Annotated in this window: 51 protein-coding genes, 1 tRNA gene and 1 riboswitch (1 of these 53 only partly in view); of the genes, 29 read left to right on the forward strand and 23 right to left on the reverse strand. The window is 59.9% G+C overall.

Translation table 11 applies throughout. The annotated features are described in order from the left end of the window. Positions 1–167 carry the 3' end of a M48 family metalloprotease gene (locus BFQ04_RS01470; protein ID WP_065949255.1) on the forward strand. The gene continues 1,267 nt to the left of window position 1, outside the view, so 167 of the gene's 1,434 nt are visible here — the last part of the coding sequence; its start codon lies beyond the left edge, outside the window; it ends in the stop codon at positions 165–167. A gap of 64 nt (positions 168–231) precedes the next feature. Here BFQ04_RS01470 and BFQ04_RS01475 read toward each other — a convergent pair whose 3' ends face one another. From BFQ04_RS01475 to rpoE, 4 genes are all read right to left on the reverse strand, one after another. Further along, positions 232–1,671 carry a DegQ family serine endoprotease gene (locus BFQ04_RS01475; protein ID WP_065949256.1) on the reverse strand — a complete coding sequence of 480 codons (1,440 nt, stop codon included), beginning with the start codon at positions 1,669–1,671 and terminating at the stop codon, positions 232–234. A gap of 234 nt (positions 1,672–1,905) precedes the next feature. After that, positions 1,906–2,865, reverse strand: a complete 960-nt coding sequence (locus BFQ04_RS01480) for a MucB/RseB C-terminal domain-containing protein (protein ID WP_065949257.1) — start codon at positions 2,863–2,865, stop codon at positions 1,906–1,908. A gap of 16 nt (positions 2,866–2,881) precedes the next feature. After that, positions 2,882–3,469: a sigma-E factor negative regulatory protein gene (locus BFQ04_RS01485; protein ID WP_057723059.1), complete on the reverse strand. Its 588-nt coding sequence runs from the start codon at positions 3,467–3,469 to the stop codon at positions 2,882–2,884. Positions 3,470–3,501: 32 nt separating this feature from the next. Next, positions 3,502–4,083: an RNA polymerase sigma factor RpoE gene (gene rpoE, locus BFQ04_RS01490; protein WP_003172477.1), complete on the reverse strand. Its 582-nt coding sequence runs from the start codon at positions 4,081–4,083 to the stop codon at positions 3,502–3,504. A 461-nt stretch (positions 4,084–4,544) separates the two neighbouring features. Between rpoE and nadB the strand changes: the two genes are divergently transcribed. After that, positions 4,545–6,161: an L-aspartate oxidase gene (gene nadB / locus BFQ04_RS01495; RefSeq protein ID WP_065949258.1), complete on the forward strand. Its 1,617-nt coding sequence runs from the start codon at positions 4,545–4,547 to the stop codon at positions 6,159–6,161. Here nadB and BFQ04_RS01500 read toward each other — a convergent pair. After that, positions 6,130–6,576 carry a protein YgfX gene (locus tag BFQ04_RS01500; protein ID WP_065949259.1) on the reverse strand — a complete coding sequence of 149 codons (447 nt, stop codon included), beginning with the start codon at positions 6,574–6,576 and terminating at the stop codon, positions 6,130–6,132. The genes nadB and BFQ04_RS01500 overlap by 32 nt on opposite strands. Further along, positions 6,560–6,814 carry an FAD assembly factor SdhE gene (locus BFQ04_RS01505; protein WP_065949260.1) on the reverse strand — a complete coding sequence of 85 codons (255 nt, stop codon included), beginning with the start codon at positions 6,812–6,814 and terminating at the stop codon, positions 6,560–6,562. Before BFQ04_RS01505 ends, BFQ04_RS01500 begins: the two co-directional genes overlap by 17 nt. 140 nt (positions 6,815–6,954) lie before the next feature. Here BFQ04_RS01505 and BFQ04_RS01510 point away from each other — a divergent pair, with 140 nt between their 5' ends. Beyond that, on the forward strand, positions 6,955–7,896 hold the full coding sequence (locus BFQ04_RS01510; protein WP_065949261.1) for a CAF17-like 4Fe-4S cluster assembly/insertion protein YgfZ: 942 nt from the start codon (positions 6,955–6,957) through the stop codon (positions 7,894–7,896). A gap of 37 nt (positions 7,897–7,933) precedes the next feature. Next, positions 7,934–8,755 (forward strand): HDOD domain-containing protein, encoded by an 822-nt coding sequence (locus BFQ04_RS01515; RefSeq protein ID WP_065949262.1) that lies wholly within the window; start codon positions 7,934–7,936, stop codon positions 8,753–8,755. Here BFQ04_RS01515 and BFQ04_RS01520 read toward each other — a convergent pair. Next, positions 8,749–10,140 carry a sensor histidine kinase gene (locus BFQ04_RS01520; RefSeq protein WP_065949263.1) on the reverse strand — a complete coding sequence of 464 codons (1,392 nt, stop codon included), beginning with the start codon at positions 10,138–10,140 and terminating at the stop codon, positions 8,749–8,751. The two genes, BFQ04_RS01515 and BFQ04_RS01520, sit on opposite strands and share 7 nt — an antisense overlap. After that, a complete protein-coding gene (locus BFQ04_RS01525) occupies positions 10,133–10,804 on the reverse strand; it encodes a response regulator (protein ID WP_065949264.1) in 672 nt (223 codons plus the stop codon). Before BFQ04_RS01525 ends, BFQ04_RS01520 begins: the two co-directional genes overlap by 8 nt. Positions 10,805–11,278: 474 nt before the next feature. Between BFQ04_RS01525 and BFQ04_RS01530 the strand changes: the two genes are divergently transcribed. The 5 genes from BFQ04_RS01530 (at position 11,279) to BFQ04_RS01550 (ending at position 18,734) form a co-directional block, all read left to right on the forward strand. Continuing rightward, positions 11,279–12,268 carry a Bug family tripartite tricarboxylate transporter substrate binding protein gene (locus tag BFQ04_RS01530; RefSeq protein ID WP_162515436.1) on the forward strand — a complete coding sequence of 330 codons (990 nt, stop codon included), beginning with the start codon at positions 11,279–11,281 and terminating at the stop codon, positions 12,266–12,268. A 147-nt stretch (positions 12,269–12,415) separates the two neighbouring features. Beyond that, positions 12,416–12,874 (forward strand): tripartite tricarboxylate transporter TctB family protein, encoded by a 459-nt coding sequence (locus BFQ04_RS01535; protein WP_065949266.1) that lies wholly within the window; start codon positions 12,416–12,418, stop codon positions 12,872–12,874. A gap of 1 nt (position 12,875) precedes the next feature. Continuing rightward, positions 12,876–14,390 (forward strand): tripartite tricarboxylate transporter permease, encoded by a 1,515-nt coding sequence (locus BFQ04_RS01540; protein WP_065949267.1) that lies wholly within the window; start codon positions 12,876–12,878, stop codon positions 14,388–14,390. After that, positions 14,383–15,411, forward strand: coding sequence for an AbrB family transcriptional regulator (locus BFQ04_RS01545; RefSeq protein WP_065949268.1), 1,029 nt, complete (start codon positions 14,383–14,385; stop codon positions 15,409–15,411). Before BFQ04_RS01540 ends, BFQ04_RS01545 begins: the two co-directional genes overlap by 8 nt. A gap of 167 nt (positions 15,412–15,578) precedes the next feature. Then, complete coding sequence (locus BFQ04_RS01550) at positions 15,579–18,734, forward strand: hypothetical protein (RefSeq protein WP_065949269.1); 3,156 nt, start codon at positions 15,579–15,581, stop codon at positions 18,732–18,734. A gap of 149 nt (positions 18,735–18,883) precedes the next feature. On the opposite strand, the gene BFQ04_RS29115 is transcribed toward BFQ04_RS01550, so the two are convergent. From BFQ04_RS29115 to ung, 5 genes are all read right to left on the reverse strand, one after another. After that, positions 18,884–19,171, reverse strand: coding sequence for a chitin-binding domain-containing protein (locus BFQ04_RS29115; protein ID WP_139111886.1), 288 nt, complete (start codon positions 19,169–19,171; stop codon positions 18,884–18,886). A gap of 151 nt (positions 19,172–19,322) precedes the next feature. Next, on the reverse strand, positions 19,323–21,512 hold the full coding sequence (locus BFQ04_RS01555) for an autotransporter outer membrane beta-barrel domain-containing protein (protein ID WP_371914474.1): 2,190 nt from the start codon (positions 21,510–21,512) through the stop codon (positions 19,323–19,325). 301 nt (positions 21,513–21,813) lie between these two features. Next, positions 21,814–23,991: a hypothetical protein gene (locus BFQ04_RS01560; RefSeq protein WP_065949271.1), complete on the reverse strand. Its 2,178-nt coding sequence runs from the start codon at positions 23,989–23,991 to the stop codon at positions 21,814–21,816. Between the two features lie 103 nt (positions 23,992–24,094). Beyond that, the gene (locus BFQ04_RS01565; protein WP_065949272.1) at positions 24,095–26,038 is read right to left on the reverse strand and encodes a hypothetical protein; all 1,944 of its coding nucleotides are present in this window, start codon (positions 26,036–26,038) and stop codon (positions 24,095–24,097) included. Between the two features lie 191 nt (positions 26,039–26,229). Then, positions 26,230–26,922, reverse strand: coding sequence for a uracil-DNA glycosylase (gene ung, locus BFQ04_RS01570; RefSeq protein ID WP_065949273.1), 693 nt, complete (start codon positions 26,920–26,922; stop codon positions 26,230–26,232). Between the two features lie 135 nt (positions 26,923–27,057). Between ung and BFQ04_RS01575 the strand changes: the two genes are divergently transcribed. After that, a complete protein-coding gene (locus BFQ04_RS01575; protein WP_065949274.1) occupies positions 27,058–28,170 on the forward strand; it encodes an enoyl-CoA hydratase/isomerase family protein in 1,113 nt (370 codons plus the stop codon). 4 nt (positions 28,171–28,174) lie between these two features. Here the strand turns inward: BFQ04_RS01575 and BFQ04_RS01580 are convergent, their stop codons facing one another. Together BFQ04_RS01580 and BFQ04_RS28185 are read right to left on the reverse strand one after the other, a co-directional pair. Continuing rightward, the gene (locus tag BFQ04_RS01580) at positions 28,175–28,609 is read right to left on the reverse strand and encodes a DUF3757 domain-containing protein (RefSeq protein WP_065949275.1); all 435 of its coding nucleotides are present in this window, start codon (positions 28,607–28,609) and stop codon (positions 28,175–28,177) included. 146 nt (positions 28,610–28,755) lie between these two features. Then, on the reverse strand, positions 28,756–29,109 hold the full coding sequence (locus BFQ04_RS28185) for a hypothetical protein (RefSeq protein ID WP_083217900.1): 354 nt from the start codon (positions 29,107–29,109) through the stop codon (positions 28,756–28,758). Positions 29,110–29,272: 163 nt separating this feature from the next. Further along, a riboswitch (guanidine-I (ykkC/yxkD leader) is annotated at positions 29,273–29,374 on the forward strand. A gap of 59 nt (positions 29,375–29,433) precedes the next feature. Here BFQ04_RS28185 and BFQ04_RS01585 point away from each other — a divergent pair. The 13 genes from BFQ04_RS01585 (at position 29,434) to BFQ04_RS01645 (ending at position 41,122) form a co-directional block, all read left to right on the forward strand. Further along, entirely contained in the window at positions 29,434–30,501 is a 1,068-nt protein-coding gene (locus BFQ04_RS01585; RefSeq protein ID WP_065949276.1) for a putative urea ABC transporter substrate-binding protein, read from the forward strand. Positions 30,502–30,512: 11 nt separating this feature from the next. Next, positions 30,513–31,328 carry an ABC transporter permease gene (locus BFQ04_RS01590; protein WP_065949277.1) on the forward strand — a complete coding sequence of 272 codons (816 nt, stop codon included), beginning with the start codon at positions 30,513–30,515 and terminating at the stop codon, positions 31,326–31,328. Continuing rightward, on the forward strand, positions 31,325–32,089 hold the full coding sequence (locus tag BFQ04_RS01595) for an ABC transporter ATP-binding protein (protein WP_065949278.1): 765 nt from the start codon (positions 31,325–31,327) through the stop codon (positions 32,087–32,089). The genes BFQ04_RS01590 and BFQ04_RS01595 overlap by 4 nt, the downstream gene beginning before the upstream one ends. Then, a complete protein-coding gene (locus BFQ04_RS01600; protein WP_065949279.1) occupies positions 32,086–32,811 on the forward strand; it encodes an urea amidolyase associated protein UAAP1 in 726 nt (241 codons plus the stop codon). The genes BFQ04_RS01595 and BFQ04_RS01600 overlap by 4 nt, the downstream gene beginning before the upstream one ends. Before the next feature lie 9 nt (positions 32,812–32,820). Then, positions 32,821–33,450, forward strand: coding sequence for an urea amidolyase associated protein UAAP2 (locus tag BFQ04_RS01605; protein WP_065949280.1), 630 nt, complete (start codon positions 32,821–32,823; stop codon positions 33,448–33,450). Between the two features lie 166 nt (positions 33,451–33,616). Continuing rightward, a complete protein-coding gene (gene uca, locus BFQ04_RS01610) occupies positions 33,617–37,210 on the forward strand; it encodes an urea carboxylase (protein ID WP_065949281.1) in 3,594 nt (1,197 codons plus the stop codon). A gap of 48 nt (positions 37,211–37,258) precedes the next feature. Then, positions 37,259–37,471, forward strand: a complete 213-nt coding sequence (locus BFQ04_RS01615) for a cysteine-rich CWC family protein (protein WP_065949282.1) — start codon at positions 37,259–37,261, stop codon at positions 37,469–37,471. After that, positions 37,461–38,153, forward strand: coding sequence for a pseudouridine synthase (locus BFQ04_RS01620; RefSeq protein WP_065949283.1), 693 nt, complete (start codon positions 37,461–37,463; stop codon positions 38,151–38,153). The genes BFQ04_RS01615 and BFQ04_RS01620 overlap by 11 nt, the downstream gene beginning before the upstream one ends. Positions 38,154–38,456: 303 nt before the next feature. Continuing rightward, the gene (locus BFQ04_RS01625; RefSeq protein ID WP_065949284.1) at positions 38,457–39,341 is read left to right on the forward strand and encodes an alpha/beta fold hydrolase; all 885 of its coding nucleotides are present in this window, start codon (positions 38,457–38,459) and stop codon (positions 39,339–39,341) included. A gap of 134 nt (positions 39,342–39,475) precedes the next feature. Further along, positions 39,476–39,549 (forward strand) — tRNA-Gly (locus BFQ04_RS01630). A 231-nt stretch (positions 39,550–39,780) separates the two neighbouring features. Beyond that, the gene (locus tag BFQ04_RS01635; RefSeq protein ID WP_065949285.1) at positions 39,781–40,086 is read left to right on the forward strand and encodes a DUF6482 family protein; all 306 of its coding nucleotides are present in this window, start codon (positions 39,781–39,783) and stop codon (positions 40,084–40,086) included. A 124-nt stretch (positions 40,087–40,210) separates the two neighbouring features. Beyond that, complete coding sequence (locus tag BFQ04_RS01640) at positions 40,211–40,534, forward strand: hypothetical protein (RefSeq protein WP_065949286.1); 324 nt, start codon at positions 40,211–40,213, stop codon at positions 40,532–40,534. Between the two features lie 87 nt (positions 40,535–40,621). Then, entirely contained in the window at positions 40,622–41,122 is a 501-nt protein-coding gene (locus BFQ04_RS01645; protein ID WP_065949287.1) for a methylated-DNA--[protein]-cysteine S-methyltransferase, read from the forward strand. Here BFQ04_RS01645 and BFQ04_RS01650 read toward each other — a convergent pair whose 3' ends face one another. Next, on the reverse strand, positions 41,123–41,905 hold the full coding sequence (locus BFQ04_RS01650) for a GNAT family N-acetyltransferase (protein WP_065949288.1): 783 nt from the start codon (positions 41,903–41,905) through the stop codon (positions 41,123–41,125). It lies immediately after the preceding gene. A 179-nt stretch (positions 41,906–42,084) separates the two neighbouring features. Here BFQ04_RS01650 and BFQ04_RS01655 point away from each other — a divergent pair, with 179 nt between their 5' ends. Continuing rightward, complete coding sequence (locus BFQ04_RS01655; protein ID WP_065949289.1) at positions 42,085–42,510, forward strand: low affinity iron permease family protein; 426 nt, start codon at positions 42,085–42,087, stop codon at positions 42,508–42,510. Positions 42,511–42,565: 55 nt separating this feature from the next. Here the strand turns inward: BFQ04_RS01655 and BFQ04_RS01660 are convergent, their stop codons facing one another. From BFQ04_RS01660 to BFQ04_RS01670, 3 genes are all read right to left on the reverse strand, one after another. Further along, positions 42,566–43,093 (reverse strand): DUF4142 domain-containing protein, encoded by a 528-nt coding sequence (locus BFQ04_RS01660; RefSeq protein ID WP_065949290.1) that lies wholly within the window; start codon positions 43,091–43,093, stop codon positions 42,566–42,568. A gap of 120 nt (positions 43,094–43,213) precedes the next feature. After that, positions 43,214–43,855 carry a LysE family translocator gene (locus BFQ04_RS01665; protein WP_065949291.1) on the reverse strand — a complete coding sequence of 214 codons (642 nt, stop codon included), beginning with the start codon at positions 43,853–43,855 and terminating at the stop codon, positions 43,214–43,216. A gap of 147 nt (positions 43,856–44,002) precedes the next feature. Beyond that, positions 44,003–44,920 carry a LysR family transcriptional regulator gene (locus BFQ04_RS01670; protein ID WP_065949292.1) on the reverse strand — a complete coding sequence of 306 codons (918 nt, stop codon included), beginning with the start codon at positions 44,918–44,920 and terminating at the stop codon, positions 44,003–44,005. Positions 44,921–44,988: 68 nt separating this feature from the next. On the opposite strand from BFQ04_RS01670, the gene BFQ04_RS01675 reads away from it, so the two are divergent. Then, positions 44,989–45,477: a DMT family transporter gene (locus BFQ04_RS01675; RefSeq protein WP_065949293.1), complete on the forward strand. Its 489-nt coding sequence runs from the start codon at positions 44,989–44,991 to the stop codon at positions 45,475–45,477. Here BFQ04_RS01675 and BFQ04_RS01680 read toward each other — a convergent pair whose 3' ends face one another. Further along, entirely contained in the window at positions 45,478–46,152 is a 675-nt protein-coding gene (locus tag BFQ04_RS01680) for an NAD(P)H-binding protein (RefSeq protein WP_065949294.1), read from the reverse strand. Positions 46,153–46,242: 90 nt separating this feature from the next. Next, on the reverse strand, positions 46,243–47,391 hold the full coding sequence (yiaY, locus tag BFQ04_RS01685) for an L-threonine dehydrogenase (protein WP_065949295.1): 1,149 nt from the start codon (positions 47,389–47,391) through the stop codon (positions 46,243–46,245). Between the two features lie 123 nt (positions 47,392–47,514). On the opposite strand from yiaY, the gene BFQ04_RS01690 reads away from it, so the two are divergent. The 4 genes from BFQ04_RS01690 to BFQ04_RS01705 all read left to right on the forward strand — a co-directional run bounded on the left by BFQ04_RS01690 (position 47,515) and on the right by BFQ04_RS01705 (position 52,921). Continuing rightward, positions 47,515–48,531, forward strand: a complete 1,017-nt coding sequence (locus BFQ04_RS01690; RefSeq protein WP_065949296.1) for a DUF4917 family protein — start codon at positions 47,515–47,517, stop codon at positions 48,529–48,531. Between the two features lie 211 nt (positions 48,532–48,742). Further along, complete coding sequence (locus BFQ04_RS01695; RefSeq protein ID WP_065949297.1) at positions 48,743–49,282, forward strand: RNA polymerase sigma factor; 540 nt, start codon at positions 48,743–48,745, stop codon at positions 49,280–49,282. Continuing rightward, the gene (locus BFQ04_RS01700) at positions 49,279–50,244 is read left to right on the forward strand and encodes a FecR family protein (protein WP_065949298.1); all 966 of its coding nucleotides are present in this window, start codon (positions 49,279–49,281) and stop codon (positions 50,242–50,244) included. The genes BFQ04_RS01695 and BFQ04_RS01700 overlap by 4 nt, the downstream gene beginning before the upstream one ends. Before the next feature lie 118 nt (positions 50,245–50,362). Beyond that, a complete protein-coding gene (locus tag BFQ04_RS01705; protein WP_065949299.1) occupies positions 50,363–52,921 on the forward strand; it encodes a TonB-dependent receptor in 2,559 nt (852 codons plus the stop codon). A 59-nt stretch (positions 52,922–52,980) separates the two neighbouring features. Here BFQ04_RS01705 and BFQ04_RS01710 read toward each other — a convergent pair whose 3' ends face one another. Together BFQ04_RS01710 and BFQ04_RS01715 are read right to left on the reverse strand one after the other, a co-directional pair. Then, entirely contained in the window at positions 52,981–54,198 is a 1,218-nt protein-coding gene (locus BFQ04_RS01710; protein WP_065949300.1) for a class I SAM-dependent methyltransferase, read from the reverse strand. A gap of 220 nt (positions 54,199–54,418) precedes the next feature. Further along, positions 54,419–55,036, reverse strand: coding sequence for a TPM domain-containing protein (locus tag BFQ04_RS01715; protein ID WP_065949301.1), 618 nt, complete (start codon positions 55,034–55,036; stop codon positions 54,419–54,421). Positions 55,037–55,094: the final 58 nt, after the last annotated feature.

Genomic DNA, 55,094 nt, shown 5'->3' on the forward strand with positions numbered 1-55,094 from the left:
CGCGCGCTGAATACTTCGCCTTGGTGGGCGATTTCCAGCAAGCCATCCAGCAATTGGACTTTGCCAAGCGCCGCGCCGGCAACAACTTCCCGCTGTCCTCGCGAATCGATGCACGCCAGCGTGAGTTGATCGAACAGGAACGCCTGGTGAAAGGGATGATGAGCTAAACCCATCGCCCACAAAAAAGCCCCGCCATCCTTCAATGGCGGGGCTTTTTATTGGGCTGGAAGGTTACTCGGCCAGCTTGAAGGTGATGAAGCTGGCACGCCCCTGACGCAACACACGCATCGACACCGAGCGATTCTTCGGCAACGCCTTGGCGATGTCGGTGAATTCCTTGGTGTTATCGATCGCCTGGTTGTTCAGGTGAGTGATCACATCGCCAGGCTGCAGGCCGATCAAGGCGGCTGGACCGTCCTGGACTTCCTTGATCACGACACCGCTCTTGAGGTCGAAGGTCTTCTTCTGCTCGGGTGTCAGCTCAACCACGGCAATGCCCAGGCGATTGCTGCTGCGCTCGGCACCTGGCTTGGCGTTACCCAGGGCATCCAGGGTCGCACCCTCTTCCGGGATTGCGCCGACGGTGAGTTCGACATTCTGGCGCTTGCCATCGCGAATCACTTCCAACTTGGCTTTGCTACCCGCCTTTAGCGCACCTACCAGATGCGGCAAGTCGGCCGACATGATGATCGGCTGGCCGTTCATGCTCAGGATCACGTCGCCGACCTGCAGGCCACCTTTGGCAGCCGGGCCGTCATCCTGGATCTGCGCGACCAGCGCACCCGCCGGTTTGTCGAGACCGAACGATTCTGCGAGGTCCTTGTTCACTTCCTGGATCACCACACCCAGCCAACCGCGGCTCACTTTGCCACCAGCTTTCAGCTGATTGGAGACATCCATGGCCACGTCGATCGGAATCGCGAAAGATACCCCCATAAAACCACCGGAACGGGTGTAGATCTGCGAGTTGATCCCTACCACCTCGCCCGCCAGATTGAACAGCGGACCTCCGGAGTTGCCCGGGTTGATCGGCACGTCGGTCTGAATGAACGGTACATAGTTTTCATTTGGCAGGCTGCGACCAATGGCGCTGACGATGCCCTGGGTGACAGTGTGGTCAAAACCGAACGGCGAACCGATCGCCACCACCCACTGGCCCGCTTTCAGGTCCTGGGACTTGCCCAGTTTAAGCACCGGCAAGTCTTTGCCTTCGATTTTCAGCAAGGCAACGTCCGAACGCGGGTCGGTGCCGACCAGCTTGGCTTTCAACTCACTGCGATCGGCCAGGCGTACGAGGATCTCGTCAGCGTCGGCAATCACGTGGTTGTTGGTCAGGATGTAGCCGTCAGGGGAAATGATGAACCCCGAACCCAAGGACTGCGCTTCACGCTGGCCACCGCCACCACCGCGCGGGGCGCGGGGTTGCGGCATGCCTCGCTCGAAGAATTCGCGCAGCATCGGCGGGAGGCCCTCCAGGTCGGGCATCTGCTGGTTCGAAACCTTGCGATCCGGCAATTTCTGCGTAGTACTGATGTTCACCACCGCAGGCGAGGCCTGCTCTACCAGTTGGGTGAAGTCAGGCAGTTCGACCGCTTGCGCGGGCACGGCCTGACCCAGCACCAACAGCGTGGCGACTATGGATAGGTAAGACTTCAAACGTGGTATCGACATACAGCTCCCGTTACGACGAGCAGGGTTGAGCGACAGGGTTCAAAAAAAGCCAAAAATCGCGACCGGCATTTTTTGTTCCGCGAACAGACAAGGCCAGGGCCGAGAAGCCCTGACCTATAAAAAACATAAAGATTTTTTGCAAGTGAAAATGCTGATCCAGACATTTCATGCTCTCGGCAGGCACCCTGGCATGGGGGCAGAGTGAAAGATCAAGATGAACACCGGATTAACGACTCATGGTTTGGCTGCGGTCTTTTCACCGCGAACCGACAATGCGACGCGCTCGGCCGTGCCGATCGGGATTTCCCCCACCACCGTCACCATGACCTCGCCGTCCACCGTATTCAAGTGCCGGGACACCGCAACCGTAGGCCCAAGCTGAGTGCGAGTCTGCGACACGCTCGCACCGTCAGTGGATTCCAGGAACACCGAGAAACGCGCAAGCCCATCGTCATACATCAAGCTGTCGAGGGTGGCTTGGGTCTGAGGATCTTTGCGAGATGTATTCCCGGTCAGCTCAAAGCCGGGTGGCAGCCAATCCAGGTGCCACGCATTGGAAGCGGGCGTTCGCGCTGCCTTGCCATGGACAATCGCGACAGGGGTGCATTCGCTGCTGGGCCGCAAATCACGATCAGTGGGGGCTACGGACGTATTCAATCGAACAAACTGAAAGCGTTCCAGCAGTTGCCCCTGCTCACTGAGCAGCAACGATTTGAGGGGTAATCCAGTCTCACGATCCAGATGCAGCTCGAAACCATGACGGTAATGATCACGCGGGGTGATCGACACGATAACCGCATTACGACCGGCCACGCGGGACTTGCCGATGACAGCCAGTTCATAGAATTGATTGAGTTTTTGCGGGTTCAGGGAACGTGACGACCCGTCACGGGTATTGCCCACGCCGGCCACCAGTGTGCCGCTGACACATTGGGCATGGCCGTCTACCCGTACGACTTCCTGGGCAGAGCCATCGAGCTGCAATAGCCGCTCCCGGACCTGACCGTTCTGGACCAGATGCCAGATGTCGTGAGTAGAAAAACTGCCGTTACGCTCATAGATGAACGTACCTTGAAAGCTTTGCTGCTGCTCTGCACGCCCAAGTCGAGTCAGCCAGTCTTGGGCTTCATCGGCATGGGCGGGTAGTGCAAACCAACTACTGAGCAAAAGCGTAAGGAGCGGTATGGCGCGCATAGGGCTCCTTAACGGTTCAGCGGTTTTCCAGGCTTGCTGCGCGAGCGTATGGCAGGGCACTTTCAGCATTCTTGCCCGCCGCTTCCTGTGCATGTTGGCGCAGGTAGCCGGGTAGACGCTGGTCCTGCCAGCCGGATTGCCCTTGAAGCACACCGTTAGCCATAGGGCCGGCGGTGTCAGAGCTTTCCTTGTAGCCAGCCAGTACAGCCGGACCTTTGACTTGCGGACCGGCCATGACCGGCTGCTGCGTCTGCTGGGCCAGTTCGGCACCCGCGATTTCGTCCTGGTTGTACAAACGAACACCGGCCAGCACGGCGACAGTCACCGAAGCAGCAACTGCCAGGCGACCCAGGCTACGCCATGGACCACGTGCAGCTTTTGCCGGAACGGCTTCATCGGCCAACGCGGCAGAAACGGCCGCAGCAATATCCAGACGAGGGATTAGAAGATCCTTGTGCATCACCGCCCGAGCGACTTGGTAACGAGACCAGGTATCACGGGTTTGAGCATCATCAAATGCGTTGAGCACTCGACGAAGTTCCAGTTCATCCGCTTCGTTATCCATCACTGCGGACAGCGATTCCTGCAGGGCATCACGACTCATGGCGGTTCCTCTCTTGGCTGTCGCCGCTGTCTTTAGTTTTCCTGCAACAACGGTTGCAAGGCTTTGTCGATGGCTTCCCGGGCCCGGAAAATCCGTGACCTTACAGTCCCCACCGGACATTGCATGACGCTCGCAATGTCTTCGTAACTCAGACCATCGAATTCACGTAAAGTTAACGCCGTACGTAAATCTTCTGGCAGTTGCTGAATCGTTCGATGAACGGTTCCCTCGATCTCGTCGCGCAGCAACGCACGCTCCGGCGACTCGAGATCTTTGAGGCCGTGATCACCATCATAAAATTCAGCATCTTCTGAACTGACATCACTGTCTGGTGGGCGGCGACCGCGAGACACCAGATAGTTCTTCGCCGTGTTGATGGCGATGCGGTACAGCCACGTATAAAACGCGCTATCACCGCGGAAATTGCCCAGTGCACGGTACGCCTTGATAAAGGCTTCCTGTGCAACGTCCTGCGCTTCATGGGTGTCGTGCACAAACCGCACGATCAACCCGAGAATTTTGTGCTGATATTTCAGCACCAACAGATCAAATGCGCGCTTGTCGCCGCGTTGTACGCGCTCGACCAGCTGCTGATCCTCTTCCTGGGTTAGCATGAACACTCCTCGTTGTACTCGAAGGAGGCTTGCATAACTAAACGATCAGGCTTGCAAACATAGACTCGGGCTTTTCGCAAAAGTTCTCCCCCTTCAAGCAAGTTTCCGGCACGCACTGATTTGGCACACACGAAAAACGCAGCTCAGGCAACGCCGGCTGCGCGAATAATCTTGTCGTCGGTCTTCTGACGCGTCCAATGCTCCCGACGGGCCAATAAACTCAACGTCTTCCCAGCTTTCGGGCAACCTGCTATTGAGTCGGGGCCTATGCAAAAAGTTCCCGCTCGCTGACTGGCTGTGTAACCGAAGCTGTGCACCGTAATCTCACAATGCCACGAATGCCTAGCTATTGTGCCGCTCCACCCCTCTATATACTAGTGGCCCGTGTGCCCCTTTGATTCGCCGATCCAGGCGTCCTGCTTGCGCCTCCTCTCCGGATCGCTTTTTGCGGAATCCATTCAATGAGCCAACAGTTTCAACACGATGTCCTGGTGATCGGCAGCGGCGCCGCCGGCTTGAGCCTGGCGCTGACCCTCCCTGGCCACCTGCGCATTGCCGTACTGAGCAAGGGCGACCTGGCCAACGGTTCGACATTCTGGGCCCAAGGCGGCGTCGCTGCCGTGCTGGACGACACCGATACCGTCCAATCCCATGTCGAAGACACCCTCAATGCCGGCGGCGGGCTGTGCAATGAAGACGCGGTGCGCTTCACGGTCGAGCATAGCCGGGAAGCCATCCAATGGTTGATCGACCAGGGCGTGCCCTTCACGCGCGATGAGCATGCAGGCAACGACGACGGCGGATTCGAGTTCCACCTGACCCGTGAAGGCGGCCACAGCCATCGCCGCATCATCCACGCCGCCGATGCCACTGGCGCCGCCATCTTCAAGACGCTGCTCGACCAGGCCCGCCAACGGCCCAATATCGAATTGCTGGAGCAGCGCGTCGCCGTCGACCTGATCACCGAAAAACGCCTGGGCCTTGCCGGCCAGCGCTGCCTCGGCGCCTATGTGCTGAACCGCGCCAGCGGCGAAGTCGACACCTATGGCGCGCGCTTCACCCTCCTTGCCTCGGGTGGCGCAGCCAAGGTCTACCTCTATACCAGCAACCCCGACGGAGCCTGCGGCGACGGCATCGCCATGGCCTGGCGCTCAGGCTGCCGCGTGGCGAACCTGGAATTCAACCAGTTCCACCCCACGTGCCTGTATCACCCCCAGGCCAAGAGCTTCCTGATCACCGAGGCTTTGCGCGGCGAAGGCGCACACTTGAAGCTGCCCAATGGCGAACGCTTCATGCAGCGCTTCGACCCACGCGCCGAGCTGGCACCGCGCGACATCGTCGCCCGCGCCATTGACCATGAAATGAAGCGCCTGGGTATCGACTGCGTCTACCTGGACATCAGCCACAAACCAGAGGCCTTCATCAAGACGCACTTCCCCACCGTCTACGAACGTTGCCTGACCTTCAACATCGACATCACCAAAGGCCCGATCCCGGTGGTGCCTGCCGCGCACTACACCTGCGGCGGCGTGATGGTCGACCAGCATGGCCGCACCGACGTGCCAGGCCTGTACGCCATCGGCGAAACCAGCTTCACCGGCCTGCACGGCGCCAACCGCATGGCCAGCAATTCGCTGCTCGAATGCTTTGTGTACGCGCGCTCGGCGGCGGCGGACATCCTTGAACAACTGCCGCGCATCCCGGTGCCGGCCGCCCTGCCCCGTTGGGACGCCAGCCAGGTGACGGATTCGGACGAAGACGTGATCATCGCGCACAACTGGGACGAGCTGCGGCGCTTCATGTGGGACTACGTGGGGATCGTGCGCACCAACAAGCGCCTGCAACGGGCACAGCACCGGGTGCGTTTGCTGCTGGATGAAATCGACGAGTTCTACAGCAACTATAAAGTCAGTCGCGACCTGATCGAACTGCGCAACCTGGCTCAAGTCGCCGAGCTGATGATTCGCTCGGCCATGGAGCGCAAGGAAAGCCGGGGCCTGCATTACACCCTGGACTACCCGCAGATGCTGCCCGAGGCCCGCGACACTATTCTGGTGCCTGCCACCTACGGCGACTGAACTTCAAGCGTACGCGCAGGCGCCGGTGCACATCGGCGGTCTGCGAGTCGCGAGGCACGCAAATGGAGCGCACCCAGCGCTCACCCTGCACGCGATAGCGCAGCACCACGACCAACGGCAGCGCCAGGCTGTCGGGCCGCAACTGCACGCTGTGCCAGCCGCGCTCGGCGCTGAACAGTTGCCAGCCGTCCTCATCGCGGCGCAGGCCCTGAACCGACGAGCGGTGAGTCAGCAAGACATGTCGCGGCAACACCCACGCAGCATGGGCCAGGCATACCAGCAGGCCAAGGGACGCAAAAGGCAGGTCGACAACCCGGCAGGCACCCAGCGCGAGCAGCTGGGCAAGCAGATAAGCCGCCAGCAACAGCCGCGAGGCCTGCCAGCGGCATTCGAAACGATTACTTGGGCTGGACACGATCCAGGATCATCCGAACCATGCGCTGCAGCTCCGGATCTTCCGATTCAGCGCGCTCCATGAACCAGCCGAACATGTCCTGGTCCTCGCATGTCAGCAGTCGCACGTATAGGTCGCGATCCACTTGATTGAGCGTTGCGTAGACTTCTTTGGTGAAAGGCACCAGCAACACGTCCAATTCCAGCATGCCGCGACGGCTGTGCCAGTAGAGGCGATTGATTTCTACAGCTTCGACCATGGAACGCTCCTCAAATAGAGCGCAAGTATACAGGCCCGACGGCAGCGGAACAGTCGGCTTTGGTCGCGCCCCATGGAAACTATGCATTTGCCGGGCGCCCCTCTATGATGCACCTATGACTTTTTAACCTGCGATGACCCATGGCCGACTCTGCTTTCTTCTGCCCCCTGACCCACGAAGGCGTTCTTGCCGTCCGCGGTGCTGACGCTGCCAAGTTCCTGCAGGGCCAATTGACCTGCAACCTCAATTACCTGAGTGACACCCAGGCCAGCCTGGGCGCGCGCTGCACGCAAAAAGGCCGGATGCAGTCGAGTTTTCGCATCCTGTTACAAGGTGACGGCGTGCTCCTGGCCATGGCCAGCGAACTGCTCGAGCCGCAACTGGCGGACCTGAAGAAATACGCGGTGTTCTCCAAATCCAAACTCACCGATGAAAGCGCCGCCTGGGTGCGTTTCGGTCTGGCGAATGCCGATCAGACCTTGTCCGCCCTTGGCCTGGCCTTACCGCTCGAAACCGACAGCGTAGTGCGCACCGAGACACTGATCGCCCTGCGTGTATCGCCGGGCCGCGCGGAACTCTGGACACCCGCCGAGCACACCGAGAGCCTGCGCAGCCAACTGGCCGCAACCCTGCCGCAAGCCGAACTGAATGAATGGCTGCTGGGCCAGATTCGCGCCGGCATCGGCCAAGTGATGCCGCAGACCCGCGAACTGTTCATCCCGCAGATGCTCAATCTGCAAGCCGTGGGCGGGGTCAGCTTCAAGAAAGGCTGCTACACCGGCCAGGAAATCGTCGCGCGCATGCAGTACCTGGGCAAACTCAAACGCCGCCTGTACCGCCTGAGCCTGATAGCGGCCCAATTGCCGGAGCCAGGCACCGCACTGTTTGCCCCCAGCCATAATAGTTCGATCGGCGAAGTGGTTCTCGCGGCAAAAGCTGACCAGTCAATTGAACTTCTCGCCGTGCTGCAAGCCGAAGCTGCCGACAATGGCGACGTACGCTTAGGCAGCCTGGAAGGCCCGGGCCTGCAGTTGCTTGACCTGCCCTACGCGCTGGATCGCGATCGCGAAATCCAGCGTTGATCGCCGCACCTTTTTTGCAACACCCTAGAGAGCATGAATGAACGAGCTGGCGGAAAAAGTCCAACAGGCTTTGGTGAAGGCCATCGACAACGATGACCTGGTTCTGCCGACGTTACCGGAGGTGGCCCTGAAGATTCGTCAGGCCGCCGAAGACCCGGAGATCAGCATCAGCCATTTGAGCAAGGTGATCAGTCGCGATACGGCCCTGTCGGCGCGCCTGATCAAAGTGGTCAACAGCCCGTTGCTGAGGGCGACTCAGGAAGTCACCGACCTGCACACCGCCATCACACGGCTCGGCACCAATTACAGCAGCAACCTGGCCATCGGCCTGGTCATGGAGCAGATCTTTCACGCCCGCTCCGAGGTGGTGGAGCAGAAAATGCGCGATGTGTGGCGCCGCAGCCTGGAGGTAGCGGGCGTCAGCTATGCCTTGTGTCGCCGGCACAGCCACCTCAAGCCGGACCAGGCAGCCCTGGGTGGCCTGGTGCACCAGATTGGCGTGCTGCCGATCCTCACCTACGCCGAAGACCATTACGAGTTGCTGTCCGATCCGGTCAGCCTCAACCACGTGATCGACAGCATCCACCCGATACTCGGCGACAAGTTGCTCAGTGGCTGGGACTTTCCGGAAATGCTGGCAAAACTGCCGGGCCAGTACCTGAACCTGGAACGCGACTGCGGCCCGCTCGATTACATCGATCTGGTGCAGATCGCCGTGCTGTTCTGTCACCGCAACACTGAACATCCACTGGCGAAAGTCGACATGACGGACGTGCCGGCGATGAAAAAACTGCGGGTCGACCCCGACAGCGAGAAATTGCACCTCGAGCTGGATGAAGCACGTTCAATGTTCTATTGATCGCCGGCGATAAAGCTCACTCGCACTTTCAACCCCGCCGACGCGCCATCATGCAGGCTGATCTGCGCCAGATGCGCACGGCAGATCTCCCCGACAATCGCCAGCCCCAAGCCAGATCCCATACCCTGCTGACTGCGCCGATAAAATCGCTCGAACACCCGGTCCCGCTCCTCCAGCGGGATACCTGGGCCATCGTCTTCGACCTCCAGCACCGCCGGCGCCGTCACCCGTAAAATCACGTTGCCACCCGGTGGTGTGTGAGCCAATGCGTTGTCCACCAGGTTGCTCAGCAACTCGTTGAGCAGCGTCGGTTCGCCGCGCAGCCACACCGGTTCATCCGCCTCCAGCGCCAAGGCAACGCCGCGCGCATGGGCCAGCGGTGCCATGGCCATGCCCAACTCCCGGGCCAGTTGACTGAGGTCGAGCAGCTGCGCGCCGCCTTCGGCAATCGCCCTGGCACCGTTTTCGATACGGGCCAGGGACAACAACTGATTAGCCAGGTGGGTGAGACGGTCGGTGCCCTGGGCCGCGGTTTCCAGGGTGCTGCGCCACGTGGCCGGCTCTTCGGCGCGCAAGCCGAGTTCCAGGCGGGCCTTTAGCGCGGCCAGCGGCGTGCGCAACTCGTGGGCGGCGTCGGCAATAAACTGCGCCTGGCGTTCGAACTGGCCGCGCAGGCGTTCGGTGAAATGATTGAGGGACCGCACCAGCGGGCCGAACTCATCCTGCACCTCCACCAGCGGCAAGGGTCGCAGGTCGTCGGGCTGGCGTTCCTCCACCGCCGTGCGCAGGCGCTCCAGCGGGCGCAACGCCGCGCTGACGGCAAACCACACCAGTAACAACGCGCCAATGCCAAGCATGCCCAGGCGCAACAAGGTGTCGGCCATCAGGCTGCGCGCCATGGCGACACGGGCTTCGTCGGTTTCCGCCACACGCACCTCCGCCATGCCGTTCATGTTCGGCTCGGAAACAGCCTTGAGCAGGCTTACCACGCGCACCGGCTGCCCCTGATACACAGCGTCGTAGAACCGCGCCAAGGCCGGGTAATCGTCAGTGCGCGGGGTTCCGGGTGGCGGGCCGGGCAGGTTTTCATAACCGGAAATCAGCTTCTGATGGATATCGTTGACCTGGTAATAAATACGCCCGGCACTGTCGTAGGCAAACGTATCCAGGGCCACATAGGGCACGTTGGCGCTGAGCGTGCCGTCGACCTGGGTCAAGCCAGCGGCAATGGTGCGCGCCGAGGCCAGCAGCGTGCGGTCGTAGGCGGTGTCGGCGGCTTCGCGACCGTTCCAGTAGGCGCTCATGCCGCTGGCAAGCATCAGCAGCACCAGCAGCAGCGCCAGGTTCCACAGCAGGCGCCAGCGCAGACTGCTGGGCTTATGCATCGCGGGCTTCCAGCAGGTAGCCGAGGCCACGGAAGGTGACAATGGCGATGGGCTGGCCGTCGAGCTTCTTGCGCAGGCGGTGCACGTAGATTTCGATGGCGTCCGGGCTGGCTTCTTCGTCGAGACCGAACACCTGGGAGGCCAGTTGCTCCTTGCTCATCACCCGACCAGGCCGGGCAATGAGCGCCTCAAGCACGGCTTGCTCACGCGAGGTCAGGGTCATCAATTCGCCACCGACCGTAAAACGCCGCGTATCGAGGTCGTAAACCAGCACGCCGCACGCCTGCTGGCGTTCGCCGCCCAACACGCTGCGCCTTAGCAGCGCCTTGACCCGCGCTTCGAGTTCCGTCAGTTCAAACGGTTTGGCGAGGTAATCGTCAGCGCCCAGGTTCAAGCCATGTACGCGGTCTTTTACATCGCTGCGGGCCGTCAGCATCAACACCGGCACGTTTTTTCCACGGGCGCGCAAGCGTGCCAGCACTTCGAACCCCTCCATGCGCGGCAGCCCCACATCGAGGATCACCGCCGCGTATTCCTCGCTGCTCAAGGCCAGGTCCGCGGCCACACCATCGTGCAGTACGTCGACGGTCAACCCCGTGCTCTTGAGCGCTTGGGCGACACTTTCGGCGAGTTGCAAATGGTCTTCAACCAGGAGGACGCGCATGGATTTCTACCTCGTTCAGGAGTGGTCGACGCCACGCTTTGGCGGGCAGTTTACAGGCGCAACCTGCCCTGTGAAGCCCGAAAACATTGAAAGGCAACTGAAAGGTTAGTGAAAGCTTCGCCCTTTAGCATCCAGTCACGGTGGTTTATGCCCGCCGAGCTACTTCACCCGTAGCGCCCGAAAAACGCCTCGACGCGTTTTCGCCAAAATAAGAACAATAACGGAGTGCACCACGATGCTGTCGACACAGCCCCAGGCTTGCCCGCCTGTTCATAATTCCCGCCTCAGTCACACCGCTCCCGCCAGTGCCGCCGCGCTTGCCGGCCTTTCGCCGCCTGGCCAGGCCTACACCTGTCCGGCGACAGCACCGTGCCCTATGACGATCCGTACTGGCTCATCGCGCCGCGGGTCAACTACGGCATCGCACGCTGATTAAGTAGCGCTTGGTAAGCCACTCATAACAACAAGACGGAGATCACCATGACCCTTTCACTGCGTAAACTGGCCCTGACTGCCGGCTGCATGCTGTTCGCCGGCCACCTGTTGGCCGCCGACGAGCCCAAGCGACCTGAATGCATCGCCCCGGCCTCCCCGGGCGGTGGGTTTGACCTGACCTGCAAACTGGCGCAAAGCGCGCTGGTCAACCAGAAGCTCTTGAGCAAGCCAATGCGCGTGACCTACATGCCAGGCGGCGTGGGCGCCGTGGCCTATAACGCGGTGGTCGCTCAGCGCCCTGCGGATGCCGGCACGCTGGTGGCCTGGTCCAGCGGTTCGTTGCTGAACCTGGCCCAGGGCAAGTTCGGTCGTTTCGATGAAAGCGCTGTGCGCTGGCTCGCCGCGGTGGGCACCAGCTACGGCGCCATCGCAGTGAAAAGTGATTCGCCCTACAAGAGCCTCGACGATCTCGTAAAAGCCTTGAAGAAAGATCCGGGCAGCGTGGTGATCGGTTCCGGCGGCACAGTCGGCAGCCAGGACTGGATGCAAACCGCGCTGATCGCCAAGGCGGCCGGGATCAACCCGCGCGAGCTGCGTTACGTCGCGCTCGAAGGCGGCGGCGAAATCGCTACCGCGTTGCTCGGCGGCCACATCCAGGTGGGCAGTACCGACATCTCCGACTCCATGCCACATATCCTCAGCGGTGACATGCGCCTGTTGGCGGTGTTCTCCGAGCAGCGCCTGGACGAGCCGGAAATGAAAGACATTCCGACCGCCAAGGAGCAAGGCTACGACATCGTTTGGCCCGTGGTGCGCGGTTTCTACCTCGGGCCAAAAGTCAGCGATGCCGACTACGCCTGGTGGAAAGACGCGTTCGACAAACTGCTGGCCTCCGACGAGTTCGCCAAGCTGCGTGACCAGCGCGAGCTGTTCCCCTTCGCCATGACCGGCCCGGAGCTGGACACCTATGTGAAGAAACAGGTGGCTGACTACAAAGTGCTGGCCAAAGAGTTCGGCCTGATCCAGTAAACGCCCCTCTTTTGTGTAATGCCCCTGTAGGAGCGAGCTTGCTCGCGAAGAACCCAAGGACATCCACGTGCGTCCAGACAGCACGCGTTATCGTTGAAGTTTTTCGCGAGCAAGCTCGCTCCTACAAGAGGGGCCTTGGAGTTTTCTATGCTCTTACAACGCATTTTCGCCGCCGTGCTGTTGCTGGCCTGCGCCGGCCTCGCCCTGATGGCCTGGCCATATCAGGCGGCGTTTTCCTACGAGCCGGTCGGGCCCCGCGCCTACCCGCTGCTGATGCTTGGGCTGATGAGCCTGGCGCTGATCTACATGCTGTTTCGTCCGCAACCCACCCGGTACACCGAAGAAGAACCGGCGCTGGATCGCGAAACCCTGGTCAAGATCGGCATTTGCGTGGCGCTGTTGCTCGTGTTCGCCGCTACCTTCGAATCCTTGGGTTTCATCCTCAGCAGCATGTTGATCGGCATCCCGATGGCGCGCCTGTATGGCGGCCGCTGGATGCCCAGCGTGGTGATCGTCGGCCTCATGGCTATCGGCCTGTACCTGCTGTTCGATAAAGCCATGGATGTGCCGCTGCCCCTCGGCCTGCTCGACGTTCTGGAGAACTGATATGGATACTTTTGGCTATCTGGGCCAGGGCTTCGGCGTCGCGCTGAGCCCGTACAACCTGATCACCGCGCTGTGCGGCACGCTGATCGGCACCGTGGTCGGCCTGTTGCCGGGCCTGGGCCCGATCAACGGCGTGGCGCTGTTGATCCCCATCGCATTCGCCCTGGGCCTGCCACCCGAGTCCGCGTTGATCCTGCTCGCAGCGGTGTATCTGGGCTGCGAATACGGCGGGCGCATCAGTTCGATCCTGCTCAATATTCCGGGTGAAGCCTCCACCGTAATGACCACCCTCGACGGCTACCCGATGGCCCGTAAAGGGCTGGCCGGTGTGGCGCTGTCGTTGTCGGCCTGGAGTTCGTTCATCGGTGCCTTTATCGCCACCTGCGGCATGGTGCTGTTCGCCCCGCTGCTGGCCAAATGGGCGATTGCCTTCGGCCCGGCGGAATATTTCGTGCTGATGGTATTTGCGATTGTGTGCCTGGGCGGCATGGCCGGTGACAAGCCGCTGAAGACCTTTGTGGCGGCGCTGATCGGCCTGTTCCTCTCGGCGGTGGGCATCGATGCCAACAGCGGCGTGTACCGCTTTACCGGCGACAACATCCACCTCACCGATGGCATCCAGTTTGTGGTGCTGGTGCTGGGCCTGTTCTCCATCAGCGAGATCCTGTTGCTGCTGGAAAAAACCCACCGCGGCCAGGAAGCGGTCAAAGCCACCGGGCGCATGATGTTCAACCTCAAGGAAGCCGGTGCGGTGTTCGTGGTTAACATCCGCTGTGGCTTGCTCGGTTTCATCATGGGTGTGTTGCCGGGTGCCGGTGCAACCCTGGCGTCCGCCGTGGCCTACATGACCGAAAAACGCCTGGCCGGTGCCAGCGGCAAATTCGGCCAGGGCGACATGCGTGGCCTGGCCGCCCCGGAAACCGCGATCGGCGCCTCCGCCTGCGGCGCCCTGGTGCCGATGCTGACCCTGGGCGTGCCCGGCTCGGGCACCACAGCCGTGATGATCGGCGCCCTCTCGCTGTACAACATCACGCCCGGCCCGCTGCTGTTCCAACAGCAACCGGACATTGTCTGGGGCCTGATCGCGTCGTTGTTTATCGCCAACATCATGCTGGTGATCCTCAATATCCCGATGATCCGCATCTTCACCCGTATCCTCGCCGTGCCGAACTGGGCGCTGGTGCCGGTGATCGCCATCATCACCGCAATCGGTGTGTACGCGGTTCACGCCACCACGTTCGACCTGTTCCTGATGGTCGGGATCGGCATCTTCGGCTACATCCTGCGCAAGCTCGATTTCCCGCTGTCGCCGGTGTTGCTGGGCTTTATCCTCGGCGGCCTGATGGAACAGAACCTGCGCCGGGCGCTGTCGATCTCCAACGGTGCACTGGACATCCTCTGGTCGAGCCCGATCACCTTTGGCGTATGGGTACTGACCGCGCTGATGCTGATGTTCCCGCTGGTGCGCATCTACCGCAAACGCGCCCTGCAGCGTCGTGCCGTGGCCGATGTCTGACGTCACCTTTAAACAGTGGTGGGGAACACCGCTGGTCGGCCTGGCCGGCGGTTACCTGGCCAGCCTCGTCGGCTGGCCTTTGCCCTACATGGTCGGCTCGTTGCTGGCGATCATCCTGGTGCGTTGCCTGACGCCGTGGCAGTTGGCGGAAATTCCCGGCGGGCGCAAATGCGGCCAATGGGTGGTGGGCATCGGCATTGGCTTGCACTTCACGCCGGTGGTGATCGAGCAGGTGATGAGCCACTTCGGGCTGATCTTTTTCGGCGCGCTGGTCACCAGCCTGTCGAGTGTGGTCGGCGTGTGGTTGATGCGCCGCAGTGGTGAAGATCGCGCTACCGCGTTTTTTTCCAGCATGCCGGGCGGGTCCGGCGAGATGGTCAACCTCGGCGCGCGCAACGGTGCGGTGCTTAGCCGTGTTGCCGCCGGCCAGAGTTTGCGCGTGCTGCTGGTGGTGCTGTGTGTACCGGCGATCTTCAAGTATGTGCTGGGCGGCGGCGCGCCGCAGTTTCATCCCGCGCCGGTGAACGGGCTGTGGCTAGCGTTGCTGTTTCCACTCGGCGCAATGGTGGCCTGGGGCTGGCAGCGTTTGCGTCAGCCGAACCCCTGGTTGTTCGGGCCATTGCTGGTGAGTGCGACGGCCAGTGTGGTGTTCGACCTGCATATCGGGCTGCCCGATGGCGGTAGCCAGGTCGGCCAATGGCTGATCGGCAGCGGCCTGGGTTGTCACTTCAACCGCCAGTTCTTTCGCCGGGCTCCGTCGTTCATGGCCCGCACCTTGATCGGCACGGTCTTGACCATGGCGCTGGCGACACTGGCGGCCGTGGGCCTGAGTGCACTGACGCACCTGGATCTGCGCTCGCTGACCCTGGGCATGATGCCCGGCGGCATTGCCGAGATGAGTCTTACCGCCGAAACACTGCAACTGTCCGTCCCCCTGGTAACGGCCATGCAGGTGATGCGCTTGCTGTTCGTGCTATTCCTGGCCGAGCCGCTATTCCGACACTGGAACCGCCAGCCCTGACAATCCGCTGCGAGAATGCCCCTCATTCGGGCCATGACCGTTGGTCGGCACTGTCAACTCTCACAGCTGGTTGCGCCTCCCATCGCGCGTTACACCTCTTCGCAGCTACGGCCATTGCGTAATGGCCGTAGACATCGTGTGTCTCACTGATTGCAGAGGGTTTCACCATGGACAGCAATGAAGAATCTTCACCATCCGGCCAACACCTGACCGACAACTCAGAGCAGCAATCACTGCCTGCCCCGATCCCTCGCGCGCAGGAGAAAAGAAAAAAGGCACCGTCTGCACGGCGATCCCACATCGACACGAGTTACCTGGTCCCCCCTCCCTCCGATGCCACCTTGAACTTGATAAAGGCCGGCGAAAGAGTGCCGCTCTCAGACCTGACCCTGTACATACCGGCACGCACGCTGGGCGTACAGGGTGTTGATGCAGGTATCAACCGCATCGCGGTAATGTCGCAGGAGGAAGGGGTGCTGTTCGCCTTATTGCCCTTTCTGGAGGCGGCTGAGCTGGACGATGTGGAATGTTTTTGGGGAACGCTTAAGAACCCCGTGGCGCATACGACCATCCAGAAGCAACACCTTGACGGCCACCAATTGATAGTCATGTTCGTACCGCGGCCGGTGATCTCCGATGGGTTGGTCTACGCATACATCAGAGTGACGCGCCTCGGCCAAGCCGTCGGAGAAACAAAAAGAACCCTCCTTAAGGTCGATACACGCCAGCCCGGCGGAGAGAACCCGGCCAGCCCGCACCCTGTAAACCCGAACCTGCGCAAGCCGGTCATTGATCCGAAGTATCTGCGAGATGGCATCACCGAGACGGACTTCAGCAATGGCAAGTGCATAGCCGTTGGAATTCCCTCCTATCCCGCCGACACGTCATTGCCCCCGCCCGATCATCGGGCAGTACGCGATGTCATTCACCTGAAAATCGGTGACCACACCATCAAGCGCACTGTGTTGCCGGAAGAGGCTGGAACCTACCAGGACATTGTCATTGAAGTATGTCAGAGCGATTGGCTAAAAATCGGCAATGGTTCTCACCCTTGCCTGTTCAGCGTGGAAGATGAAGTCGGCAACCCTTCCGACGGCTGGTCGGAAGCCGAATACCTCCAAGTCTATCTGGACGATGGGTCAAGAGACTTGTTGCCAGCTTGCCACTTCCTGGAGGCTGACGACGACGGCACACTGGACCTGAGCAAGGTGACTGGCGCGCAGGTGACAATCCTTGTCTTGATCGAACCTCGCAACTATGCCATCAACGATGTGATCAGGGTACGCCTCAGCGGCACGGCGGCTGGACTGCCGGTGAGTAAAATCTACAATTCAGCCCCCCTGCAATCGACCGCCTCGCGACTACTTAGAATTCCGTGCCCGGTGATCGACCTGGAGCCTCTCGTTGGCGGCCGCAGTTTCCTTCAATATGAACGAATCCGTTATAACGAGAAGAATCTAGGCTCCTTTATCACGGAAGTCTATGTAACCGGCTCTGCCTCCGGGGGCCTGCGCGCGCCTGAAGTGCGCGAGGCCGTCAATGGACGAATTCCTGCTGATCTAACCCAAGCGCACGTCGACATCGAAGTTCACGGGTTCGGTTACTACGACCAGGTCGAACTCCATGTGCTGGGCAAGTCCCCTGGTCATAGTTACTACGACAATACGGTAGACAAAATCGGCTCCGGCAAGGTGTCCTTTGAGCTTATCCGAGGGCTGGGCGTGCCGATTGCCCTGCTCATGGGCGGCTCCCTGGAAATCTGGTACTTCACGATAACCGCCGACGGCAGGCATCGCTCTCCGATAACAACGGTTTATATTGATGCGCGATATGCCGCACTGCCCGCACCGGACGTTGACGAGGCTCCGCCGCCCGCCTACGAGTTTGACCTAGGGACGTCCGAAAGAGCCAACATTTGGGTGCCCGCCAACCCCGATATCAAAGACGGGGATACCGTCATCCTGCATGCCAGGGGTGATGCACCTGGAGGAACCGCACCCTCACAGCCCCTCCCAATCGACATCTTCTGGGAAGGTCGGGACCTGCCCTTCAAGGTGGAACTTGACTTCATCAGACCCAATAAACAGATGGATATTTCCTACGAGCGTGTACGGCCAAACGCTGCAACGCGGGCTTCGGAAATCGTCCCCATGAAAATCATTATCGAGCATGATCTCCCCGCGCCGTTGGTTTATAACAGCACGCCCTTGGACGACGAAAACGCTACCATTGATCCAAAGATGGCCGACAGCACGCCGAATGTGACCATTCGAGTGCAGTTTGCAATGTCTGAGAAGGATCTTATCAAACCCGAGTTGACAGGCAGGCCCGGTATCGCACTGCCGACCATTGAGCCTCAATACGGCAACCCACGTGTGGGCTATGTGCTATTTGTGTTTCCCAACTGGGTACTGGCCTACCACCTCGAAAGCGTTCTACGCATTCAGTACCACGTAACAAACAACGGCTCCACCCGTGACTCAAGGGTATTGAACCTGCGAGTCCTGGGCTTCGATGAGATACCGGGCGGCAACCCGCTGCCGCAGCCCACACTCAACAGTCTGAAACCCGGCTCGCTCTTGGACCTCAATACAGTCAGCACCAACTACTGCTGGGTGGACCTGGCAAGGTGGCTGCTCAGCAGGAAGGACCAACCGATCTGGCTCAAATGCCACAGCACTGATGCATCAAGACCGTTGACACTGCTGAACGGCGATCTCATCAGTCAAGAGCAGGCCGAACACGGGATTATTCGCGAGCCGGCGGACCTCGGTTGGTTCACCGCACTCCCCGATGGCAGCACGGTTAAAGTGACGGCCGCAGTGGGGTATACCGGCAGCAAAACAGAAGCGGACGCGACGCTCTTTCCATCGAGTACTTACCTCATCAAAGCGCTGCGCCTCTCTGACTTCACGGATTTTGAAGTGTTCTTCTGGAATGGCTGGGCCAATCTGGTCAATGGGCTTGGCGAGATCAGGAACTTCAATAATAACAATTACTGGCATGCAAAGCTGAATGGCGCTAGCGCTATCACGCCGGGCGTGATTAAAACCTTTTTCATCAAAAGCGGTAGAACCTACCGTATCAGCTTCAAAATGAAAGTCGATTTGTCCCCTTACCAACCCCTGACATACGTTGAGTTTGGTAGTCAGTCAGAAAACTTCGTCTATATTCACGAGGGTAAGTGGCACACCTACGACCTGTCCTTCTCGCTGCCTGCCGGGGCGCCTTCTCAGTACTTGCCGATACGTATCTACTTCAAAAGCACGTACTCACCGGCAGAGTTTTCGCTGGATGATATTTTGGTGGCAGAACTTCCATAGCTGCAGAAACGGTGCCGAGTGGCGATGTTGCGCGGAACGTCCCCGGACGTTATTCAATACGCACTTCAACGCCACCCGGCATCCTTGTTGAGCACACAAAAAAGCCTCTCGACCGTACGGAAGAGAGGCTTATTGATGCAGCATTTACGTTATTCGCACTTCCGTGTGGCGGGATTGAATTCCGTGCCAGCCGGGCATTGTTGCGGATACTTTATCCAACGGTTGCTCTGCACGTCGTAGCGGCACCTGTAAAACCAGCCAGGCGATACGCTTTTGAAATAGCCTGCACTTGTGCAGGGCGGATCCAGGTTCGGATAACCATCCACGCCTATATTTTCAGGACTGCTGGAACACGCAGCAAGCAGCACGGCCATCCCCGCTGCCACTAACACCCCAGGTACAGCCCGCATCATTGTGTTCTTGAACGAATAACGCATGGGAATCTCCTTATAAAAGAATGCCCATCCAGTTAGCGTCAAAAACAAATAACCGCCTACTGTCAAATCTGACAGGTTTGCAACTTGACCGACGAACGGAACGCACCTCCTTCAACACAAAGGAGGCGCCCGCCCAAGTTACCCGCGCTACTTAGAATGCGTAGCGCAACCCGACGTTGATACCCAACGGCTGCTTGATATTCTTGCCCACGCTGCGTTCCAGGTCCGCATGCACGCTCAATTCCTGGGAGACCGACATCGCCACACCCGCCCCAAGCTTCAACCGCGAGCCGGACAGGTCGTTGTTGAACGAGTTGTCGTTGACGAACACTTTGTTGCTCTGGTCGAATTCATGGCTGACGGCAGCCTTCAAGTAGGGCTGCAGAATGCTGCCACTGTCGAGTTGGATGTTGTTGCCGGCAGTAACGCCCACTTCACCGATGACCGAACTGGAGCGGTCTCCCTTGGCTTTCAGACCGTTGTCCAGCGTGTAGCTCTGGGCCTGGGTGATCACCGCCGACAGCTGGCCATAGGGTTCCACGAAGTAACCATCATCCAGCGTGATATGCCGGCCAAACTCCGCCGAAGCGCCGGTGGCATTCTGGGTGTAGTTGCCTTTGCTCTTCTTGCCGTCGCTCATGGCGACGTTGGATTCATTGTGCAAGCGGTTGAACTTGAGCACGCCGTCGAAGTAAAAGCCGCTCTCGCTGTCCAGCCAGGTGGCATAGCCACCCATGTAGTAACTGTTGATGGTCGCTTTGCTGCCCCGGTTCAGGTCCAGGTCCGATTGGCTGTGCCCGGCCATGACACCGACCAACCACTGCCCGTCGCCGGCCTCCAGCGGCGCATCCGCACCCAGGGTGAACCCGCGCTGGCTCTGGTTATAACCCAGGCCTGTCTTGTCGTTGGACACTTCATATTTGTTGCCATAGGCGCGGGTCCACAAGCCGGCGCTCTGACCGCCGTTGAAACGCAGTTCCCCCATGCGCGTGCGCAAGGTGGTCATTTCACCCAACAGCACACTCGGCGCCGCGTTGAACAGCGCCAGCACAGAGTTGGTGCTCGGGCTGATGATTTTGTTATCGGGGTCAAGGTACCAGTCATGGTTTTGATTGTCGGCCACCAGGTCATACGAATAGGTGCCGAGGTCGACTCGCCCGCCCGCGAGGCTGAAGTTCGCGACACCGTCGGCGGTGTGCACCATCTGCAGGCGCTGGGACAGCGGGTCAGCCCCCGTGCTGGCGATCAGCAGTTGATGATCACCGGAAGAGGTGCCCGTCACATTCAGGAAGTCCCCGGCCATCTGACCAAAATCCGCCTTCATGATGAACGTACCGCCCGTGCCGGACAGGTTGGCCACGTCCAACTTATAGAAGGCTCCCGAATCGCCGAACTTGACGTTACCGCCATTCATCGACAGCGCGTTGAGCGCCTGCTGCCCATCGACCATCACCCAGGTGGCGTCACTGTTGACCGACAGCTTGTCGACATTGTCCAGACGTCCGGTCAGCACCGAGCCGTTGTTCAAGCCGACGTTAGCGGTGCCGCCGCTGTTGACGATATCGCCATTCATGAAGGCGGCATCCATCTTCAAGTCCAGGGCACCGTCTTTGCCGACCTGAACGTTGCCGCTCAGGGCACTGTTGAACACATTCACATCGGCTGCACCGCCATGGTCGATTTCGAGCATGTTGCCATTGCCGCCGAGCAGGGTAGTGCCATCGTTGATATTGATCTGGGTACCGCCGGGATAGTCCACCAGGATGGCGGCGCCTGTGCCGCCCTCCACCTCGGTCTGGTTGAGGTTCAACACCGAAGGGTCGTCCATCGTGGGCAAGCGATACGCCACTATCCCGTTGGTGCCGCCGTATATCCGGCCGCCCTGGGTGGTGAGTTGTCCGTCGTACGCTCTCAAGCCGGCGTTTGCACCACTGACCTGGGTGTTGCTCAAGAACAGCGTGCTGGAGCCGCCGAGCCCGATGCCAAATGTGCCGCCGGTTATGGTGCTGTCGAACACCTCCACCGTCGAGCCACGATTCGATTGGGTGCCGACAACCAGGCCTTGGGCCCCACCACTGAATATGGAGACATCGCGCAGCGTGCCCTTGCTGCCGTAAAGCGCCACGCCAACTTCCTGGCCTGCGGTATTTTTGACCTTGCCGCCATTCATGGTAAACGTGGAGTCATGCGCCTTGACGCCTAACATCGTCGCGCCATTGGAGGTCAGGGTCGCCTCTTTGACGACGTAGCGATCGACCTGCGAGGTGCCGTCTATAACCAGGTTCTGGCCTGGGTAGATGTTCAGTGCGTTGGCTTGCGTGGCCACGAACGTCATGGGCATCACAGCCATTACTTTGATAGCCAGCGATAAGCGGGAAAGACAAAATGTTGTTTCAGTAGCCATGGTAAGTACCTCTAGTCGGTGACTGAACAAGCCAAGCGATTTAAGGACCATCGACTCTGGCTTTCAGAAGCGGCAAGGGTACGTATCAGGCGGATAGGTTCATGTAGTCAAAGTCCCTGTAACCGTAGGACTAATCCTAAATGTGCGTAGGTAGCGAGTTTAGAGCGGATAGGTATTTACAACGAGCGAATGATACGAACCGTCAGTACTGCCAAAGACGGTTCGTACATTGATGCGCTTAAGGAGTAGCGGGCGGGACGCCGCAAATGCTTTCATCGGCATTCTTACGGCTCACATAAAGCAGGGTTGTCGGTGACTTACCCTGTGTCACTCCATCGGCCTTGAGCACTGTGTAATAGAATTCAACACGGCCCAAAATCGCCGGCTGCACATAGGCAGCGAAGTCCACGAGGAAAAACTCCCCACCGCCGGGCAGGCTATGATCATTTGCGACGACAATCGGGGGCAGTATTTCCGCTTCGACAAGCTTGTTGGTGGACGTCAACCCTTCTCCGTAAAGGGTCCAGAAGCGCCTGATCGTGTCACCCTTTTTCAAGTTGTCCGGGTCCACGATGCTCGCATCGATACCAAGCTCGACAAACTGCTTGCAAGTGATCGAGCGAATCCCGCCGCCTGCATTGATAGACTTGGGGAAACCCGGTGCCTTCAAATCCTGCAGCTCACTGGCGAGCACATCAACCAACGTAGACAGGGAGGTGTCCATGTTGTTGTTCACCCCATTCGTCAGGCTGTACCACACCTCCTTGTCCAGTTCGTTTCCGCCTGCCGCGATGACGGCGGCAGTAATAATGACGGTGAATGTTCCTGAGTCTATGTCCGCCTGAGTCACAGCACGAGGGGTGGAGTAAATCGGTACCCCGCCCCAGTAGAACTGCAGCAGGTGTCCCGGGACCGCGCTCGTATACACTGCAAATTCAGCCGTCGCATCGCCGGTATCTCCTGGGCCGATTTCATTGACAAGCCCCTCGCTGGACCTCACGGTGACCAACGGCAGGTAATCCCTGATCGGGCCCGGACCGTCAGTGTCCCCGGCAGCGGAGCTGAAGTCCGCATCCACCGAGATCGTGTTGGACCAGGCTGAAGCGGTCCCCTCCGCTACCACGCGGTAACGAAGGCTGGCAGTGCCCGGCCCGGTGATTCCATAGATCGCGACGAGAGTGAGCCAGGGAATTTCGATTTTTGCGGGGTCAGTGGGGGTAGGCTCGATGAGCAATGTATGCGGGAATACCTGAGTACCAAGCGCACTATCGAGCTCGATTTGCACGATCTGGCCGGGTCTGAAATTGTCATAGCCGAAAAGATGCACTTCTGCCAATTTCAACTGCGCGTCCCGAAGATCCAACGGCGCCGCCGGTACCGCCGGATCGCTCAAATTCTCCGGTTGCGGTGTCAATATATACTCAATCTCTCTCAGCTTTGGCGGATAAATGGTTGAGTTTTTGGAGTAGTCAAAATAACGGTACGCCATACGGTCCACCCGTGTACCTTCATCGACAACTTCATCTTTGGTCAGCGAGAACTCGATGGGCGATGAGTCCAACGGCAAGTCTGTTATTACTTTTACCGGTTCCGCATCCGTATAATTCTTATAGATATGAAGTGTATCGAGCGCACGCGCAATCAAACGCCCCGGAACACGGCAGGTCAGCTTATCACCATTGGCTGCCAGAGAGCTCTGCGTGACCTTCCCGTCCACCGCACCCGCCACTAAGGTGATAGCGTCCAATAAAAGACCGCCGGCAGGGCCAACCGTATCGACGTTCACCAGCGTGGTGTCGGAGATTTCATTCCTCTCTGACGCCAATAAAATCTCGTAATGAATGCCATACTCCCCGTGATTGGATATATTGTCGGCCTTGATGTTTGATACATAGGGCCACGTCAAGTCCGCCAATGGTTTTTCAAACCGAATGGGATTTCCGTAGGGCACACCATTAAGATAAATCCGTAATATATCCGGCACACCGCCAGGAATAGGTAATACATCCGTCCACATTGGAATACTAAAATTAACCCCTATCGTTTGCGCGACGACAGTTTCCATCAGATTAGGCGGCATACCCGGTACGGGCGGCAGGGCATTGGTGATTGTAACGCTGGTCACCGCTCGCGGTGCGTGAGGCGCAAGCCCATGAGGTACAGGCTCCGTTAATGGATTGTTGCTTGGGTTCGACTTAGCCATTGCTACATACTCCTTTGAGTAAGAGACGGTGTGCATTGATCGCCAGCCGCACGAGACGATTGACTGTTTGATTAAACCCCCTTCTCCCACACTGCACAGCCTGTCAAACTTGACAGCTGCGTACTCATACAAAATATGCTTCCAATTAAAACGCATTAATTGCGCAGTGTTTAATAGCCAGCTGATGAAGAAAACCAGCACCATTAATGCCATTTAATCTAAACCCTCGGCAACCGGCTCATCCTTCATCCTGTGAAGGCCTCTTTCACCCCGCATAAAAAAGGGGCTTTCGCCCCTGTTAATGAAACTCCATCATTTATACATTGCCGTCATGCGGCCCCAGGCACGTTCCACCGCCAGGTATTTTCAAGTTGATATAGATGAGTTTTCTGGAAGACAGCCCGGTGTCCCCCGTTCTCTTGAACAACCGGTACCGCACCACCGCCGAGCCAAATCCCGGTACCAATCCCGGTGCGGTAATCAAGTCGAAAGGCAGAATGCGGATTGTCGCCTTGCGGTTGTTGTAATCATCCGTGGTCAGTTCATGCTCAAAATATACGTCAGTGCCTCGGAACGGTTCACCACTGCCGTCATTCGTCGGGTAACTTGCCCAGTATAAATGCACGATGTCGCCAGGCTCGAAATGGAACGCATGCCAGGGTATGCCGATCCATACGCCCTCATGAGGTGGCGGGTTGGTCCCACACGCGATAAAATTCTCGGTGCTGTCATTTAATAATAACGGGCTCTGCAAACCGGTCAGCGTATCAAGACGCACCCGCACCGAAGCGGAAGGACTGCGCTGTCGGTTTATGCCATTGTCTGTCCAGTAATAGACCTCGGCCAAGGCAATGGATGATGCCACCGCCCACGAAACCCATAAGGTGATCAAGTCCCCGGCCCTATCGCCCGGCTGTACGGAGTAGGTATCGACGATACGGTCATCGCTGTTCCAGCACAGCTCCAGGTGTTCGCCAACTTCAGGGTCTACAAATAAACGCACCTCCACGGGCACGGGCCCCGGGCTGTCAGCGGAGGTCAGTATATTGTCGCCCGTCACGCCTTTTACAATCGCAAGGGCCAACTTGCGATTGATCGGATCAGGCCCGCTCGGGTCAGGGCCGGCGACCCTTAAATCGATTTCATAGAAGCTGTCCGGCGAATTCCTGGAGGCTGTGCCTCGCTGATAGACGTAGCGCACACGCAATGGGTAGCGCGTCGAGAAGCCGCCTGCCGCAACAATAGACCACGGCACGCTCACGGGAATCGGCCACGTCTGCACTTCTCCAATCGGCTTGATTTCGAGGGCATGCGTATTCCAGAAGGGATGAATTTCGTCCCCCGGCTCTGCCTCGCTTATGCGCGTGATGGCGACCGCCAACCCCTGCCTGACATCGTCCAGAGTGACTAACCCGTCCAGTTCAGCCGACTCGATAAAGGGGCGTGGCAAATCCGGCAAAACAACCGGGGAGGCATTGAGCTTGATCTCGTCGGAAAACTGCCTGACGTTCCCAGCCCGGTCTTCAAGCCGGCAGGAAGCGAACCTTTCACCTCGGCCACTGGCACGCACGTGCGCCTCAGGAATGAGGTAACGGATGGGCGCGCCCTGGTAGTGTTCTCTGGTAATCAAAAGCGTGCCTGCCAAGCCCTGATTCGGCAGAGCTGCGTAGAAGAAGTGGCATATATCCCCAATGCGCATATCGAACCAACGCACCAGCTCGACAGGCAAACCACCGTGCCTGACCAGATAGTCATCGGTAAGCTCATCGCGAGCCTCGTCATCAATCTGCAACTGCGGGCCAGGGTTGCCACCATTGGGCGGCGTTTTATCGACATTGACCAAGGTCGGAAACGAGTCGGTCGTGCCGATCAAAGACGCGCTGACCCTGTATGTCAGGCGACTGATACCGCCGCTGGACAGAATCGACATGGGTAGACGCTGCACCAACGGAAATACCGTGTCAGGGTCGTATGGGCCGTGAATATAAAAGGTGTGCACCGTATCATCGTCCCAACGATATTCCACCGTTGTCACCATCTCCCGCTCATGGAGATTGAATGGCCAGACCTTTGCGATCGTGACCTCCAGGTCCTGATCATGGAGCTGGACCGGTAACGTCCTGGCCGCTTCGTCCCATTCCAAAGGCAATGTCTGGGAAGGGTTCGGAGCGTCCAGTTCCAGTATCGTCGGGTCATCTACCCCTGGAGATCGCGGCCGCAGAGCGCGCTGGTGTCGTGCGGGTGAGTTCGAATCAGACATATCCACTCCTCCTTGAACAATCAATCGGTAATCGACCGAGACGGTCGGCACGCTCAGGTCTGGCTACTTATTGAATGCGCAAAAAAGTGCGGCGGATACTGTCAGATATAACAGGTGCCCGGCGTGACCGATGCACGGACACACCAGGGAGAAGGTCAAGCAAAGGGCGATGTGCCACCGCCCGATCATCTTCAGATGGGCGGCAACATCCAGTTGATCGGCGTCTCGCCATTCTGCTCAAGGAATTTGTTGGTGCGACTGAAATGCCCGCACCCGAGGAACCCGCGATACGCCGACAACGGCGACGGGTGCACCGAGGTCAGCACCAGGTGCTTGGTGGCATCGATCAGCTTCTGCTTGCTCTGGGCATGGGCGCCCCACAACAGAAACACCAAATGCGGCTGCTGCTCGCTGACCACCTCGATAACCCGATCGGTAAAAAACTGCCAGCCCTTGCCGGCATGGGCGTTGGCATTGGCGCGCTCCACGGTCAGGGTGGTGTTGAGCATCAGCACGCCCTGGTCGGCCCAGCTTTGCAGGTAGCCGTGGTTGGGGATATCGATATTCAGGTCACGCTTGAGTTCTTTATAGATATTGACCAGCGAGGGCGGCGCCGGCACGCCCGGTTGTACCGAAAAACACAGGCCGTGAGCCTGGCCGGGGCCGTGGTAGGGGTCCTGGCCGAGGATCACCACCTTGACCTTGTCCAGCGGCGTGGAATTGAGTGCATTGAAGATCAGTGGGCCCGGCGGATAAATCTCTTTGCCTGCGGCGTGTTCCTGGCGCAGAAACTCGCGCAGGTCGCCCATGTAGGGCTTGTCGAACTCCTCGCGCAGCGCGTGTTTCCAGCTGGGTTCGAGTTTGATGCGGTCGCCGTCGGTCATGATGAGGTCATCGAGTGAAAAACAATGGGCGAACCCTAGGAAAGCCGACCCCGCTTGTCAATTGATCTGATACACCACCGCCAGTTTGCCACGGAGCGATCATACTGATCCTTCACCTTCTGGATTGAGGTCACGATGAACCTGCACTTCGAAGAACTCACCGGCAACCACGGTGCCCGCATCGGCATCGCCAGCCTGGATGCGCAACAATCGCTCAACGCCCTCTCCCTGCCGATGATCCTGGCCCTGGGCGAACGCCTGGATGCCTGGGCCAAGGACCCGAATATCGTCTGCGTATTGCTGCGCGGCAACGGCCCCAAGGCCTTTTGCGCAGGTGGCGAAGTGCGCAGCCTGGCGATGGCCTGCCGTGAACAACCTGGCGTTGTGCCCACCTTGGCCGCGCAATTTTTTGCCGCCGAGTACCGCCTCGACTATCGCCTGCATACCTACCCGAAACCGCTGATCTGCTGGGGTCACGGTTATGTGCTGGGCGGCGGGATGGGCCTGTTGCAGAGTGCGTCCGTGCGTATCGTGACGCCCAGCAGCCGTTTGGCCATGCCGGAAATCAGCATCGGCTTGTACCCGGACGTGGGCGCCAGCTGGTTTCTGTCGCGCCTGCCCGGAACGCTCGGCGTGTTCCTGGGCCTTACCGGTGCCCATATCAATGGCCGGGATGCCCTGGACCTGGGCCTGGCCGACCGTTTTCTGCGCGATGACCAGCAAGACGAATTGCTTGACGGCCTGCTCCAATTGAACTGGCAAGAACAGACCGCGATGCAGCTCAACAGCTTGCTCAAGGCCTTGGCCCAGGACGCCGTCCACCAACTACCCGAGGCACAATGGATGCCGCGCCGGGGGCAGATCGACGAATGGCTGGATGTGGGTGACGTGGCCAGTGCGTGGCGTGCGCTGAGCCTGCTCAAGGATCACGCCGACCCACTCCTGGCCCGCGCCGGCAAGACCCTCAGTGAGGGCTGCCCGCTGACTGCGCACCTGGTGTGGGAGCAGATCCGACGCGCCCGTCATTTGTCGTTGGCCCAAGTGTTCCAGATGGAATACACGCTGAGCCTCAATTGTTGCCGCCACCCGGAATTTGCCGAAGGTGTACGCGCAAGGCTGATCGATAAGGATCAGGCGCCCCGCTGGCATTGGCCGGATATCAATACCATTCCCGAGGCGGTGGTGCAGGCGCACTTCAACAAGGCATGGGAAGGTAGGAATCCTCTGGCAGACCTGTCTGATTATTGACAGCTTATCGCCGATTCTCCTTAACGTTAAAAGCACAGTTACCCGGTTGATTTTCCTTGCACAGATAAACCAGTTGGTCGAACGAGGCGTTATCGCGCTCCCAATGCAAGCTGTCCACCAACGACATGCCGCTGACCACGCCTGACAGGCACGGGCGCAATACGACAAGCTCGTCGCGCTGATTGGTGTACACACACTTTTCCACCAGCCCGTTCCTTCGATCATCACCCTTTTCCGGCGCAAACACCGCGCCTGAAAAGGCGTGTATGAACTCGCCGGGTTCAACCTTCGGACCTTGCCACAGCATGCCGCCGGCCTGGTACAGGAAATAACCTGTGCCCGTCTGGATCTCCGACTTGTCTGGACAGAACTGGCTGCCTTGCACCTGGCCAGCCATACAGACAACCAGTAAAAGCATGTACATCAAGTGTTTGAGCATGGATGCCCCCTTCGATAACCACACTGCTTCTCCCGCAGTGAAATATATCTCCGGCCTCAAAGCTAGCTGTTAATTCTGACAGTACCGACAAACGGCGGGCAAAAAAAAACGGCGCATCATGCGCCGCTTTTTTCAAAACCTTTTTGTCAGCGGTGACCTCCGCGTCCACCGCCATGATCGCCACCCCGCCCGTGCCCGCCGTTGCCCCACCGATTGTCTCCCCATCCCTGGTTTGGATACGGCCGATAGGCAGACCTTGGATAGTAACGTGGCGCGGGTTGGTAATAACGCGGCGCCGAGTAATAGCGGGGAGCCGAATAGTAGCGTGGCGCGGGTGTGTAATAGCTGGGCCCGTAGTAACGAGGACCGCCGTAATAGTAGGCGGGTGCCGGTGCGGTGTAGACCTCGGAGCGATAGTAAGTGGTACCTCCATCGTAATAGGGCACGCACGCTGACAGGGTCAGGCCGAGTAATGCAGTGAGCAGCAGTCGTCGATACATGGCGGCCTCCTGGACCGCGGAAGAGCACCTCCAGCGACGCTGGGGGGCGTGATCCGATTTATCATCGAATAACGAAATATCTGACAGTTAAATACGATTTTAGTGCGGTTCGTTCCCGCCTGTTTCCTGAAGGATGAGGCACAGATTCGCGGCACCACAACCAGCAATGGCCGACTAGGGTTCCGGCTCGTCAACAGCGAGTGACTGGTCCGAGAGTGGGCGACCTCCAGTCGAGGTTACACGGCGGGATAAAAGCCCGGGAGATCAGCCACCGTTCGCGGTGCCGCGTTGCGCCTGCTCGCCCTTGACTCAGCGGAACCGCCCATGAACTCGACCTGTTTGAACGCTCTGCTCGCCGCGCTATTGACTGCCATGATGAGCATCCAAGCCCATGCCGCCGCAAAAAACCACTTCAGCGTCTGCTGGACCATCTACGCCGGTTGGATCCCCTGGGAGTACGCCGGCAGCCAGGGCATTCTCGACAAATGGGCAAGGAAGTACGGCATCACCATCGACATGGTGCAGCTCAACGACTATGTGGAATCCATCAATCAGTACACCGCAGGTCAGTTTGACGGCTGCACCATGACTAACATGGACGCGCTGACCATCCCCGCTGCCGGCGGCGTAGACAGCACAGCGTTGGTGGTCAGCGACTTTTCAAACGGCAACGATGGCGTGGTGATCAAGGGCGCCGGCAAGACCCTGGCCGACCTCAAGGGCATGAAAGTCAACCTGGTGGAACTCTCGGCGTCCCACTATCTGCTGGCTCGCGCCTTGCAAGCGGCCGGTCTGACAGAGAAAGACCTGAGCGTCGTCAACACCTCTGACGCCGACATTGCCGCAGCCTTCGACACCGATCAGGTGCAGGCCGTCGTCACCTGGAATCCGATGCTGTCGCAAATCAAGGCCAGGCCCGGAGTAACCGAAGTGTTCGACACAAGCAAGGTGCCCGGTGAGTTCATGGACATGATGGTGGTCAACACTCAGGTCCTGCAGGACAACCCTGGCTTGGGCAAAGCCCTCACCGGCGCCTGGTTCGAGGTGGTCGCGCTGATGAACGCCAAAAGCGCCGCCAGTGCTCAAGCGCTTGAACATATGGCCAAGACGTCCGGCACCGATCTCACAGGCTATCAAGCGCAATTGGACACCACCAAGCTGTTCGCCACGCCACAGGACGCCCTGGCCTTCGTCACCAGCGCGCAATTGCCGGCAACCATGCACAAGGTCGCTGAATTCTCCTTTACACACGGTCTGCTGGGCGAGGGCGCCCGGGACAGCGGCGCCGTAGGCATGAGCTTCGCCAATGGAACGACCAGCGGCAACACTGCCAACCTCAAGCTGCGTTTCGATCCCACTTACGTACAAATGGCTGCTGACGGCACGCTGTAGGAGAACTGGCCATGCGTTTGATAAACCGTCGCCCGAATCGCTCCAGCCGTGTGCTGTTGATGCTGCTGCCGTTCGCTCTGTTGCTGTTCGCCTACTTCGCAGGCTCGGCGGAGCGCCTCGCGGACAATCCCAACGACAAACTGCTGCCCAGCGCCGGGCAAATGGCTGAGGCCGTCGCACGCTTGGCGTTCAGCGAGGATAGTCGCACCGGTAAATACATATTGTGGCAAGACAGCGCATCGAGCCTGCGCCGCTTGGGTATTGCCTTGGGTATCAGCGCGTTGGTAAGTCTTTGCCTGGGGATGTTTTGCGGCACATTGCCGCTGGTCAGTGCCTCGTTGTCGCCGCTGCTGACCGTGCTGTCGATGGTGCCGCCCCTGGCGATCCTGCCGATCCTGTTTATCGTATTCGGCCTGGGGGAACTGTCGAAGGTCGTGCTGATCATTATCGGCATTACGCCAGCCCTGGCCCGCGACCTGGAGCAGCGTGCGCGCGAGATCCCGGTCGAGCTTCTGGTCAAGGCGCAAGCCCTGGGCGCGTCCACATGGACACTGATGTTACGCGTGGTGTTGCCGCAGTTGCTGCCTCGCCTGCTGATTTCACTGCGCTTGATATTGGGCTCGGCCTGGTTGTTCCTGATTGCCGCCGAAGCCATAGCCTCCACCGACGGCCTGGGGTACCGAATCTTCCTGGTACGTCGCTACCTGGCGATGGACGTGATTGTGCCCTACGTCGCATGGGTCACCTTGTTGGCCTGGTTGATGGACTGGTGCTTGCTGGCCCTGGCCCGACGCGCTTTTCCCTGGTACGAAGGAGCGCGGGCATGAGTTTTATCAGCGTCAACAATGTATGGCAGCGCTACGGCACCCAAGTCGTACTTGAAAACTTCAACCTGCACGTGGCCGAAGGCGAATTCTGCGCACTGGTCGGTCCGTCCGGATGCGGTAAATCCACATTCCTGCGCCTTTTGTTGGGACAGGAAACCGCCTGCAAGGGCCAGATCCTGTTGGCAGGCCAGCCCCTGGCCGCCGAGCCGGATGCCAGTCGCGGCGTGGTCTTCCAGCGCTACTCAGTGTTCCCGCACTTGACCGTGCTGGATAACGTCGCCCTGGGCCTTGAGCTGCCGCGCTCGCGCGTGCTCGGGAGGTTGTTTGGCAAAGCCCGGCAGAAGGCGCGCGAACAGGCCGCCGAACTGCTGCACAAAGTCGGCCTCCACCACGCCCTGCGCAAATATCCGGCGCAGCTCTCCGGCGGCATGCAACAACGCCTGGCCATCGCCCAGGCGCTGATCATGAAGCCGCGTGTGTTGCTGTTGGACGAACCCTTCGGCGCCCTCGACCCCGGCATTCGCAAAGACATGCACTCGCTGCTGCTGGAGCTGTGGTACGAGACCCGACTGACCGTATTCATGGTCACCCACGATTTGAACGAAGGCTTCAGCCTTGGTACGCGCTTACTGGTATTCGACAAGGTGCACGTCGATCCACTGCGTCCTGGCGCCCATGGTGCCCGTATTACCTTCGATATCCCTTTGAACAGCGAGCGCCGCAAGGCATTCATCGCGCAACCAGGAGTGATGTGCACATGAACGATTCCATCCAACCGTTGCGGCCATTTGCCGAAGAACTGCTGCCCGGCGGCGGCCACCGCTCCTTTGTGCTCAAGCGCGGCCAATTGCTGCGCCTCACTGACCTGCACGGCAGTGCCAACGTCAGCCTGACGTTGCTCAACGCCAATGAAAAAACCGAACGCCTGAACCTGCCTGACAGCCTCAAATGCCAGCACACTGCCAAGCTCACCGCAGGCCATTGTCTGTACTCGGACATGGGCCGTGTGCTTGCCGCGATCACCGCAGACACCTGCGGCTGGAGCGACAGCATCGGCGGTGTGCTGTGCGCATCGGAGGTCGCCGAGAAATACGGACAGGGCCGTTATCAGGAACTGCGTAATGGCTTCTACCGCAACGGCACCGACAACCTGCTGGTCGAGCTGGGCAAGTGGGGACTGGGGCTGTCCGATCTGTTGATGACCCTCAACCTCTTCAGCAGAGTCAACGTGGACGAAGACGGCGGTTTGCACTTTGTGCCGGACAATTCAAAAGCTGGCGACTACATCGAACTCTACGCACCGATGGATACGCTGGTGGTGCTGACCGCGCTGCAACATCCGATGGATCCCAACCCCGCCTACGCCCCGCGACCGCTGAAGCTGAGCTGGATGAACGCCGCCCCCAGCGTCGCCGAGCACTGCCGCACTTCGCGCCCGGAAAACGAGCGCGGTTTCATCAACACCGAGCGCCTGTTCGCTTGAGGAACTGCCATGTCTGATGCACTGAAACAAGCGGATGCAGCCGTGTACCGCGCCACTATCCCCGCCGGCGAGCCGTGGCTGATGCAGATCAAGGCCGGCCAGACCCTGCGCATCCTCGACCTGGAGGGCAACCAGGCTGTCGACACGCTGTTCTACAACGCACAAAACCCCAGGGAACGCTACGACGTGCAACGCACCCTGCGGCGCCAGAACCGCGTTTACCTCAGCGTCGGCAGCGTGCTGTATTCCAACCTTGGACAGCCGATGCTGACCCTTGTGCACGACACCTGCGGACGCCACGACACACTGGGCGGCGCATGCGCCCAAGAGAGCAATACCGTGCGCTACGCCCTGGACAAACGCTACATGCACAGTTGCCGAGACAACTACCTGCGCGCCTGCGTCAATGACGGTCGCCTGGGCAAACGCGACATCGGTGCGAACATCAACTTCTTCATGAACGTGCCGGTGACGACCGACGGCGGGCTGACCTTCGAAGACGGTATTTCCGCACCCGGCAAATATGTCGACCTGCTCGCGGAAATGGACGTGATCGTGCTGATCTCCAATTGCCCACAGCTTAACAATCCCTGCAACGCCTACCGCCCAACCCCTGCGCAGGTGCTGGTATGGGATTGAAACTCAAGCGCCTGCGCACATGGTTGTTTGCCCTGTGCCAAGCTCGCAGCAGGCAGTGCCTCAAATAACGACCTCGCGCCGTGGACGACCTCGGCGCACCTAATTATGCGGGACGACCCGCAGCCCAGGACAAGGCTGATCAGCTGTCAGCCTGTGGGGTATTGTCATGTTCAAAAAACTGTTGATCGCCAATCGTGGCGCCATTGCCTGCCGTATTCTGCGCACCTTGCGTGAATTGCAGGTCAAGGGTATCGCCGTCTATGCCGAAGCCGATGCGGCGAGCTTGCATATCCAGCAAGCCGACGAGGCCTACAGCCTCGGTGAAGGGACCGCGGCCACCACATACCTGGCGGCGGAAAAACTGCTCGCTACCGCCAAGGCCTGTGGCGCCGGCGCGATTCATCCCGGCTACGGCTTTCTGTCGGAAAACGCCGCGTTTGCACAGGCCTGTGAAGATGCAGGCATGGTCTTTATCGGCCCAACGCCTGAACAACTGCGACTATTTGGCCTGAAGCACATCGCCCGTGCGCTGGCCAGGCAACAGCGGATTCCATTGCTCGAAGGCAGTGAACTGCTCGACAGTCTCTACGACGCACTGTTGGCCGCCGACAGCGTGGGATACCTGGTCATGCTCAAAAGTACCGCCGGTGGCGGCGGCATTGGCATGCGGATCTGCCGCAACCCGCAGGAGCTGGGCGACGGCTTCGAAATCGTCAAACGCCTGGGCCAAAACAATTTCGGCGACACCGGTGTGTTTATCGAGAAATACATCCAGCACGCGCGTCACCTGGAAGTACAGATATTTGGCGACGGGACAGGCCAAGTGATCGCTCTGGGGGTACGTGACTGCTCGGTGCAAAGACGTCACCAGAAAGTCCTTGAAGAAACCCCTGCACCCAACCTGCCCACGGGCATGAACGAGGCCCTGTGCTCGGCGGCCATCACCCTGGGCGAAGCTGTGAATTACCGCAGCGCCGGCACCGTGGAGTTCATCTTCGACAGTGAGGATGGACGCTTCTACTTCCTGGAAGTGAACACACGCTTGCAGGTAGAGCATGGCGTGACCGAACAAGTGTGGGGCGTCGACCTGGTACGTTGGATGGTGTTGCTGGCAGCGGGTGACATGCCGCCGTTGAGCGAATTGGCACTCAGCCCCAGCGGCCATGCGATTCAGGCACGTGTGTATGCAGAAGACCCTGGGCGCAATTTCCAGCCGAGCCCAGGGCTGTTGACCTGCGTGGAGTTTCCGGCCGCCGAAGGCCTGCGTATCGACACCTGGGTACAAGCCGGCTGCGAAATCCCGCCCTACTTCGACCCCCTGATCGCCAAGCTTATTACCTGGGCACCTACCCGCGAACAGGCGCGCCTGGCGTTGCACCAGGCGTTAAGCGACAGCCGGCTCTACGGTGTGGAAACCAACCGCGACTACCTGCGCCAGATTTTACTCACGGCGCCCTTCGCCAGTGGCCGGCCGTGGACCCGTTGCCTCGACAGCCTGATCTACACCGCCCATACGTTCGAGGTCATCAGCCCCGGCACGCAAACCAGCGTGCAGGACTACCCCGGCCGCCTGGGTTACTGGGCCGTAGGGGTGCCGCCATCGGGGCCCATGGACAGCCGCGCGTTACGCTTGGGCAATCGTCTGCTGGGCAACAGCGAGGGCGCTGCCGCGCTGGAAATCACCATGAGCGGCCCGCTGCTGCGCTTCAATTGCACGACGGTGGTGGCGGTGACAGGCGCAGACATTGCGCTGCTGCTCAACGAGCAGACAGTGCCGATGAATACCGCGCTATTGATCGAGGCAGGCTCGGTCCTGAGCCTGGGTACGATCACCGGCGCAGGTGCGCGCAGTTACCTGTGTCTGCGCGGTGGGTTGCAGGTACCGGATTATCTGGGCAGCAAAAGCACCTTCACCCTCGGTCTGTTTGGCGGTCATGGCGGGCGAGCGCTACGTGCCGGTGACGTGTTGCATGTACGGCCGCTGGAGGATCGCAGTGCGGGGCAGACACAGAGTGCCGAGCCGCTGCCCGCTGTACGCACGCTGCGTGTGATCTACGGCCCACACGGCGCGCCGGAATACTTCACGCAGCAATACATCGACACGTTCTTCGCCGCACAATGGGAAGTGCATTTCAATTCCAGTCGTACCGGTGTGCGATTGATCGGGCCCAAGCCTGTATGGGCGCGAACGGACGGCGGTGAAGCGGGCCTGCACCCCTCCAATATCCACGACAATCCCTATGCCGTCGGCACCGTGGATTTTACCGGAGACATGCCAGTGATCCTTGGCCCGGATGGGCCAAGCCTCGGGGGGTTTGTATGCCCGGTGACGGTGATCGAGGCGGACCTGTGGCAACTGGGACAGCTCAAGGCGGGAGACAAGCTCAGGTTCGAGGCGGTCGACCTCGAGACTGCTCGCGGTCTCGCCTTGAAGTGGGACCGCTGTGAGGGCTGGCCTGCCCTCGTTGAAGCGCGCGAGTGCAGCCGCAACACGGTCCCAGTGAGAATGGCATCACCTGTGGTGCTGGACATCGGCGAAGCTGACGTGCGCCTCGTCGTCCGTCTGGCCGGCGACACTCACCTGCTTCTGGAAATCGGCGCTCCCGAACTTGACCTGGTGCTACGTTTTCGCGCCCACGCCTTGATGCAAGCCCTTGAAGCTCGAGCATTGCAGGGTGTCATTGACCTGACCCCAGGCATCCGCTCCGTGCAAATCCACTATCAACCGGAACAATTGCCGTTGGCCGATCTGCTACCGCTGATCATCGCGGATTGGGCCTGCGTGTGCGCCAGGCAAAACCTGCAAGTTCCCTCCCGCATCGTCCACCTGCCGCTATCCTGGGACGACCCGGCTTGCCAGCTGGCCATCGACAAATACATGACCACGGTGCGCCAGGACGCGCCGTGGTGCCCGAGCAATCTCGAGTTCATTCGCCGCATCAACGATCTGGTCAGCCTGGATGAAGTTCGCCACACCGTGTTTAACGCCAGCTACCTGGTAATGGGCCTGGGCGACGTCTATCTCGGCGCGCCGGTCGCGACCCCCCTGGACCCCAGGCATAGGCTGGTGACCACCAAATACAACCCGGCGCGCACCTGGACTGCTGAAAACTCGGTGGGCATCGGCGGCGCTTACTTGTGTGTCTATGGCATGGAAGGTCCGGGCGGCTATCAGTTTGTGGGGCGAACCCTGCAGATGTGGAATCGCTATCGCGACGTCGCGGCATTCAGGGGCAAGCCGTGGTTACTGCGTTTTTTCGACCAGATCCGTTTTTATCCGGTGAGCGCCGAAGAACTGCTGCAGATACGCCGCGACTTCCCGCTCGGGCGCTTTGAACCGACCATTGAAGACAGCCAGTTGGACCTGATGACGTATCAGCAATTTCTGGCGCAGGAAGCCGCGGCAATCGATGTCTTTCGCCAACGGCAAAAAAGGGCTTTCGATGCCGAACGCGAGCGCTGGCTTGCCGGCGGCCTGGCGCATTTGGAGAGCGAGGCCCTGGCAGCGCCATTGGCGCAAGACAAACCGTTAGACGCCAATCAGTACAGCGTCGACAGCCACATTGCGGGCGGGCTCTGGCAAGTCCGGGTATCGGCCGGAGAGCACGTCGCAGCCGGCGATGTGCTGGTAGTGCTGGAATCCATGAAGATGGAGATCCCGGTGTTGGCACCGTTTGCCGGTGTGGTACGTGACGTTGCCGTGCAGCCGGGCAGTGGCATCAGCGCCGGCCAAAGGTTAGTGGTGCTGGAGCGGGATTGAGCGACGCTGTATTGTGCGGGTACTTTCAAGGCCCGGCATGACCGTCCAATGAACACCCCAACCCTTTGCCCCGCCTGCGGTGCCCGTAACGACTGCAGCCTGGCCGACCCGCGCACGGCCGGCCAGGCCTGCTGGTGCTACAGCGTCACCATCGACCCGGCGGTGCTCCAGGCGCTGCCCGACGAACTGCGCGACAAGGCCTGCCTGTGCCCGCGTTGCGCCCAGGTAGACCAACAGTTGCGTCACCGCGATGCGCCTTGATCGCTTCCTCAGTAACCTGCCACGGTTCAATCGCAAGCACGTGCGGCGGCTGTTGGCCGAACGCCGGGTAATGGTGGACGGTGCAACGGTATGCGACCCGCTTCATGAGGTGCGCACGTTCAGCAGCGTGCGCGTGGACGGTGAGGTGCTGCAGCCGGGCAAACCTGCCCGTTATTTCATGCTGCACAAGCCGCAAGGGTGCGTCAGCGCTACGTCCGATGCGCAACACCGTACCGTGCTCGATCTGCTCGATGAACCGCACAAGGACGCACTGCATATCGCAGGGCGCCTGGACTACAACACCACCGGGCTGATGGTGATCACCAATGACGGCCAGTGGTCGCGACGCCTGACGCAACCGGCAACCAAGTTGCCCAAGGTGTATCGGGTGGAAACCGAGCAGGACATCGGCCCTGACTATGCGGCGGTCTTCAGGGCGGGCCTGTACTTCGCCTTCGAAGACCTCATCACCCAACCCGCCGAGCTGGAGTTACTGGGACCGAGGACGGCGCGCTTGAGCATCATCGAAGGCCGCTATCACCAGGTGAAACGCATGTTCGGCCATTTTGATAACAAAGTGACAGCCCTGCATCGCGAGCGCATGGGCCCGCTGCACCTGGATGCAGCGCTTGCGCCGGGCGAGTATCGGGCGCTGACTGACGAGGAAATCCGTCTCGTCTGACGACCGCTCAGCCGCTGATGGCAAAAAACCAGCTGCGCCGCTGGCGACATCCCCAGGCTGTGCTTGAATCAAGATCACCCGTCGGATGATGACTGGCGGGTCACCTATAACCTCCAAGAAACACCTTGCCGCGCCCGCGCTTGATTACGGGCCGTCCCGGCAAACATCCCGCCCTGACAACCGCTGTCGGCCAGCCGCAATCGGACCGACATGGGCGCTCGGCTTCCAGGCGTATGCCTACCTGTCATAAAGCTCGTGCAAAGTCATTTGCGCGCCCTACCCGCTTGCCAGGAGTCTTACGACATGAGGCCAGAAATCGCTGTGTTGGATATACAGGGTCAATACCGGGTTTACACGGAGTTCTATCGCGCCGATGCCGCTGACAAGACCATCATCCTGGTCAATGGCTCGATGGCCACCACGGCCTCTTTCGCCCAGACCGTGAAAAGCCTGTACCCGCAATTCAATGTGGTGCTGTACGACCAGCCTTATGCCGGCCGTTCCAAAATACACAACCGCCACGAGCGGATGCTGACCAAGGAAGTCGAAGGCCAGATCCTGCTGGAACTCATCGACCGCTTTGCCGCCGAACACGTGCTCTCCTTCTCCTGGGGCGGCGCCGCCACGCTGTTCGCCCTCGCTCAACGCCCGCAACGCGTCGAAAAGGCCGTGATCAGCTCGTTCTCCCCGGTGATCAACGCACCGATGCGTGATTATCTGGAGCGCGGCGTCGACTACCTCGGCAATCTGGAGCGCGACCGCGTCGGCCACCTGGTCAACAGCACCCTAGGCAAGCACCTGCCGTCGCTGTTCAAGCGCTTCAACCACAAGCACGTGAGCAGCCTGGCCGAGCATGAGTACGGGCAGATGCATTTCCACATCAGCCAAGTGCTTTACAGCGACCGGTTGTGCTACCTCAAGGCAGCCAGGCAGATCGACATTCCGGTGCTGTTCGTGAACGGCGAATGGGACGAGTACACCAGCGCAGGCGATGCCAGGCTGTTCGGCCAGCATGTGAAAAACAGCAGCTTCAGCACGGTTCAGGCGACGGGGCATTTCCTGGATATGGAGCATAAAGCGGCGTGCCGGGACAGCCGGGAGGCGGTGGTGGGCTTTTTGAAAGGGCAGCGGCCGGTGAGTCGGTTACGCTGTCAGCCAGGTCAGACGCAACATGCCTTTGCGGTCTGAAATGCGACCCACTGTAGGAGCGCGCTCCTGCAGTGGCGCCGCCTATCGACAAGCGGTGCGAGCGCAACGTGCGATTTTTTCGAAGAAAAACTTCAAATCCGGGTGAACATCTGGTACAAAGTCAGCCGCTTTGAGCGGGTATAGTTTAGTGGCAAAACGAAAGCTTCCCAAGCTTTAGTTGAGGGTTCGATTCCCTCTACCCGCTCCACTCAAATGCGTTCTCCTGTCATGCCGCGGCTGACAGGGGAAGTCTAAAAAACCGGTCCTTGTGACCGGTTTTTTTATGCCTGGCGTTCAAGGGCCGATAACGCGTGTGTTCGCGTCGCCCCAGAAAACTGTACAAATATAAAATTCTGTACAAGTATTGTGCGCTGAATACCAAAACACATTGATCAACCGTTCGAGCACGCCAAGGTCGGCGTCCAATGAGGTCCAATTCATGAATGTGCACATGCTGACCGAGCTGGCCGCGAACGGCGAGATCCGCGAGCTGCAATTGCTGTCGCTGGAAGGTGGCTTGTATCTGGCAAGGGTCCGGCTGGATCGCGATGAAAAAACGCTACGGGGCGATGACGGGCAGCCACTGCGCATCCGCTCCACCACCCACTTGCGCGACCTGCTGCAAGGGGTGGCCGCATTTCCCTGCGTGCTGGTGCAACACAGCGTGCATGACGAAATGTGCGGGGTCCGCGAAGGGCCGATTGGTGGGTTGCGCATTCCTTTTTCACTGAACGCGGCGCTCTAAGCTACATTTATTGTCGGACCCGTTTTCCGAGTATCAGCGACATTGATTTAAGCAGCGTCCTACAGGGAAGGGCCGTCCACACCACGAGAATGCAGCAACCTCAGTCAGCAGCAGGGCCTACCGGATGTCTTACCCTGAACAGGAAAATTCAAGGCAAGCAGTTAGAAAAGTCGTGGGGCTTGTGCTGATCATTCCATTGTTGCTGCCACTGACCCCAATCCCTTTCGGACTGCGCCCCATGGCAGTGGCAGCGACCCTCGCGGGCGCCGTCTACGGCGCCTGGTACTCAATGCGACACACCAGCCGAGGGGTAGCCTTCAGCGCTATCATGCTGGCCCTGCTCAATCTCGGCGCGTGGGTGGCAATGTCGGTTCCCTCGATCATCTGGTTGATTTTCTATGTCGCGGTGGCCTATGGGTCAGGCCATTGGATTCACTGGCGTTTTTAACGCCAGCAAATTCGACCGCAAGAAACCGGTTTCTCCTAGGGTTCACTGAGGGGATAGTTGCACCGGACAGCCTCAAGGATCAAGCCCATGTCATACGCCTACAAACTCATGCCCTCCCCCGTCGGCCAACTCACCCTGGTGGCACGCAACGGCAAGCTCGGTGCCGTGCTCTGGGAAACGGAACGCGAAAATCGGGTGCGCCTGGGTGAGCTGCACGAAGCCAACGACAGCCCGGTACTCCTGGAAACAGAACGCCAGCTGGCGGAGTATTTCGCTGGCACGCGCAACCGTTTCGAGTTGGAACTGGACTTCGACGGCACCGACTTTCAGAAGCAAGTCTGGCAGGCCTTGCTGACCATCCCGTTTGGCCAAACTCGCAGCTACAGCCAGATTGCCCGGCAGATCGGCAACCCAAACGCGGTGCGCGCCGTAGGCGCGGCGAACGGGCGTAACCCGATCTCGATCATTGCGCCCTGTCACCGCGTCGTGGGGGCTTCGGGGGCACTGACGGGGTTTGCCGGCGGGCTTGAAGCCAAGCGGTATCTGTTGACGCTGGAGGATCGCGGTCAGGCAACACTGGCGTTCTGATCATGGGCTTGGAACAGGCCCGCGAACAAAGGACGCGCAGTCGAATAAACGTTGAAAACCCAATTTTTGATACAGCGGGACAGCCATCATCGATCCCTCGAGAAAACACCTGCGTGCCCCAAGACCCGAAGCGTGAAGCAGGGCCGCCTGAATCAATCGCGTGGCGTAGCCTCTGGCACGAAAGCCGATAAGCGTGCCGACGTCACTGAGCCTTGCCTCACCCTCACACAATGACAAGGTCAACGAACAGCGCACCTGCCCCTCGACGGACAAGATGAAGTGATAAAGGGCTTCATCGGCGTCCAGCGCCCGCTGGTGCCGGGCCTGATAATCGGCGACCGTCTGGGGCGATATCGAAAACACACTGCCAAGCGGATTCGCCCATTCATTCAAGTCACGCGTCAGGCTGATCTGCACAGCCTCCTCGCTGATCGATGGCGCAAAGCGCGCTAACGGGAGGACCATCGTGGTGCTCTTTTCAGCAGGCTCAAAACCAAGCCCGGTGAGCGCGTCGCGTAACCCATCGACCTGTACCTCAGGAATCACGATGCGTATTGGGGTTACGTTACGGCGGATCAGCTCCAGGATCACCTGCGTCGCTTCGTGCAAGGGAGCGCTGCCCACGCGAATGAACAACGTATTCCACGGCGAGGAATTCTCCTCGGCAAAATAGGTGTTGATACCGGCGGCATGTCGACGGTACATCGCGCAGGTCGTCGCAAAAAAATGATCTTCGGTCAAGTAATAAAGTGCGGGTATGTCAGTAGCGGCCTTTGCGTACATAAGGACTGTCCAGGGCAAAAACCCAGTCTTGCGCTCAACGCTTCGCAGCGCCGTAGGCCCGCTCCTAAAACCCAGGCAGAAAAACGCCTGCTTTTATCCGAAGGCTAAGTTGTAAAAAGAAATTTCGGCGAGTGCCTGCGGTCAGAATTTTCATCACCTTTATTTGAGGAAAAACCGTCATGAAATTCTCCACAGTCTCCCAAACTCTATCGCGCTGGGCCGGCAGCCCCCGGACGTTCTACGCGGCGGTGGCGTTGATTCTTGCGTGGAGCCTGAGCGGACCGTACTTTCATTACAACGACACCTGGCAATTGATCATCAACACCTCGACCACCATCATCACGTTCCTGATGGTGTTCCTGATCCAGAACACACAGAACCGCGATAACGACATCCTGCATATCAAGATCGACGAGCTGTTGCGTGTGTCCAAGGATGCTCAGAACGCTGTGCTGAGCCTGGACGGCCTGGACCGTAAAGAGCTTGAAAAGCTGCGTCAGGAATACCGCGATATCGGCAAAGCCGGCAGCTTGAGCCTCAACAGCAGTTGTGGTGCCGCCGCCGACGATGCGGCGCCGCCGAAAACCGATTTGAACCAGGCATAAAAAACGGCGGNGGTTGGAGATGATCCAACCGCCGTTTTCATTTCAGGGGGTCACTTCAACCGTCACCTTGGTGCCCCTTGCCGTAGGTCGATGCCAGGGCCCGGGCTTTCTCCAGGCGTTCTTGCAACTTGGGCAGCGTCTCGTCCACCAACGCTTTGATCTCAGGCACATCCGACGCCGCACCTTCCTGCTTGAACAGGGCGATGGCGTCTTCATTTTCCTTGACCTGCTGCGCGGCATAGGCAGCGTCGAAGGAGTCGCCGTCCTTGAGTTCGGGCATCAGAGTTTCGGCCTTGTCGACGATCTTCTCCCGCGGGGCCACCGGCAGGTCGAGCTTCTTGGCGATCGCCGCCAGATGCTGGTTGGCCAGGGTGCGCTCGTTGATCACCTCAATGGTGTAATCCTTGATTTCCTGGGACGAGGTCTTGGCGTGAGCCATACGACTGGTTTCGATATCGGCCATGCCTTTGGCTGAAGCCTGCTCGATGAATTGGGCAGGCGACTGGGCGAAAGCACTGCTGGCGCCGAGGCCCAGCAGCATCGCGAAACTGGCGGTGCGTAACCGGATAGCCATGCGGCTCATGATGGGTTCCTCCAAGGCAAAAATAGGGGCAAGGGAACTGCGCCTCGCCTTGGATTCGAATTTTGCACGCGGCAAAGGTTTAGAAAAAACTTTGCAGTGCGACGAACGGTCGTTGCCGACTCACGCAGGTTTGCTTGCAAACAGGCCCGGCAACGCGTGCGCCAGCGCGTTGATGGCGAACCCGATAAACATCACGCCGCACAGCTTCGTGATGAGGATTTCGTGGCGCTGATACACCGTACGCACGCGTTGGGCACCGACCACACCGATCAGGATCGCATAGGCCAGCAGGCCGCCGATAAAACTCAGAACAATCAGCGACGGCAGCATCGACCACGTCAGCAACTCGGCACGACTGGAGAGCAATGCCGTGAATGTCGCCACTGCCACCGGGTACGCCTTGGGATTGGTCAGGCCGAACAGAATGCCGTGCCAGAACGGATGCCGCGCCGCGCCCTGAGGGGCGTCGCTGCTACGGCGCCGGGTGCGGATGGCGCGCCAGCCGAGCCAGAACAGATAAAGGCCGCTGAGCACGCCGAGTACATCAAACGCCCTGCTGCCAACCTCCCGCGCGCCCACAATCGCCACCAATGCGGTGCTGCACCACACGACGTCCCCGAGTAAATGCCCAGCGAGGAACCCCGCCCCCGCACGACGGCCACGAGCGGCACCGATGCCGAACACGGCCAACACGCCAGGGCCGGGCGTAATACCGTAGATAAACCCGGAAGCAAGGACCGCTAACAGCAGGGATGGGGTCATGGGCGGGGCTCTGGCAAATTGTTGAAAGACACAGCGATTCTGCAGGTTCCGGGGCTGCGGGTAAAACTTCTATTCGTGACGGGCGACTGCAAGTTAAGCGAATTTTTCATACCCGCGCTCAGCCACCGGCAGCTTGGTAGCGACTGCTCAGGCCTCCAGCACACCTTGCACCCGACCCTTCAACCACTGCAACCCTGCATCCCCGCCCCGGCGCGCATGCCAGGCCAACTCGAACGCAAACGATGGAATATGAAACGGCGGCGGTACGCTCATCAGGTGCGCGTGATCGATATTCAGCAGGCCTCGGGATGAAACAGTCAGGATCAGGTCCGTGCCTTGAATCAACTGCGGTGCCACGCCCCAGTGCGGCAGGCTGATTGCCACGTGCCGCCGCTCACGAATGGCGGCCAGCGCACGCTCGATTTCCGGCGTGCCGCTGCCGCGCATTTCCAGCAGGACATGGGGCCGTGACAAGTACGCAGCCAGGTCCAGCACACCGCCTTTGGGCAGGCTGTCGCGGTCGACCAGGCAGGTGTAATGCTCTTCGAACAAGGGCGTCGTGCGCAGTTCGGCTGGCACGTCAGGGAAGACCCCGGCAGCGAGGTCGAGATCACCATTGAGCACGCCGTCGACCATGCCTTCGCGGCTGGCCTGGATGATTTGCAAGTCGATGCCCGGCGCTTCATGGCGTAACAGACGCACCAAGCCGGGCAGGAAAATCGCCGCGCTGTAATCCGACATTGCCAGGCGAAAACGGCGCTTGGCCGAAGCCGGGTCAAAACGGTTCGGCGCCAGTAGCGCCTGCACCTGGGCCAGGGCCTCTGCCAACGGCGTGGCCAACTCCAGCGCACGGGCGGTGGCTATCAATGCGCCGCCCTGACGCACCAGCAACGGGTCACCCAGCAGGTCACGCAAGCGCGCCAGCGCATGGCTGACCGCTGGTTGACTCAGGTGCAGGCGCTCGGCAGCGCGGGTGACATGTTGCTCGCTGAGCAAAGCATCGAGGATCACCAACAGATTCAGGTCAACGCGTCGCAGATCATTCATCAGCTGCATGCTCGGCATAACAAATCGGAATTTAAATTTGCGCGACGAATAGCCTAGAGTCCAGCAAAACCTCTGGGAGATTCGACATGACAACGTTGCATTGGCTGGGTTTGTTGCTGCTGGCGGTGATCGCCGGCGCCGTGGTGCCGTTTCAGAGTGCGATCAACGCCAACCTGGGTCGCGGGCTCGGCCACCCGTTGTGGGCGACGCTGGCATCCCTGTTGGTAAGCGTCATGGTGTTGCTGCCGGTGATCATCGCACTACGGCTGCCCTTGCCGAGCCTGGCCTTTATCACCCGGGCGCCGCTGTGGATGTGGGCCGGTGGCGCATTTGGGGTGTGCTTCATTTCGCTGGCATTGATGCTGCTGCCCAGGCTGGGCGCATCCGGGTTTATCGCACTGGCCATGGCCGGGCAGATTCTGGCGTCGTTGCTGCTCGATCATTTCGGGCTGTTCGGCCTTGCGCAGCGCCCAATAACAATGCCGCGGGCGCTCGGAGCGCTGTTGTTGATGGGCGCGGTGGTGTTGATTCAGTTCAGCGCCACGCCGGTGCGGGCAGTGGCGACAGCGGGTTGATCAGCCGCGCTCAACGGCCAGATGACTGATATCCCGCTGCTCCACCACCGCGTGCGGCGCGCCCTGTCTGGCCACCTGCAACATCGCCTGGCCGACCGTCTGGGTACTCACCACCCAATCCGGCTTTACCCGACGCACAAACGAGAGCAACGGCCCGAGCACGCTATAGAACGCCTGGTACAACGGCGTCTTGGAACGCACGCCGTGCAACGGTTGGATGATCCCCGGCCGGAACAGATAGACCGCCTTGAACGGCAAGCGCAGCAACGCGTTCTCGGTCTTGCCCTTGACCCGTGCCCACATTGACTTGCCCCTCTCGGAACTGTCGGTGCCGGCGCCAGACACATAGATAAACGTCATCTGCGCATTGAGCCGCGCCAGGGTACTGGCGGCGACTAACGTCAGGTCGTAAGTGAGGTGGGTGTACTTGACTTCATTCATGCCCGCCGAGGAAACGCCCAGGCAGAAGAAGCACGCATCAAAGCCTTGCAGCAGGTTTTCCAGGGGCTGGAAATCCAGCATGTCACTGTGCAACACCTGATGCAGTTTGCCGTGTTGCTGGGTCAACGGCGTACGGCCGACAGCGACGACTTCCTGCACGTCGGCCGCCAGCAGGCACTCGCGCAGCACGCCCTGGCCGACCATACCGGTGGCGCCGAATAACAGAACTCTCATGGGGGACCTCAGCGGCAAGCCGCAAGCTTCATGCTCATGTTGAACGCGTTCAACTTGTAGCTTACCGCTTGCAGCTCGAAGCTGCCCCTATCAAAACGCGCTGCGAAAGATCTCCTCGATCTGACGCTGATCCGCGCGCCGCGGGTTGGTCAGGCCACACGCATCCTTCAGCGCATTGCTCGCCAGCAGCGGAATATCCTGCAACCTGGCGCCGAGCTCACGCAGGCCGGCGGGGATTTCCACATCCTGGGACAACGCGCGAATCGCGACGATAGCAGCCTGCGCGCCCTCTTCCGGAGTCACCCCCTTGATATCGGCACCCAACGCACGCGCTACGTCACTCAAGCGCTTGGCGCTGACACTGGCGTTGAAACTCTGCACGTGGGGCAGCAGCACCGCATTGCACACGCCGTGGGGAAGGTCGTACAGGCCACCGAGCTGGTGCGCCATGGCATGCACGAACCCCAGCGACGCGTTGTTGAACGCCATGCCCGCGAGGAACTGCGCATACGCCATGTTCTCCCGCGCGGCCATGTCGCTGCCGTCGCGTACCGCCAGGCGCAGGTTGGCGCTGATCAATTCGATGGCCTTGATTGCGCACGCGTCGGTGATCGGTGTGGCGGCGGTGGACACGTAGGCTTCGATAGCATGGGTCAAGGCATCCATGCCGGTGGCGGCGGTGAGGCCTTTGGGCATGGCGACCATCAATGCCGGGTCGTTGACCGACAGCAGCGGCGTGACATTACGGTCGACGATGGCCATTTTCACGTGGCGGGTTTCGTCGGTGATGATGCAGAAACGGGTCATCTCGCTGGCCGTGCCGGCGGTGGTGTTGATCGCCACCAGCGGCAGCTGCGGCTTGCTCGATTGGTCGACCCCCTCATAGTCGCCGATACGCCCGCCGTTGGTGGCGCACAACGCGATGCCCTTGGCGCAGTCATGGGGCGAGCCGCCGCCCAGGGACACCACAAAATCGCAGGCGCTCTGTTGCAGCAACGCCAGGCCTTTCTCGACGTTTTCCACATTGGGGTTGGGCTTGGCGCCGTCGTAGACCACCGAATCGATGTCCTGCATCGCCAGTTTCTCGGCGATCATGCTGGCCACACCGGCTTTGCACAGCCCCTGGTCAGTGACGATCAACGCCTTGCGAAAACCGTAATTGCGGATGGCGATCATGGCTTCGTCGAGGCAGTCGATGCCCATGATATTGACGGCGGGGATAAAAAACGTGCTGCTCATGGTCGATCCTCAGGGGCTTTATACCCACAGAATCCACCGGTACCGCTTGCCGTATCTTGACCAGGATCAATGCCGGCTCGTGATAAAGTCACCGTCCAGCCGATTTCGAGTAGACCCGCCGCAATGAAGGATTTCCAGAATATTGACGCCCACCTTGACGACTGGAGCGCACTGCGCGGCGCCATCGACTTCAATGGGATTCTGATCGGCAACGGCGCAAGCCGCACGATTTGGGAAGACTTTGCCTACGACTCGCTGTTTGAAAACGCTCGCACAGTGGAAGAAAAGCCCCTGGGCCAATCCGAACTCAGCGTATTCGATGCGCTGCAGACCCGCAGTTTCGAGCAGGCCCTGGGCGCGCTGAAAACTACCAGCCGCGTCAACAAAGCCCTGGCGGTCAGCTCGGCGGCGCCACGCAATCGCTATTACGCGATCAAGGAAGCACTGATCAATACGATCCATACCGTGCATATTCCCTGGCGCCTGGTACAGCCCTCGACCCTGGCGACCATCCACGCGGAACTGGCCCGCTACACCACGGTATTTACCAGCAATTACGACCTGCTCAACTACTGGGCAATCCTGCACACGCCGGGTATCGATGACCTGTTTTGCAGCGCCGATTCAAGCTTCGACCTGCGCGACACCCGCACCGACGCCACACGCATTTTGTACCTGCACGGCGGCCTGCACCTGGTGCGCAACCTCGACGGTACCGCGCGCAAACTGTCGTCCACCGACAGCACGTTGCTCAGCAGTTTCGCGATCAACAACACAATCAAGACGCTGGACGATGTGCCGCTGTTCGTCAGCGAAGGCAAGGTGCAAGACAAGCTCAAGACCATTCGCAGTTCGGATTATCTGTCGTTCTGCTATGAACAATTGCTCACCCACGAGGGCGCGCTGTGCATCTTCGGCCATGACCTGGGGCCGCAGGATAAACACCTGGTGGATGCGATCCGCCAGGCCGACATCACCACCCTGGCCATTTCGGTCTCGGGGCGCAGCGAAGGGTTCATTCGCCAGCAGAAGCAGCGGTATTCGCAGCTGTTCGAAGGCACTGGAGCGCAGCTGAAATTCTTTGCAGCGCGCACCCATCCGCTGGGTAACCCGGCGCTGTCGGTGCCGGTCGAACACTGATCCAGTGAACCAAGAAGATCAAATGTGGGAGGGGGCTTGCTCCCGACAGCGGTGCATCAGTCAACACATTCATTGCCTGACACACCGCCATCGGGGGCAAGCCCCCTCCTACATTTGAGGTGAGTGCAGCCTTTAAATAGAGACAAATGACAATAATTCTCGATATCATTCACGACCTTTTCCAAGCCGTGCTGCGTCAAGAAGGATATCCATGTCTCGTCCCAAGCCCGACCCATTGTCGGCCGATGCCTGTCGCGGATTCTATGCAGATATCCTGCATTTCCTGCGCAAACGCACGGACAACGCCAGTGACGCGGCGGACATGACCCAGGATGTGTTTACCCAATGGCTGGACTACCGCGACCGGGCCAAGGTCGAGCAGCCACGGGCGTTTTTGTTCCAGATGGCGCGCAACCTGCTGCGCGATCACTGGCGTAAACAGCAGGTACGCCGCAGTGTCCACCCCGATCCGGCCGACGCCCCCACTGAAGCCGTCACCGATGAGCAAAACGAGCCCATGGCCGCAGCGCTGCGCATCCAGCGCCTGGAACAACTGAAAGAAGTCCTCGCCGAACTCTCGCCCCGTCGGCGAGAAGCCCTTATGCTGCATCGCTTCGAAGGCTTGAGCCAGGCACAGATCGCCGCACGCATGGGCATTTCAACGAGCATGGTGGAAAAGCACATCGCCTTCGCCCTGCTGCACTGCAAGCGACGTCTTCAACCTGGACCCGGCACGGAGCAGCCACAATGAACCGCCTGAGCGACCTCGACGCGCCGGACATCGAAGCGAGCGAGGCCATCGATGCCCAAGCCGCCAACTGGTTTGCGCGCAACCGCAACGACGCGGACCGTGTCGACCGCAAGGCCTTCGCCGCCTGGCAGGCCAACCCGGCCCATGCGCGCGCCTATGCCGAATTCGAGCAATTGTGGACTGACCTCGCCCAGTTGCAGCCATTGAACAAACCGGTGGCGCTGCCCAGGCGCAAACCTGTATGGCGCCCCGCGCTGGCGGTGGCGGCCGCCTTGCTCTGCGCCGTTCTTGCGCCTCATCTCGGTGCGCCACGTGCGCTGTATCACGCCCAGGTTGCCGGTCATGCCAAGGGCATGCGTACCCTGCACCTGCCCGATGGCAGCACCTTGTATGTGAACGCCAACACCCGCATTCGCGTGGATTTCACCGCGCACCAGCGCATCCTTCATCTGGACAAAGGCCAGCTGTACAGCGAAGTGGCCGCCGACCAGGAGCGCCCGCTGTACGTACAAGCCGGCGAGGCGAATGTGCGGGTGGTGGGCACCGGTTTCGATGTGCGCCGCAGCGAACAGCAACTGGTGGTCAGCGTGGCCCATGGCCAAGTGGCCTTCGAACCGGATCGAAAACACCCCGCCGCGTTGCTCCAGGCCAGGCAACGCGCCAGTTACCAGTACGCCAAGGGCACGTTGCACCAGCAAACCCTGAACGCCGAAGACGTCGCCGACTGGCGCAGTGGGCACTTGGCGTTTCGTAATCGCGAGCTGGCCAGCCTGATCGACGAGCTGAGCCTGTACCGTCCCCAGGCGCCTTTGCAGGTCAGCAAGGCCGTGGCGCGCCTCAAGGTGTCGGGCAACCTGGATGTGAATGACCCGGACGCGCTGCTCAACGCCCTGCCCGCCCTGTTGCCGGTAAAAACCGTGACCGGCGCCGACGGCATTATGAGGATCGAATCGAGCCAATAAGCCACACATGAGAATATTTTGCATTCGCATGTGTGGATTTTTTTGCCTGCCCCGTCTTCCTCCCGTCTGCGTTTGATGCGCACACCTTTTTGGCTATTTAGCCGCACCGGGGGATCTCATGTTTCGCGCGCCTTGCCCTGCTTCGCACCTGTTTCTTCGACCGACCCTGCTTGCCACCTGCCTGGCGTTCAGCGTCAGCGCCCAGGCCGAGTCATTCACGCTGCAACTGCCGGCCCAGCCGTTGGCGACCTCCCTGAGCCAGGTGGCCCGGCAGGCGAAAATCCAGCTGCTGTTCGATGAGGCGTTGCTCAAGCAGATACAGGCGCCGGCCCTCAAGGGGGAGTACAGCGCAGAAGACGCGATTCGCAGCCTGCTCAAGGGCGCTGAATTGACCCTGATCAAGGTTGGCACGACCTATGTGGTGCGCGCCGATGCGGCCAGGACCACGCAAGGCCGCGCAATCCAGCTCGATACCTTGAGCGTGATCGGCACCGGCAACGAAGTGGACTCCAGTACCGTCAACCGCTCCACCTTGACCCAGGCCGACATTGACCGCTACCAGTCCAATAACATCCCCAGCCTGTTGCAGACCCTGCCCGGCGTGAGCCAGGGCGGCTCGCTCAAACCCGGCGGCCAAACCATCAACATCCGTGGCTTCGGCGATGCCGAAGACGTGCCGATGACCGTGGATGGCGCGACCAAGAGTGGTTTCGAGCGCTACCAGCAGGGCACGGTATTTATCGAGCCCGAGCTGATCAAGAGCATTGAAGTAGAGAAAGGCCCGAACTCGCCGTTTACCGGCAACGGCGGCTTCGGCGGTACGGTCAACATGACCACCAAGGATGCCCCGGACCTGCTCAAGGACGGTCGCAACAGCGGCGCAATGCTCAAATACGGTTACTCGAGCAACGACCATGAGCAGGTCTACAGCAGTGCCGTGTATGGCCGCACCGACGATGGCCGTTTCGATGCCCTGGCCTACCTGACCCAGCGCGACGGCGGCGACATGAAGGTCGCCGCCAAGTTGCCCAACGAGAACAATCAGTACCCGATCAACCCTCAGCGCCTGCCTAACAGCGCCCAGGATGTGGACGGCAAGCTGTTCAAGGTCAATGCGTACTTCACCGAGGAGCACAGTGTCGGCCTGTCCTACTCGCGCTCCCACAGCAACCGCTGGACGCCCTTTTCCGCCGCCAGCTACCCAACACCGCCGACCCAGGCCAACATCGACCGCTACGGGTATGAAGGTGCTCTCAAGCGCTTTCTGGCGCACCGCGATACCGTCGACACCACCTGGTCGGGCAAGTACCACTACCAGCCACTGGACAACCCGCTGGTGGACGTGACCGTCAAGTACTCCCAGTCCAACACCGAACAGACCGACGAGCGTGATGCCACTGCGTTTTTCCAGTTGGCCACCGGCGGGCGCAAGATGGACACCGCCTACACCGACAAGCATCTGGATATCCGCAACATCAGCCTGTTCGACACCGGCCCCCTGCAGCATGCGCTGACAGTCGGCGGGCAGGTGCGCAAACACGTGCGCGACACCGAAATGTGGATGCCCGGCAGCACCTACAATACGCCGCGCTATAACTATGGCCATTTTCAGCCGGGGTTCATGCCCCACGGCAAGGTCGACACCCACAGCTTCTTCATCCAGGACGCGGTGACCCTGGGCGATCTGACCATCACCCCGTCGCTGCGCTACGACCATGTGCGCAACCGTGGCGAAGGCAATGATGCGCCGTACTACAACAACCCTGACCCTGCGATCGGCCACGACTACAGCGACCGCACCTACACCGGCTGGTCGCCGCGTCTGGCGCTGTTCTGGACCGTTACGCCAAACGTCGGCCTGTTCGCCAACTGGAGCCAGACCTGGCGTGCGCCGGTGATCGACGAGCAATACGAAGTGCAGGGCCTGGGCAGCCGTACCGCCACCAGCGTGGACCTGGACCCGGAGCGCATCACCTCGATTACCCTGGGCAACATCACCCACTTCGACAACCTCGTCGCCCAGGATGACAGCCTGCAATTGCGCACCACCGTGTTCCACAACAAGGTCGAAGACGAAATCTTCAAGGCCACCGGCGTGGGCTGCCAGAACCAGGCCGTCAACGGCGGCACCATTGGTTCCGCCTGCCCACCGGGGGCGATGTCCAATTACCGCAATATCGGCGGCCTGACCATCAAGGGCATTGAAGTGGAGTCGATCTACAACTCCACCTACGTGTTCGGTTCGGTGTCATTCGCCTACGCCAAAGGCCAGCACGAAGGCGCCTACACCAACCCCTGGGGCCCGGACGTGGCAGCGCGGGATATCCCGCCGACCAAATGGGTGCTGGTGCTGGGCACCCACATTCCGGCCTGGGATGCCCAGGTAGGCTGGATGGGCCAGTTCATCGGCGCCACCGACCGCCTGCCAAGCGACAAATATTCCGGCGGCCCGGGCTCCGGGGTCGGCGACCTGTTCTACGACCAGTACGGCAACAAGCGCTACAACACTCAGGGCCTGTTCGCCAAATGGACACCGCAGCAGGCGTATCTGAAAGGCACCGAGGTGAACTTCACCGTGGACAACCTGTTCAACGAAAACTTCCGCCCGGCGTTGAGCGGCGACCGCGCCTATACCAAGGGCCGCGACGCGAAGATCAGCGTGACGCGGTTCTTCTGATGGCTACACCGAGTCTGAATGTGGGAGAGGGCTTGCCCCCTCCCACCTGGGCCCCGCGCCTAGTTCAAGAAACCATCGGCGCGCAGCAGGGTTTCCAGGCAATGTTCGGTGATGTGGTAGAACGCCTTGAGCTCCTGGATCTTTGCCAGCAACTGCGTATTTTCCAGAGGCTCGGCACGCTTGATCGCCAGGATCATCTTGTTCTTGTTGGTGTGCTCCAGCGAGATGAACTCGAACACTTTGGTCTCATACCCGCAGGCTTCGAGAAACAAGGCGCGCAAGCTGTCGGTGACCATTTCCGCCTGTTGGCCCAGGTGCAGGCCGTACTGCAGCATCGGCTTGAGCAGCGCCGGGCTCTGGATCTGCAGGCGAATCTGTTTGTGGCAGCACGGCGAACACATGATGATCGACGCGCCGGAACGGATGCCGGTGTGAATCGCATAATCGGTGGCGATATCGCAGGCATGCAGGGCGATCATCACGTCCAGCTGGCTCGGCGCGACGCTGCGCACATCGCCGCACTTGAACACCAGCCCCGGGTGTTCCAGGCGCGCAGCCGCTTCGTTGCACAGGGTGACCATGTCCTGGCGCAGCTCGACACCGGTCACTTCGCCTTCGGCCTTGAGCGTGTTGCGCAGGTAGTCGTGAATCGCAAACGTGAGGTAGCCCTTGCCTGAGCCGAAATCGGCAACGCGCACCGGTTGGTCGAGCTGCAACGGCGACGACGTCAGCGCATGGCTGAACACTTCGATGAACTTGTTGATCTGCTTCCACTTGCGCGACATCGACGGGATCAGCGCCTGCTTGGCGTCGGTCACGCCCAGGTCGGCGAGGAACGGTCGGCTCAGGTCGAGGAAGCGATTTTTCTCGCGGTTATGCTCGGCCGATGGCGCCTCACGCAATTGCTGCGGCTTGCTTTTGAACAGCGAGCTTTTGTTCTTCTTGCTGTATTCGAGCTGGGCTTCATCAGTCAGCGACAACAGGTGCGCGTTCTTGAACGAGGTTGGCAGCAGCTCGGCAATCGCCGCTACGCCGTCGGCCAGCGGCAGGTTTTTGGTGATGTCGCGGGTCGTGTAGCGGTAGACGAAGGACAGGCACGGCTGTTCCTTTACAGTGACCGGCTTGATGATCAGCCGCTGCAGTTCGGCTTCATCACCGACGTATTTGGCCAGCACCAGCTTGATGAAGGCGTTCTGCGCCAGGCTCGCGTTCAGCAGGTCGATGAACTGGGCATGATGATCCGGCGCAGGGCTGGCGGGTTGAGCGGTGACGGACATGAACAAAAACGCCTCGGGCAAAGAATGCCGGGCATTTTAGGGGGGATAACCCGCGACGGCACGGAGTTATTTGACCAGTGGTCAGTTGCAGCAGCCAAGGTAGATCCAACTGTGGGAGGGGGCTTGCCCCCGATAGCAGTGGATCAGTCAGTATATTTGTCACTGACAGACTGCAATCGGGGGCAAGCCACCTCCCACATTTGCAACTGTGTTGCCCTGGTTATTCGAGTATGACCAGGCGATTGGGCAGCTCGTTGCGCGTCTGCGTCACCGGCACATGCACCTTGAGCAATTCACCACAGGCCTCGATGCAGGCAATGAACCCGGCCAGTGTTTGCCCCTGTTTCACCTGCTGGGTGAACGCCCTGACGATGCCATCCCAGTTGCTGTCGTCCAACCGCGTGGAGATGCCGTCATCCACCAGGATTTCCACATAGCGCTCCGCCTCGCTGACAAAAATCAGCACCCCGGTGCTGCCCAGCGTGTGATGCAGGTTCTGCTCGAGGAACTGGCGGCGCGCCAGGTTCGAGGCGCGCCAATGGCGTACGGAGCGCGGGATCAAACGGGTAGTGACCTTGGGCAAACGAAACACCAGGCACAACGCAATGAAGGTCGCCCACTGCGCCAGCAACAAGGTGTACATGGTCAGGTAGCCCGACAAGTAATGCACCACGCCAGGCACCACCAACGCAATCAGGCTGGCCCACAGCAACGGGATGTAGGCGTAGTCGTCGGCCCGCGCCGCCAGCACGGTGACCAGTTCGGCGTCAGTCTGTTGCTCGACCCGGGCGATCGCCTCGGCCACTTGGCGCTGCTCGTGTTCAGTCAGTAATGCCATGGTTGTAGATGCTCTATTTTCGTTATTGTCATTACCAGCCGCCCGAAGCCCCGCCACC

The organism is Pseudomonas sp. 37 R 15, assembly GCF_900004865.1.
Classification (GTDB): Bacteria; Pseudomonadota; Gammaproteobacteria; order Pseudomonadales; family Pseudomonadaceae; genus Aquipseudomonas; species Aquipseudomonas fluorescens_AM.

Coding starts and splice junctions, on each gene's coding strand:
- BFQ04_RS01700 (WP_065949298.1), top strand. CDS start 49,279: ATGAACCGCCTGAGCGACCTCGACGCGCCGGACATCGAAGCGAGCGAG.
- BFQ04_RS01620 (WP_065949283.1), top strand. CDS start 37,461: ATGCGCCTTGATCGCTTCCTCAGTAACCTGCCACGGTTCAATCGCAAG.
- BFQ04_RS01710 (WP_065949300.1), bottom strand. CDS start 54,198: ATGTCCGTCACCGCTCAACCCGCCAGCCCTGCGCCGGATCATCATGCC.
- BFQ04_RS01605 (WP_065949280.1), top strand. CDS start 32,821: ATGTCTGATGCACTGAAACAAGCGGATGCAGCCGTGTACCGCGCCACT.
- BFQ04_RS01670 (WP_065949292.1), bottom strand. CDS start 44,920: ATGCCGAGCATGCAGCTGATGAATGATCTGCGACGCGTTGACCTGAAT.
- BFQ04_RS01650 (WP_065949288.1), bottom strand. CDS start 41,905: ATGTACGCAAAGGCCGCTACTGACATACCCGCACTTTATTACTTGACC.
- BFQ04_RS01510 (WP_065949261.1), top strand. CDS start 6,955: ATGGCCGACTCTGCTTTCTTCTGCCCCCTGACCCACGAAGGCGTTCTT.
- BFQ04_RS01515 (WP_065949262.1), top strand. CDS start 7,934: ATGAACGAGCTGGCGGAAAAAGTCCAACAGGCTTTGGTGAAGGCCATC.
- BFQ04_RS01545 (WP_065949268.1), top strand. CDS start 14,383: ATGTCTGACGTCACCTTTAAACAGTGGTGGGGAACACCGCTGGTCGGC.
- BFQ04_RS01520 (WP_065949263.1), bottom strand. CDS start 10,140: ATGCATAAGCCCAGCAGTCTGCGCTGGCGCCTGCTGTGGAACCTGGCG.
- BFQ04_RS01485 (WP_057723059.1), bottom strand. CDS start 3,469: ATGAGTCGTGATGCCCTGCAGGAATCGCTGTCCGCAGTGATGGATAAC.
- nadB (WP_065949258.1), top strand. CDS start 4,545: ATGAGCCAACAGTTTCAACACGATGTCCTGGTGATCGGCAGCGGCGCC.
- BFQ04_RS01560 (WP_065949271.1), bottom strand. CDS start 23,991: ATGGCATTAATGGTGCTGGTTTTCTTCATCAGCTGGCTATTAAACACT.
- BFQ04_RS01715 (WP_065949301.1), bottom strand. CDS start 55,036: ATGGCATTACTGACTGAACACGAGCAGCGCCAAGTGGCCGAGGCGATC.
- BFQ04_RS01525 (WP_065949264.1), bottom strand. CDS start 10,804: ATGCGCGTCCTCCTGGTTGAAGACCATTTGCAACTCGCCGAAAGTGTC.
- BFQ04_RS01660 (WP_065949290.1), bottom strand. CDS start 43,093: ATGAGCCGCATGGCTATCCGGTTACGCACCGCCAGTTTCGCGATGCTG.
- BFQ04_RS01655 (WP_065949289.1), top strand. CDS start 42,085: ATGAAATTCTCCACAGTCTCCCAAACTCTATCGCGCTGGGCCGGCAGC.
- uca (WP_065949281.1), top strand. CDS start 33,617: ATGTTCAAAAAACTGTTGATCGCCAATCGTGGCGCCATTGCCTGCCGT.
- BFQ04_RS01625 (WP_065949284.1), top strand. CDS start 38,457: ATGAGGCCAGAAATCGCTGTGTTGGATATACAGGGTCAATACCGGGTT.
- rpoE (WP_003172477.1), bottom strand. CDS start 4,083: ATGCTAACCCAGGAAGAGGATCAGCAGCTGGTCGAGCGCGTACAACGC.
- BFQ04_RS29115 (WP_139111886.1), bottom strand. CDS start 19,171: ATGCGTTATTCGTTCAAGAACACAATGATGCGGGCTGTACCTGGGGTG.
- BFQ04_RS01705 (WP_065949299.1), top strand. CDS start 50,363: ATGTTTCGCGCGCCTTGCCCTGCTTCGCACCTGTTTCTTCGACCGACC.
- BFQ04_RS01595 (WP_065949278.1), top strand. CDS start 31,325: ATGAGTTTTATCAGCGTCAACAATGTATGGCAGCGCTACGGCACCCAA.
- BFQ04_RS01580 (WP_065949275.1), bottom strand. CDS start 28,609: ATGCTCAAACACTTGATGTACATGCTTTTACTGGTTGTCTGTATGGCT.
- BFQ04_RS01645 (WP_065949287.1), top strand. CDS start 40,622: ATGTCATACGCCTACAAACTCATGCCCTCCCCCGTCGGCCAACTCACC.
- BFQ04_RS01640 (WP_065949286.1), top strand. CDS start 40,211: ATGTCTTACCCTGAACAGGAAAATTCAAGGCAAGCAGTTAGAAAAGTC.
- BFQ04_RS01475 (WP_065949256.1), bottom strand. CDS start 1,671: ATGTCGATACCACGTTTGAAGTCTTACCTATCCATAGTCGCCACGCTG.
- BFQ04_RS01565 (WP_065949272.1), bottom strand. CDS start 26,038: ATGTCTGATTCGAACTCACCCGCACGACACCAGCGCGCTCTGCGGCCG.
- BFQ04_RS01690 (WP_065949296.1), top strand. CDS start 47,515: ATGAAGGATTTCCAGAATATTGACGCCCACCTTGACGACTGGAGCGCA.
- BFQ04_RS01575 (WP_065949274.1), top strand. CDS start 27,058: ATGAACCTGCACTTCGAAGAACTCACCGGCAACCACGGTGCCCGCATC.
- BFQ04_RS01675 (WP_065949293.1), top strand. CDS start 44,989: ATGACAACGTTGCATTGGCTGGGTTTGTTGCTGCTGGCGGTGATCGCC.
- ung (WP_065949273.1), bottom strand. CDS start 26,922: ATGACCGACGGCGACCGCATCAAACTCGAACCCAGCTGGAAACACGCG.
- BFQ04_RS01615 (WP_065949282.1), top strand. CDS start 37,259: ATGAACACCCCAACCCTTTGCCCCGCCTGCGGTGCCCGTAACGACTGC.
- BFQ04_RS01695 (WP_065949297.1), top strand. CDS start 48,743: ATGTCTCGTCCCAAGCCCGACCCATTGTCGGCCGATGCCTGTCGCGGA.
- BFQ04_RS01540 (WP_065949267.1), top strand. CDS start 12,876: ATGGATACTTTTGGCTATCTGGGCCAGGGCTTCGGCGTCGCGCTGAGC.
- BFQ04_RS01535 (WP_065949266.1), top strand. CDS start 12,416: ATGCTCTTACAACGCATTTTCGCCGCCGTGCTGTTGCTGGCCTGCGCC.
- yiaY (WP_065949295.1), bottom strand. CDS start 47,391: ATGAGCAGCACGTTTTTTATCCCCGCCGTCAATATCATGGGCATCGAC.
- BFQ04_RS01550 (WP_065949269.1), top strand. CDS start 15,579: ATGGACAGCAATGAAGAATCTTCACCATCCGGCCAACACCTGACCGAC.
- BFQ04_RS01680 (WP_065949294.1), bottom strand. CDS start 46,152: ATGAGAGTTCTGTTATTCGGCGCCACCGGTATGGTCGGCCAGGGCGTG.
- BFQ04_RS01665 (WP_065949291.1), bottom strand. CDS start 43,855: ATGACCCCATCCCTGCTGTTAGCGGTCCTTGCTTCCGGGTTTATCTAC.
- BFQ04_RS01585 (WP_065949276.1), top strand. CDS start 29,434: ATGAACTCGACCTGTTTGAACGCTCTGCTCGCCGCGCTATTGACTGCC.
- BFQ04_RS01635 (WP_065949285.1), top strand. CDS start 39,781: ATGAATGTGCACATGCTGACCGAGCTGGCCGCGAACGGCGAGATCCGC.
- BFQ04_RS01480 (WP_065949257.1), bottom strand. CDS start 2,865: ATGCGCGCCATACCGCTCCTTACGCTTTTGCTCAGTAGTTGGTTTGCA.
- BFQ04_RS01600 (WP_065949279.1), top strand. CDS start 32,086: ATGAACGATTCCATCCAACCGTTGCGGCCATTTGCCGAAGAACTGCTG.
- BFQ04_RS01590 (WP_065949277.1), top strand. CDS start 30,513: ATGCGTTTGATAAACCGTCGCCCGAATCGCTCCAGCCGTGTGCTGTTG.
- BFQ04_RS01555 (WP_371914474.1), bottom strand. CDS start 21,512: ATGCCCATGACGTTCGTGGCCACGCAAGCCAACGCACTGAACATCTAC.
- BFQ04_RS28185 (WP_083217900.1), bottom strand. CDS start 29,109: ATGTATCGACGACTGCTGCTCACTGCATTACTCGGCCTGACCCTGTCA.
- BFQ04_RS01505 (WP_065949260.1), bottom strand. CDS start 6,814: ATGGTCGAAGCTGTAGAAATCAATCGCCTCTACTGGCACAGCCGTCGC.